Origin of the sequence: Kribbella sindirgiensis (assembly GCF_004331435.1) — a bacterium.
GTDB lineage: Bacteria > Actinomycetota > Actinomycetes > Propionibacteriales > Kribbellaceae > Kribbella > Kribbella sindirgiensis.
Genome location: NZ_SJKA01000013.1, coordinates 167,479 through 222,845 on the forward strand (window position 1 = coordinate 167,479; position 55,367 = coordinate 222,845).

Genomic DNA, 55,367 nt, shown 5'->3' on the forward strand with positions numbered 1-55,367 from the left:
TGGGATGCGTGGAACTTGTGGAGCGCATTGGGCCAGGGTGTTCAGCTGCAGCCTCTCCCGCCGCCGGTGCCACTGGGCCCCGGCGAGACCGCTCACGCGGTCGAACCTTGCGAGGTGCAACGGTTCGACGGCATCCGGCTCGCCTTCGGGAGCTCCCACGGCAACGCGTCGGCAGCGCAATGGCGCACCATCGACAACGGTACGGCGGTGCTCACGCGGTTCCGCGTGCTACTGCTGAACCGCAACGGCCAGCAGGACTTCGGGCTGGCGGCCGTGACCCGGATGTGGACCGAGCATGACGGGACCGTTCTTGCCTACGGGGACACTCAGTACAAGTTGCGGGTGCCGCGGCCGGTGTGGTTCGACGTCATGTTGAACCATGTCGCGTTCAACCGGCGGATCGACCTCGTGGTCCCGCCGTTCGTGCAGGCCGCGTGGCAGCGCGCCGGCCTGATCAGGTGACCGGCACTAGAAATTCCGTAGTACGCCGAAGATCAGCAAGGCGCCCAGAGCAACTTTCGTGAGGATCGCGACCGCGCGTGGGCTGAGGCGCCGGCGTGGCAGGTTGAGCCAGCCGGCGCGGGACAGCGACCAGGCGAGGACTTCGTAGCCGATGGCAACACCGATGAGCGGGCCGAGGATCAGGACCGCGGCGTTGAAGTGCCAGGCGGCGTTCAGGTCGCCTTCGAGGAGTGCCGCGGCCATTCTGGTCGCTCCGCAGAACGGGCAGTCGAGACCCGTCAGCGTGTGCAGCGGGCACGGGATGCCGAGGCCGGACAGCCGGTAGATCCCGGCCAGCGCGAAGCCGCCGATCCCCACTCCGGCCAGTCCCCAGACGCGGCGATCGACAGGTTTGACCGGTCCTTGTGGACGGGGCATCACCGCGAAGGTCACGTTCCCACCGTACCCGCGATACTGGTCGCATCGATCGACTGGGAGACGGATTCCGATGAGCACACCGACGCCGCCCGACGACAACCGGCCGCAGGACCGGCCGCAGGACCGGCCGTACGGAAACACCGAGCCGGGGTACGGGTACGGACAGCAGCCGGGCTACGGGTACGGACAACAGCCACACCAGCATCCCCAGCAGGCGCCGTACGGGCCGGGCTACGGGCAGCCGTACGGCTCGGCCTACGGCCAGCAGCCCTACGGCTCCTATGGCTACGGCTACGGCGCTCCGATGCCGCCCCTGGCCGACTGGGGGCCCCGCGTCGCCGCGTCACTGATCGACAGCCTGATCGTGCTGGTGCCGATGGCAATCGGATACGGCGCTCTGATCTGGAACGTCGTGGCGCGCGAAGACAACCCTTCCCCGGACGACAATCCACAGTGGTGGGCGATCATCCTCTTCCTGGTGTGCCTCGTCGCCGCCATCGCGCTCAGCCTGTGGAACCGGGTCTTCCGGCAGGGACGGACCGGACAGAGCGTGGGCAAGAGCGCGCTGCACATCAAGCTGATCGACGCCGTGTCCGGAGAGCCGATCGGCGCCGGCAAGTCCTTCCTCCGCGACTTCCTCAGCGGCCTCTTCAACAACGCCTGCTTCCTGAACCTGCTCTGGCCCTTGTGGGACGACCAGAAGCAGACCTGGCACGACAAGGTCATCAACACCTACGTGGTGAAGATCTGACGTCAGTGCGAACGCAGTAGACCCGCGCAGGCCACGGCCCACAGCACACTGCTGAAGGTGCCGATGATGAAGCGCTCCGCAACAGCTTGCGGCGTGACCGAGGCAGGCTGGTCGGGGCTGCGGAGCTCGGGGTACCTGGCGAGTCCCTTGATCGCCAGCACCACAGCGATGCCTTCCGGCCAGCCGGAGACCAGTGACGCGTAGATAGCCATTCGCTCGAGCGCACCGATCAGAGCGCCGCCACGCAGCACCTCACCGGCTTTCTGCGTCGACTGGGCTCGTGTGCTCCTCCGGTCGGCCAGGGCCATCACAGAGGTCGTCAGCGGCCCGCCACCCGTCACTGCCAACGCTCCGGCCAGCAGGAGCAGTATGTTCCACCAGCGCTCGGCCCAGCCGTCCACTCCGTGCCCAGCGAGCAGCAGTACGCCGACAGCTGCCAGACAGGCCAGCATGACGCCACTGATGACGATCTGGAGGTTGGAGCCCGACCTGGGCACCCAGGCGAGTACGGCGAGGACCAGCGCGGCACCGGTCAGCGACAGGACCAGCGCCGTCACGCAGCAGCCCCGGCACCGAGGAGGTCCGCGGCGAGCACCCGTCCGCGCTGTTCCTCGGCGACGCCCGCGGCCTGGGCGCGTTGCGTCACTGCCGACTGGCTGATGCCGAGTTTCACACCGATCTCCCGCCTCGTGAGTCCTTCGCCCAACAGGTCGGCCACGGCCCAGCCACGGTCACTGCGACGCCGCAGCACGGACGCCATCAGCCAGAGCACCGTCTCCACCTGCTCTGCTCTGCGCGAGTCCGCTCCGACCACGTTCACGTGGTGCTGGCTCGACTTCGCCCGCGTCACCGCCTCCCGCGCGAACACGTACGCGTCGCCGCTTCCGGCGCGGGTGCTGCGCGGCAGCGGCTCGGTGACGTCACCGACGCCGAGTCCGACGTACCAGTTGTCCGACCGCAGCAGTTCGACGATCACGTCGATGGTCGGACGGGCCTCGGACAGCACCCCCTGCACCTCGTCGCCGGCGGTCCGCTCGAACTTCCGCAGCAGTCCGGCCCGCCGCGGCCGGCGGTTCAGGGAGTTCAGTAGCTCAGGTACGAGATCGCTCGTGCTTCGGCTGCCGCGCTGATCTACCGTGAGAACGAAGACCATCCCTGCACCTCCTTCTGAACGGCTTAAGGCTACAGTCTTATTCACGTAGAGTGAAGGGTAAAACCTGAATCGGTTCAGCCGGTTACTCCCCGTATCCGGCCCGGAGCCGGATTCACGCCGGGCCGGACGGGGACCGTACTCAGTCCGTGATCGGCAGGTACAGCTTCTGATCGGCGGCCTTGAACGTTTCCGACATCTCGGCGAAGCCGGCCTCGATCGCGTCGGCCGACGTCAGACCGTGTTCCTCGGCGTACGCGCGGATGTCGGCGGTGATCCGCATCGAGCAGAACTTCGGGCCGCACATCGAGCAGAAGTGCGCGGTCTTCGCGGGCTCGGCCGGCAACGTCTCGTCGTGGAACGACCGGGCCGTGTCCGGATCCAGCGAGAGGTTGAACTGGTCCTCCCAGCGGAACTCGAACCTTGCCTTGGACAACGTGTCGTCCCAGGCCTGCGCGCCCGGATGCCCCTTGGCCAGATCGGCCGCGTGGGCGGCGATCTTGTAGGTGATCACGCCGGTCTTCACGTCGTCACGATCGGGCAGGCCGAGGTGCTCCTTGGGCGTGACGTAGCAGAGCATCGCCGTACCCAGCCAGCCGATCTGGGCCGCGCCGATCGCCGACGTGATGTGGTCGTAGGCCGGCGCCACATCGGTTGCCAACGGCCCCAACGTGTAGAACGGCGCCTCCCCGCAGAGCTCCTCCTCGAGCCGGACGTTCTCCGCGATCTTGTGCATCGGCACGTGTCCGGGGCCTTCGATCATCACCTGGACGTCGTGCTCCCAGGCGACCTTCGTCAGCTCGCCGAGCGTCCGCAGTTCGGCGAACTGCGCCTCGTCGTTCGCGTCGGCGATACATCCCGGCCGGAGCCCGTCGCCGAGCGAGAACGTCACGTCGTACTCGCGGAGGATCTCGCACAGCTCCGCGAAATGCGTGTAGAGGAACGACTCCTGGTGGTGCGCCAGGCACCACGCGGCCATGATCGACCCGCCGCGGGACACGATCCCGGTGATCCGCCGGGCGGTCAGCGGCACGTACCGCAGCAGTACGCCGGCGTGCACGGTCATGTAGTCCACGCCCTGCTCGCACTGCTCGATCACGGTGTCGCGGTACACCTCCCACGACAGCGCCGCCGGGTCGCCCTTCACCTTCTCCAGCGCCTGGTACAACGGCACCGTCCCGATCGGCACCGGCGAGTTCCGCAGGATCCACTCCCGCGTCTCGTGGATGTTCTTGCCGGTGGACAGGTCCATCACGGTGTCCGCGCCCCACCGGGTCGCCCAGACGAGCTTCTCCACCTCTTCCTCGACCGAACTGCTGACGGCCGAGTTGCCGATGTTCGCGTTCACCTTCACCAGGAACTTCTTCCCGATGATCATCGGCTCGCTCTCCGGGTGCCGGCGGTTCGCCGGGATCACCGCGCGCCCGCGCGCCACTTCCGCGCGGACGAACTCCGGATCGAGCCCTTCCCGCAAGGCGACGTACCGCATCTCCTCGGTGATCGTCCCGGCCCGCGCGTGCCCGAGCTGGGTGAGTCCCGAGCGGCCGGCGATCCACTCGCGCCGGAGCGCGGGCAGACCGGCCTGGACGTCGATCTGCGCCGACGCGTCGGTGTACGGACCGGAGGTGTCGTAGAGGTCGAAGTGCTCGCCGTTGGTCAGATTCACGCGGCGGGCCGGTACCCCGAGCTCTCCGCGATAGATCTTCTCCGAGCCCGAGATCGGACCCGTGGTGACGGCCGGACGGATCGTGCTGACATTCACCATGCTGCTGCTCCCTACGCCGGAATTACCCGGACAGGTTCGGCGGTCGGCGGCGCCGGCGATCAGAGTGTTCTCTGGCCAGCCGCCCTCTCAGCCCACTACGGTGCGAGCTCCCGCGGTATCGAGTTGTCACGGACACCCTAGACGAAGCCTGTAGGTTCTAGAGATGCGAGACCTCGTCTACCCGCCAGTCGTCGCCTTCGCGAAGACCGCGTTCAAGGTGCTGGACCTGAAGATCCGCCGGACCGGGACCGAGCACGTCCCGCCGACCGGCGGAGCGCTGATCGCGATCAACCACATCAGCTACGTCGACTTCATCCTGGGCGGGTACGGCGCTCTGCCGGCCAAGCGGCTCGTCCGGTTCATGGCCAAGGAGGTGCTGTTCCGCAACCGGATCTCCGGGCCGTTGATGCGCGGGATGCACCACATCCCGGTGGACCGGGACGCGGGCGCCGCGTCGTACCAGCAGGCCCTGGAGTACCTGGCGGCCGGTGAGCTGGTCGGTGTGTTCCCGGAGGCGACGATCAGCCGGTCGTTCGAGCTCAAGGAGTTCAAGTCCGGTACGGTGCGGATGGCGGCGGAGGCCGGCGTACCGGTGCTGCCGATGATCCTGTGGGGTACGCAGCGGATGTTCACCAAGGACCACCCGCGGGACTTCACCCGGCATCGGCCGATCTCGATCAGCATCGGCGCACCGATCACGGTGACCCGCGACGACGACCCGGCCGAGGCGACCGCGCACCTGCGGTCCACGATGGCCGGGATGCTGGACGAGACGATCCGCGCCTACCCCGAGCAGCCCGCGGGCGCCTGGTGGCTGCCGGCGGCGTACGGCGGCAGCGCGCCGACGCCCGAGGAGGCCCGACGGCTGGACGCCGAGGAGCTCGCCAGGCGGGCAGCCAAACGTCAGTAGGGCGGACCAGACCTTGACCCTCGGCCCGGTACGAGGGTACGAAGTCTTTCGTTGACGGAGCAGGAACCTGGGGGGTCCCTGTGCGGCGGGCGGCTGCGGTGGCTCGCGTACCAGGAGCGGGCGGGGATGGTTTTGTACGATTCACCGGAAGAGCTGCATCTGTTCGACCCGGGGGCGCTGACGCCGGCCCCGCACGTGGCCGAGCACATCCCGGACGCCGGGGCGTTCTTCGTCGACTGGGCGACCCGGGGACTGTCCGCGGACCGTGCCCGCGAGATCGAGTCCGCGGTGAACGGCCGGCGCAACCAGAACGGCTGGTTCCCGCTCGAGTCGCTGGACAGCATCGGTCGCAAGGGCTTCTGGCGCGGCCCGCTGACCTACCTGGCCCGGATGACGGCCGACGACGCCCGGATCATGCAGGAGTGGGCCACGGACGGCCTCGGCGGCACCCAGTCGAGCCGCATCGAGGCAACCGTCGACCACCTGCTCCACCAGCAGGGCCACGCGGCCGCAGCCACCTGGGCGGTCGCTGTCCGCCCACGCACCTACCTGGACGCAGAGGTCCTCGGCGACCGCCTCCTGGCCGCCTGGGAGTACAACCTCGGCTCCATCCGCGCCAAGGACGTAGCCAAGTCCGTACGCCGCTGGAACCGCTAGTGGGGGTCTGGGGGCTGAACCGGTTCGGGACCCTACTCGAGGATCAGGTGAGCCAGTCCGTAGACGCCGGCCGCGACGATGCCGGCGGCGGGGATGGTCAGGATCCACGCGGTCACGATGCCCTTGGCGACGCCCCAGCGGACGGCGGACAGGCGCTTGGTGGCGCCGGCGCCCATCACCGCGGAGGTGATCGTGTGGGTGGTGGAGACCGGGGCGTGCAGGCCGATCGCCATCACGTACAGCACGGTGGCGGCGACCGCCTCGGAGGCGAACCCGCGGGCCGGGTCCAGGTGGATGATCCGGCGGCCGAGCGTCCGCATGATCCGCCAGCCGCCGGAGTAGGTGCCGAGCGAGATCGCGGTCGCGGCGGACAGCTTCACCCAGATCGGGATCCCGTCACCCTTGCTCACGTGACCGGTGGTGAGCAGCGCCAGGAAGATCACGCCCATCGTCTTCTGGGCGTCCTGGAGTCCGTGCCCGAGCGCCATGGCGGCGGCCGACAGTGACTGCGCCAGCCGGAAGCCGCGCGTGGTCCGTCCGGGGTTGCTGTTCCGGAAGATCCACAGGATCGCGGTCATCAGCAGGAACGCGCCGAGGAACCCGACCGCGGGTGACAGCACCATCGGGATGACGACCTTGTCGACGATGCCCGACCACAGCACGACGCTGCTCGACGCCAGCCCGGCGCCGACCAGGCCGCCGATCAGCGCGTGCGACGAGGAGCTGGGCAGACCGAAGTACCAGGTGATCAGGTTCCAGGTGATGGCGCCGACCAGCGCGGCGATCACGATCACCAGGCCGTGTTTGCCGCTCGGCGCGCTGATGATGCCCTTGCCGACGGTGTCGGCCACCTCGGTCCCGAGGAAGGCGCCGAGGAAGTTCATCACCGCGGCCATCACCAGCGCCACCCGCGGCGTCAGCGCCCGGGTGGACACCGAGGTCGCGATCGCGTTGGCGGCGTCGTGGAACCCGTTGGTGTAGTCGAAGGCCAGCGCGATGACGACGACGGCGATGACGAGCGTGAGCTCCACGCTCAGCTCTCCTTGACAGCGATCTGCTCGACCGTGTTGGCGACGTGCTCGAAGGCGTCGACCGCCTCCTCCAGCAGGTCGACCACGGTCTTGAGCTTCATCACCGTCAGCGCCTCGTACTCACCGCTGAACAGCTTGGCGATCAGCCGCCGGTGCACCGCGTCACCGGTGTTCTCGAGGCGGTTGATCTCGATCCAGTACTCGGCCAGGTCCTTCATGGTCCGCAGCCGGGGCATCGTCTCGGCGGTCAGCTGCGCGGCTCGCTGCAGCACCTCGATCTGCTCGGCCACCTCTTCCGGCAGCTTCTCCAGGTTGAAGAGGTGGATCGTGTCGACCGCCTCCTCCATGAAGTCCATGACATCGTCCAGATCGGAGGCCAGCCGGTAGATGTCCTCACGGTCGAACGGGGTGACGAAGGTCGAGTTCACCCGGCGAATGATCGAGTGGGTGGTCTCGTCGGCCGCGTGTTCCGCGTCCTTCATCTGGGCAGCGATCTGGTGGCTCGCGGAGAGCCCGGTCCCCGCCGTACTGCCGAGCAATTCCGCCAGGATCCGCGATCCCTCCACGAGGTGGTTCGCGGACTCGGTGAAAAGGTCGTAGAACGTCGGGTCGTTCGGACGCAGACGTAACGGCACTTCAAGCTCCGGATGAACGAGGGACAAACCGTGAACATGCTAGGGGGAACACGCGGTTGACATGGCATCCGCCCCGATCAACGTAGCGCGTCGCGGTGAACCGGGTTTCCCGGCGCGCACGACCAGTAACAGATCGGTTTCAGCGTGTTATCACTGCGTACAGGTCGAAGAGCCCGACCACGAGCACCAGACCGGCCGCGATCCGGAGCACGTTGTCGTGGCCGAGGGCATGGACCGCACCGCCCTTCGTACGGCCGTAGACGGCGCTCACCGCCGCCCAGCAGCCCATCGAGAGCACGAGAACGACGATCCCGAGACCGGTCCGGACGTCGGACGAGCCGTGGCCGGAGGCAAGCAGCAGGACGCCGTTGGCGATCAGTCCGAGCGCCGTACGCCGCCACGCCAGCAGTGTCCGCTCCGGCTGGCGGCCTGGATCCGGTGTGCTCATCGCCACACTCAGCGCCAGAGCGAGAACAGCAGGCCGATCAGGCCGACCACGCCGATCGTTGCTCCGAGCATCAGCGGGAGCTTGGTCACCGGGAGTGCGCCACCGCGACGGATCGCGGTCAGATTGAGCTGCCAGCGCCGGAACGCGCCCGCGGTCGTCACGATCCCGGCGAGGACCAGGACGATGCCGATGACCTTGGCCGGCAAGCGGTCCGGTCCCAGATCGAGGAACTGCACCGCGGACAGCCCGCCTGCGTAACAGGCCAGGGAGGTCCGCAGGTAGGCCAGATAGGTCCGTTCGTTCGCCAGGGTGAAGCGGTAGTCGGGCTCCTCCTCCGTCATCCGCAGCTCACCAGGCCGTAGTCCTCTTTCAGCGTCAGCACACGACGCACGCTACTCGTCAGCTGCGCGGCGAAGAATTTGTCCTGCTGCGCCTTGGCGACCAGCGCCGCCACCATCTCGGGGGTGAGGCCCGCCTTCGCGTTGATGACGATGTCGCCGCCGGCCGCCACGAACCGGGTCGCGCGCTCGCCGGCAGGGACCGCGGCCACCTCCGCCGCGGCGCCGACGTCATCGGTGATCACGACCCCGCGCCAGCCCAGATCGCCGCGCACCATGCCCTGGATGACGGTCGGCGAGAACACCGCGCGGTTCTTCGGATCGATCTTCGTGTACGTCACGGTCGAGATCATCACCATCGACGTACCGGCCTTGATCCCGTTCGCGAACGGCTGCAGGTCGGCGTCGCCGCGCTCGGTGACGTTGTCGACGACCCCGGAGGAGAAGTCGGTGTTGCCACGCACGCGCCCGAGGCCCGGGAAATGTTTGACCGACGTCGCGATCCCCGCGTTGCGCATGCCCTGGACGAAGGCCCGCACGCCCTGACCGGCTTCTTCAGGCGTGTCGCCGTACTCACGGTCCAGCTGGCCGATCGGTGCGTTCTGGGACTTGAGCGAGCTGGGTACGACGTCGGCGACCGGCGCGAGGTCCACGTTGACGCCGGCCTCCTTCAGTTGGCTGCCCCAATGCTGCGCCTGTGCGGTGAGCTTGGAACTCGACCAGGTGCCCTGCACCGTGGCCGCCGGGATCCGGTCGAACCCGGAACCCTTGAGACGCTGGATCTGACCGCCTTCCTGGTCCGCGGCGATCAACGGGCGGACGCCTTTCACCGTCGCGGCCGTGTTCACCGCGGCCATCGCCGTCCGGGTGTGCGAGAGGCTGCCGCCGTTGCCGACCAGGAACACGCTGCCGGACTTCTCCTGCTGTACGACGGCGCGCTGGGCGGACGTCATACCGGTGGAGTCGATCCCGGTCATGATCAGCTGTGCGGCCTTCTCCCGCAGGGTCAGGATCCGCAGCTTCTGGTCGACGCAGCCTGCCGCGCTGGTCGGCGGTTTCGAGGTCGGGGTCGCGCTCGGTGTGGCTGTGGGCGTATCTGTGGGCGTATCCGTGGGCGTGTCTGTGGGCGTTGTCGCCGGATCGTCGGTCACCGGGATCGAGGACGACGGCACGGTGCTCGGTCCCGCGGTCGGGGAGCCACTGTCGCCGCAGCCGGTCACGGCGAGGGCAGTCAGCGCGATCAGCGTGACCGGGCGCCTCATCTCAGTTTCGCTCCCACGCCGCGCGGTCGACGGTGTCACCGGAATGCCGGGCCAGGGTCGCGCAGACGTCGTACAGGTGCTCGACCTGCTCGGGGCTGAGTGCGTCGAAGATCGATTTGCGGACCTCCTCGACATGACCGGGGGCCGTGTCGACGAGCTTCTGCCGTCCGAGTTCGGTGAGGATCGCGACCTGGCCGCGGCGGTCGGACTCGATCCCCTCGCGCTTCACCCAGCCGTTCTGCTCGAGCCGGTTGACCGCGTGCGAGAGCCGGCTGCGGGAGCCCTGGGTGGCGACCGCGAGTTCACTCATCCGCAGCCGGTTGGCAGGCGCTTCGGACAGCCGGACGAGAATCTCGTAGTACGTGTGCGGAATTCCGGCGTCGCGCTGCAGTTGCTGCTCGATCCGGCTGCTCACTACGCGCTGCGCCGCGATGTACGCACGCCAGGCCTGGGCCTCTGTCTGGTTCAGCCACCGGGGTTCCGCCATCCCCGCAGCGTACTTGTTCACCGATCCGAATCAGCAGTACGGCGGCAGCGCACACCAGCATGCCGACGACGGCGAGCGCGCCGATCGTCTCGTGGAACAGCAGAAACGCGAACACCATCGTGGTCGGCGGAACCAGGTAGAGCAGCGAACTGATGCGTGTTGCGCCGGAGAGCTTGAGGTTGACCAGGTACAGCCCCCAGCCGCCGCCGGTTGCCAGCAACACCAGCCAGAGCACCGCGCCGTAGAAGCCCGGCTGCTCGGGCACGGTCAGTCGATGGGACGACGCGGCCAATGCGGTGAACAGGACTGCTGACACGAGGCTCTGGATTGCCAGTGCGTCCAGGGAGTTCGTCGCCGGCTTTCGGTGCCGATCGAGGCAGGTGCCCGCGACCAGGCCGAGGAGACCGCCGATCGGGATCAGGAAGAGGAGCGGTGAACCGTGGCCGGCGCCGAGGTCGTCGGCGACGACCAGACCGACGCCGAGCAGACCGATGAACAGTCCTAGCCATTGGCGCGGGCTGACCCGTTCGCCGAGCAGCGGTCCGGCGACGGTCGCGATCAGGATCGGCTGGAGCGACCCGATGAGCGCGGTGACACCGGCCGTGATGCCGTGGTCGATGCCGGTGAAGATCAGGCCCAGGTAGACGAACTGGGTGAGGACGGCCATCCACACCTGGCTCACGAGGTCCCGGCGGGAGATCCGCGGCCGCCGGATCGCCAGCACCACGACAGCGATCGCGCCCGCGACGAGGAATCGCCAGGCGAGCAGGTCGAACGCGTTCGTGTACTCCGTCCCCCAGCGCGCACCGATGAAGCCGCAGCTCCAGAACACGACGAACCCGGTCCCGGCAGCCAGCGTGAGCGCCCTGTGCGTGATCATGGAAGACGGTAACCACACCGGTCGGTATACTGTCAGTATGCTCGACCAACAGGTGAGACTGATCGTGAACCGCGAGGTCCGTGCGGCGCCGCGGCTGACCCCGGCCGGCGAGCGCATCCTGGCGGCCGCGTCGACGCTGTTCTACGAGCAGGGGATCCGGACCGTCGGCGTCGATGCGATCGCCGCGGCCGCGGACGTGACGAAGAAGACGCTGTACGACCGGTTCGGATCGAAGGACCGGCTGATCGCGGCGTACCTGGAGCAGCGGGACCGAACCTGGCACCAGTTCCTGGACGAACAGCTCGCCACGCGGAACCCGGCCACACCCGAGGCGGTGATCCTGGTGCTGTTCGCCGCGCTGACGGACTGGCTCGCCGGGTCACGCAACGGATGCGGATTCATCAACGCGAGCGTCGAGCTGGCCGCGCCGGACCACCCGGCGATGCCGGTGATCGTCGGCCAGAAGCAGTGGATGCGGTCCGAGTTCGAGGCGCAGGCGCGGGCGGCGGGGTTTGCAGACCCGGGAGAGCTGGCCGATCGGCTGTTGCTGCTCCATGAAGGTGCGCTGGTCAGTTACCGGGTCGCGGCGATGACTTCGGCGCCGGAGGTCGCTGCGCGGGCGGCCGCCGATCTGCTGGCCAGGTGGCCACGGGTCTAGGTGTTGCAGGCTAGGTGTTGCTCGCTAGGTGTTGGTTCGTTTGGTGATGGTCAGGCCGACAAGGCGGGACACGACCATGGCGACGTACCCGAGGCCGGCGAGCTGTTCGAGCATCACGACCGAGCGGCCCCAGGACGTGATCGGGACGATGTCGCTCAGGCCGGTGCTGGACAGCGTCGTGAAGCTAAGGAACAGCAGCTCCATCCAGGTACGATCGTTGGCCGGGTCAACAGCCGCCGTGAAGCTGCCGGGGACGAGAACCTGGACGAACACGTACAGATAGGCGAAACCCCAAGCCACCAAGGTGAAAGTGGCTCCCGTCGCGAAGAGCTCGTCGACGCTGACCTCGTGGTCGGACAGCATGTACCGGAGCAGGCTGTACGCCGCGTAGAAGTAGAAGGCCGCATGCAGCGCGCCGGAGATCGCGATCACTGGCTGAGTCGGATTGAACGCGTCGACCACCGACAACGCCACCGCAGGGATCCCCAGGCAGACGCTGACCCAGGTGAGTCCAGGAGTCGCGCGGACGGACACGACCGCGAGCACCAGCACGACGATGCCGAGAATCTCGAACGCGACCCGTCCGGACCGCGATCCCTCCATCGCCGGATAAACAAGCACACCAAGCAACTGCACAACCAACAACACCGCCGACGGATTCCGCCTGGCGTGACCCAGCATGCTCGTCATACCTGCTCGCGGGAGGCGATGATCGCTGCGCGGCGGGCCAACCGGTGACTCCGGCGGATCTCGGCCTCGCGCAGCCGCCGACGGTCCTCATCGGTCTCCGGAACCGCCTGCGGCACCTGCCGCGGCTTCCCCTCCTCGTCGACCGCCACGAACACCAGATACGCCGACGCGACATGGACCTGCGGGCCGACCGCATCCCACCGATCGGCAGTGATCCGTACGCCGACCTCCATCGAACTCCGCCCGGTCCAGTTCACCTGCGCACTGAAATGCACGACATCACCGACCCGCACCGGGACCAGGAACACCATCTCGTCCATCGACGCGGTCACCGCAGGCCCACCCGAATGCCGCGCCGCAACCACACCGGCCACCGAGTCGACCAACGTCATGATCACGCCGCCGTGCACGGTGCCGAGCAGATTCGTCTCGTTCTGCGCGGTGATATGCGACAACGACAACCGCGTCTCCGAGGTAGGGCGCGCCAACGGACTGCTGCTCATACAACTCCTCGACTCACTCCGGCAGATCCCGGCCGCAGCGTATCCCGCCCACACCTGATCACCACCCGCGACAGCAACGGTTACCCCCTTCTTCGCCGGGGGTGGTTTGTCCACAGGTTCGGATCGGTGTGCTCGGGGGCGGGTCGATCCTCGTACTTTCTCTGCCGACAAGGAGGACCGACGATGCCCATCGACACCACCGAACATGCCCACGGCAACAACTCCCCTCATTCCAGCGGTCCCGACCCGGTGCTGCCGCCACTGTCCAGGCGGCAGGCCGATCGGTTCGTGCATCTCGCCCTGCGCACAGCGGCGGACCTCGGTCTCGCCGTCAGCTACCAGGGCGGCGCCGCGCTCGTGCCCACCGACCGATCCGCCGGCAACCCCGTGCTCGGACTCAGCAATCTCGCGCGCATCCTCGCCCACTTCGACGAGGACCGCTGGCCACTGCTCATCGAGGAGCACTTCCGCCAACTCCTGGAGCAGCTCCGCCAAGGACCACCAAAACCACCCGACGATCCCGAGCGAGAGCTGATCCAGCGGCTCGTCCCTCGCGACGCGCTGCCGAAGGACTGGACCGCGGATCGCCCCGACTTCCTCCCCGGCCTGATCTCCGTCCCGTCCGCGGAGGCCGGAGGCGTCCTGACCATGTACCTCGAGCCGGCCGACCTGGGCCTCACCTGGTCGGACGCCGAACGCTTCGGCCTCACCAACCTCCGCACCATCGAGGACCAGGTCGAGTACGTCGACCACGACGACATCCGCATCGCCTTCGTCTCCGGCACCACGTTCGCAGCCTCCCGCGCGCTCGTCCTCGACACCGTTCTGCGTGAGTCCTTACACGTCGAGCACGCACCGTACGGCGTCCTCGCCGCGGTCCCCGCCCGGGACACGTTGCTCCTGCACGTGATCGATGGCCTGACCGTCATCCCGGCACTCGGCGTCCTGCTGAACGTCGCCGCCCGCTGCCACGCCCGTGACCCCGGCCCGCTGTCACCAGACGTCTACCTGGTGACCCCCGACTTCACCTGGCACCCCGCCACGACCGCACTACCCGACCACACACCCCTCCGGTTGTCCCCCGCGCTCGAAGACCTGACCAAGGTCCTCGCAACACGGGAGTCAACCACCGATTTCCGCAAGTAGCAGATGCCCAGAGCAACTACCAGTACCTAGGTCCGATCTGGCGATCCTCCCCCGCAGTAGGCGATGGATCACCAGGCGGGACTACTCACCAGGAGGTGTGAAATGCCCAGGCCAGTCGGAGTAGCGGATGCGGGTGATCGAGCGGACCTCGCCGATCGTGGACCACTCGTCCTTGCCGAGCCGGGCGAGCGGGCGGAGCCGACGGACGTCGGGGTGGTCGCCGTCCAGTACGTCGGCGTCGATCGCCAGGTGCCGGACCTGACCGATGACGAGGGTGCAGTCGCCGAGTTCGAGAGTGGTGTGCAGCGTGCACTCGAGCGCCACCGGCGACTCCGCGACCCGCGGTACGGCGACCGTCCGGGAGGGCTCGGTCGTCACGCCGATCGCCTCGAACTCGGAGACCTCCGCCGGGAAGTTCGTCCCGGACGCGTTGACCTGTTCGTAGAGCTGCTCGGCAGCGAAGTTCACCACGAACTCGCCGGTCGCCTCGACGTTGTTCAGGCTGTCCTTGCGGCCCACCGAGGTGAACTGCACCATCGGCGGCTGCACGGACGAAACGGTGAAGAACGAGTGCGGTGCCAGGTTCAGCACGCCCTCGGCCGATCGGCTGGACACCCACGCGATCGGGCGCGGCACGACCACCGAGTTCAGCAGCGCATAGAACTCCCGTCGTCCGACGGCCTCCGGATTCACATCGACACGCACGCCCGAAGTACATCAAACTCGGTGGACGCCGCCGTACCCCGGCTCGCGGAGTTCGGTGGAGGCCGCCGTACGCCGCCTCGCGGAGCCGGGCGGCGATTCGCGCGGACGAGGAGATACGGATTGGGTGCGGAGCTCGACTTCCTGGACCAAGTGGCTGCTGTGGCGCGGCGTCACGGCGTCGATCCCGGTGACGTGCAGGAGGTTGCCGGCGGGGTGGCCAACCGGGGTTTCGTGCTCGGGGACGATCTGTTCCTGCGGGTGTGCCGGCCCGGGTTCGAGGCCGATCTGCTGAAGGAAACCCACGTCGTGCCGGCCGCTCGATCCGTCGGGGTGCTGACACCCGCGATCGTCGAGTACGACGACAGCGGCCGCCTCCTCGCCGCCCCCTACGCGCTCATGGAACGAGTCCACGGCACCGAGCCCACCACCCTCCCCACCAACCTCGCGCCCCAACTCGCCCACCTCCACCAACTCGAACGAACCCCCGCCCTCCCCAACCCAGACCATTCAAGGATGGAGTTGGCCGGCGTGGGTGAGGATGGGTGGGGGGATCCGTGGGGGACGGTTGAGGGGCTTGCTGGGCAGGGGTATGTGGATCCGGGGACTGCCAGCTGGTTGAGCGGGTGGTTCTCGCGGCTTGCGGAGCGGATCGACGGGAGTGGGCCGAAGGTGCTGATCCACGGGGATGTTGCCGCTCACAACCTTCTCGCCGGGCCGGACGGGGACCTCCGTGCGCTCATCGACTGGGGTGACGCGGCCTGGGCGCCACGCGCGATGGACTTCGCCAAGCTCCCGCTGACCCAGGTCGCCGTACTGCTTCCCGAGTACCTCCGGCACTCCCAGTCACCGGAGTCCGAGGAAGAGCTTGCCGCCGCCGTCCTCTGGTTCCACCTGTCCTGGGGTCTCGCCAAACTCCCCGCCGCCCCGTGGCCGGGCCAACGGCACTGGACCGCTCCCACCACCAGCCGCCTGCTCAACATCCTGCACTTCTTCACCACCGCTCCACCGGCCCCCTGGTCCGAACTCACCTAGGGCACCCGCCCCGATCAAGAACCCCGTCTTCTTGATCTCAGCGATGCGGTTTCTGCTTGAAAACAAGGGGGTTTGCACTTGTTGTGACATGAGGCAGACTGGGGTTCTGTGACTGACTACGAGGCGGCTGCGAGCCGGTACGACGATCAGATGACCTACCGGCGGACGGGCCGGAGTGGACTGCAACTCCCGGCGATCTCGCTCGGGCTGTGGCACAACTTCGGCGACGACAAGCCGTTCACGACGCAGCGGGACATCCTGCGGCGGGCGTTCGACCTCGGCGTCACGCACTTCGACCTGGCGAACAACTACGGCCCGCCGTACGGGTCGGCCGAGACCAACTTCGGGACGCACTTCGCGCGCGACTTCAAGCGGTACCGCGACGAGCTGATCATCTCGTCCAAGGCCGGGTACGACATGTGGCCGGGGCCGTACGGTCAGGGCGGCGGCTCGCGGAAGTACCTGCTCGCCTCGCTCGACCAGTCGCTGAGCCGGATGGGTCTGGACTACGTCGACATCTTCTACTCGCACCGGTTCGACCCGGACACGCCGCTCGAGGAGACGATGGGCGCGCTCGACGCGGCGGTCCGCTCGGGCAAGGCGCTGTACGCCGGTATCTCGTCGTACTCGGCGGACCGGACCCGGGAGGCGGCGCGGATCCTGCAGGAGCTCGGTACGCCGCTGCTCATCCACCAGCCGTCGTACTCGATGCTGAACCGGTGGATCGAGGAGGACCTGCTGGACGCGGTGGGTGAGCTCGGGGTCGGCGTGATCGCGTTCTCGCCGCTGGCGCAGGGCGTGCTCACGGACCGGTACCTGGGCGGTATTCCGTCCGACTCGCGGGCGGCGCAGGGCAAGTCCCTCAACCCGGACTCGCTGACCGAGGAGACGCTCAAGCACGTCCGCGCGCTGAACGAGATCGCGAAGGAGCGCGGTCAGTCCGTCGCCCAGCTCGCGCTCGCCTGGACGCTCCGCGACGACCGCGTCACGAGCGCCCTGATCGGCGCCTCCAGCGTCGCGCAGCTCGAGGACAACCTCGCCACGGTGCGCAACCTCAAGTTCACGGCTGCGGAGCTCGAGGCGATCGACGCCGACGCCGTCGAGGCCGGCATCAACCTCTGGAAGAAGAGCTCGGACGCCTGACACACCCCGCGAACGCCCGCCGCACCCAAGAAGCCCACGTGCGGCGGGCGTTTCCGTTCCCACCCGCCGCCCTGGGATCGGGCACAGTCGCGAACGGGAAGGTTACGGAGCGGGGTGGGGCGGTTGCGGTTCGGGTGGGATGGGCACACGCTGAAGAGAGACCCTCTGGAGGTGGTTGCCATGACCGCTTCGACGCTCGAAATGGCCCTGACCTACGAACACGCGCGGATCCGGGAGCTGGCCGAGCCGGCTCACCATCCGGATGCGGCGCACCCTGAGCACCGGCATCAGACGGACTGGTTCTACGCGATCGCGTCCCAGCATCTGGCCGCCGCCGAGGACGTGCTCCTCCCGCACGTCAGCCGGCTTCCCGACGGGAGCGACCTGGTCACCAGGTACGTCGGCAACGCGAAGGAACTGGAGCGCTCGCTGCGCTTCCTCAAAGGACGGCAGTACGGCGACAGCCGGTTCCTGGATCTGCACCACGACGACCTGTGGAAGCACATCGACCGGCTGCTGAGCGAGCACGAGACGCTCGAGACGACGTACAGCCGGCAGATCTCGGAGCAGCTCGACGGAGCGGACGTGAACACGCTGACCGAGGACCTGCTGGAGGCGGAGGAGGTGGCGCCGACCAGAGCGCACCCGTCCTCCCCGCACACCGGCAGGGCCGGGCGGCTGGCGCACCGCATGTGGCGGATGGCCGACACGGCCTGGGACAGTGCCGAGGGACGCGTCGTACCGACCAAGTACCACGCGCACCCGAAGCGCGACTCCGCGCTCTCCCACTACCTGTACGGCACACCGATGCCGCACGAGGAACCGCACTAGACAGGACCTGGACAGCAAGAGGCCCGGCCCCGGCGGATGCCTCCGCCGAGACCGGGCCCGGTCTGCCGGCTCTCACTGCGCCTGGTTGTGGGAGCCGGCGTGCGGGTCCCGTCGCCGCTGCGCCTGGTGTGCGGAGCCGGGGCCCTGCGTCCTCCCCCGCTGCGCCTGGTGTGCGGGGGAGGACGGTCTGTGTTCGCCCGAGTTCCGAACAGCTACCGGTACCCGGGTCGGTGCTATTTGAGTCCGTCGATCGCCTTCTTCGCGCCCGGATGCAGCGGCACCGGCTCGGTGTTCGCGGCGTTCTCCAGCTTGATGCCCTTGGCGGCAGCGTTCACCGCGACCAGCGCGTCCATGTTGTCGTAGACAACCTTCGTGAGCTGCTCCGCGAGCTCGTCCTTCATGTCCTTGCGGACCAGCAGCACGTTCGGCACGATGATCGTCGCCACGTCGGCCGGCTGCTTGTACGTCGCTGCCGGGATCGGTGCCTGCGAGTAGATCGAGCCGTACTTCTCCTGCATCTTCGGCAGCAGATCCGCGATCGGCAAGAGCTTGACGCCCTTCCCCATGCTGGTGAACAGATCGGTGATGCCGCCGGTCGGCAACCCACCGGACCAGACCAGAGCGTCGATCGACCCGGACTTCATCGCGTCCACCGACTCCGGCAGCCCGAGCCGCTGGGCGGTCACGTCCTTGGCCGGGTCGAGACCGGCCGCCTCGATCAGCCGGCGCGCGATCACCTCGGTGCCGGAGTTCGGCGACCCGGTGGAGACGCGCTTGCCCTTCAGGTCCGCGATCGAGTTGATGCCCGCGGACGTCCGTACGGCGACCTGCGTGTAGTTGTTGTACAGCCGGGTGAGCGCGACCACGTCCTGCTTGGACTTGAAGCTGTTGACGCCGTTCACCGCGTCCGCCGCGGAGTCACCGAGCGAGAACGCGATGTCGTAGTTCCCGCCGACCAGGCCCTGGATGTTCTGCACCGAGGCGCCGGTCTCGCTGGCCGTCGCCCGGTAGCCGGACATCTTCTGCGAGATCACCGAGGCGAGCGCACCACCGAGCTGGTAGTACACGCCCGTCGTGTTGCCGGTGGCAATCGTCAGCCGGCCGCCGGATTCCGTTCCGGAGCCGGACGGTTCCCGCTGGCCGCCACAGGCAGCCAGCGAAACCACGGTGACCAGCGCCACTGCAACGGTTCGGAGTCTCATGAGGCAAGGTTTCCTTCCTCGGCAGAGGTCTGGCGTTGCCGCCGGACCAGGTTGATGACGACGGCAACAAGTAGCAAACAGATTCCGGCCGTGATGGTTACGGGCGCGAGGTAGAGCAGCAGCGCGGCGGCCGGTACGCAGACCGCGCGCTCCAGCCAGGTCGCCCGGACGAACACCCAGCCGCCGGTGACCACGGCGAGCGCGGCCACGGCCAGCATCGACACCACCGTCGTCCACACCATGCCGACGAACGATCCCTGACCGAGCAGGTGCGCGCCGTTGTCGGTCAGCACGAACGCGAACGGCACCAGGAACGCCGGCAGCGTGTACTTCCACGCCTGCCACATCGTCGGCATCACCTTGCCGCCGGTGATCGCGGCGGTCGCGACCGCGGCCAGCGCGGTCGGCGGTGACACCTCGGACAGTACGGCGTAGTAGAAGATGAACATGTACGCCTCGGGCCGGGTGACGCCGAGGCCGACCAGCGCCGGCGCGATGATCACCGCCGCGATGATGAACGAGGCGGTCACCGGCACCGCGAGTCCGAGGATCAGGACCGCGAACCCGGACAGCACGACGGTCAGGATCAGCACCACCGTGTGGTTGTCGGTCAGCCCGCGGGCCGCGTCGACGATGATCTCCGCCAGGTTCAGCCCGAGCCCGGTCTGCGTGGTGACCGCGACGATCACGCCCGCGGTCGCGCAGGTCGCCGCCACCGGCAGCACCGAACGGGTGCCCTGGGCAAGCGCCTTGAACAACGGCTTCCCGGTCAGCCGGTGCTCGCGGTCCAGGAACGACAGCCCGAACTGGACGATCACGGCGTAGACCACGGCCTTGAACGGCGGTACGTCGACCGTCATGAAGCCGATGATCACGAACAACGACAGGAAGTGGTACCCGAACCGCAGGAACAACCGCCAGGCGGAGGCCTCGGACACCTCCCCCGACGTCGTCCCGTGCTTGCGGGCGTCGATCTCGATCGCGAGCAGGATGCCCAGGTAGTACAGCAGCGTCGGGATCACGGCGAACCCGAGCACCTTCAGGTACGAGACCTGCAGGAACTCCGCGATGATGAACGCGGCCGCGCCGAGGGTCGGCGGGGACAGGATCGCGCCGATCCCTGACGCGGCGAGCATTCCGCCTGCCGGTTCGGCCGGATAGCCGGCCCGGCGCAGGATCGGCCACGACACGGTGCCGAGCGACACCGCGGTCGCCGTACCTGAACCCGACACGCTGCCGAGCAGGAAGCCCGCCAGCGTGACCGTGCGGCCCGGCGCCGTACGGCTGCGCTTGAACGCGGCGAACGACAGGTCGATGAAGAACTTGCCCGCGCCGGAGTAGTCGAGCACCGCGCCGTAGATCGTGAACAGCACGATGTACGACGCGGCGACCGTCAACGGTGTCCCGTAGAACCCCGCCGTACCCATCGTGAACTGCGCGATGATCGCGTCGAAGTTGAAGCCCTGGTGTGAGAGCGACCAGGTGTAGGGCAGGTAGCCGCCGTAGTACGCGTAGGCGATGAAGACCAGGCTGAACGCCGGCAGCACCCAGCCGGTCGTACGACGGCACGCTTCGAGCAGCAGGATGAGCAGCACCGCTCCTACGGCCACGTCCAGCGCCGAAGGAGCTTGCCGACGTTCCAGGAAACCGTCGAAGTCGAAGAGCGGGTAGACGCACACCGCCAGCGCGACGAGGGCCAGAATCCAGTCCGCCACGCCCGGGTCGTCGTGCGACCGCGCCTTGAACGGATTGATGAACGCCGGCACCCGAAAACCGCGGTAACACAGCAAGGTGATCGGCAGAACCGCTGCGAGAAAGATCACCAAGTAGAACTGCGTGCCCTGTGGTAATGGGAAGAATACCTGTGCAAGGACGCCGACGCTGATGATTGCGCACCAGACCGAAATCACCCGATCCAGGGCAGGCCGAAGCCGCCGAGCGGGCCGTTCCTGCTCGTACTCGGCCAGTTCTTCGTCAGAGGGCACGGTTACGCCGCCCCCGCCAGCACCGACAGTCATCGACTGGTTCCCTCCTGTGTGCGGAAGGCTAATGTTGCCGAACACTGCGTGGAGTCGTGTGATTACGTCTTTACCAAGATCTGACACATAGGGCCGTGACCTGGCCTACGATCACCGCATGAGTGGCGCGGTCCGGATTCTGCTGGTCGAGGACGATCTCGATATCGCCAATGCCCTGATACCCGCTTTGCGGCGGTACGGCCTGATGGTGACGCATGTCCGCACGGCCGCGGACGCCTTGGCGGCGGATCCCGGCGACCTGGTGCTGCTGGACCTCGGGCTGCCGGACGGGGACGGCATCAACGTGTGCCGGCAGATCCGGACGGTGTCCGACGTGCCGGTGATCGCGGTGACCGCGCGCGGCGAGGCGGCCGACCGGGTCCGCGGCCTGCGCAGCGGCGCCGACGACTACGTGGTGAAACCGTTCGCGATTTCCGAGCTGCTGGCCCGCATCGATGCTGTACTTCGTCGTACCGGCCTCTTGCAGCCCCGCCCCCGGGTGACTGTCGGCGACCTGACCGTGGACATCGAGGCCCGGACGGTCCAGGTGGCGGACAAGCCCATCAGTCTGACCCGCAAGGAGTTCGACGTGCTCGCAGTGCTGGCCGCTCACCACGGCCGGGTGGTTCCCCGTGAACAGGTCGCGCTGTACGCCTGGCAGTCGGTCTTCGAGGCCTCCTCGCGCACCATGGACGTGCACGTCGCCAGCCTGCGCGCCAAGCTCGGCCGGCCCGAACTGGTGCAGACCATCCGCGGCGTCGGCTACCGCCTGGGTTCGGACTGACCGTTGCGCCGTCGACTACTGCAGTCCCTCGTCCCGATGGTCGTCGCGCTGGCGATCGTCGCCGTGATCCCGCTGGCGAACTTCATCGCCACCAGCAACTCGCGCACGCTCTTCCTGTCCCGCAGCAACGACGCGGACTGGTTCGCCGCGATGGCCGAGTCCCCGCTGCAGACCGGCGACATCGCGAACCTGCGTGAGCTCGCGGTCCGGTACCAGGAGCTCTACGACACCCCTGTCTTCGTCGTCGACGTCGACTCCCGCGTCGTCGCCACGTCCGTTTCCGGTGTGGACGTGAAGGAGGAGGACATCGCGACGGCCCTGCACAGCACGCTCGCCGGCCGGCTCCCACCCGAACCGCCGGCGCTGTGGCCGTGGGCCTCCGGCGAGATGATCGTGTCCCGCCCGGTCGTCAACAACGGCAGCGTGCTCGGTGCCGCCGTACTGCGGGTGCCGACCGACAACGCCCGTGAGCAGGTGCAGCGCGGTCTGCTGCTGCTCCTCGGCGGCCTGCTGATCAGCATCGGCGCCATCATCATCGGTATCGTCCGGCCGATCACCCGCTGGGTGCTGCGGCCGCTGCAGGACCTGGACAACGCCACCCACCAGATCACCCGCGGCGCGCTCGACACCCGGGTCTCCACCGACGGTCGCGCACCGGAGCTCCGCCGGCTCGGCGACAGCTTCAACTCGATGGCGCTGAGCCTGCACCAGGCACGGCAGCGTGAGCGCGAGTTCGTCGCCGACGCGTCGCACCAGCTGCGGACGCCGCTGACGTCCGCCCGGATCCACATCGAGGGCCTGTCCCGGCTGTCGCCGACCGCGCGGTTCGCGCTCAGCGACATCGACCGGCTCGGCCGGATCGTCCAGCGGCTGTCCCGGCTGGCCGGCTCCGACCGGCCGTCGGCCGATGCCGAGGGCAACGAGGAGCCGCTGGACCTGGCGCAGGCGGTGAAGGAGCGGCTGGTCGGCTGGAAGGCCGTGTACTCCGCCGACGACCTGGAACTGATCATCGGCGAGATGGTCCCGGGTGGGGTCGCGCCGGAGCTCGAGGTCGACGACATCCTCGACGTGCTGCTCGACAACGCGTCGAAGTACGGCGCGCCGCCGGTGGAGGTCTCGGTCACCCGGGACGGCACCGAGGTCGTGATGTCCGTGCGCGACCACGGCCTGGGGCTCGGCTCGCGGGACCTGAAGAAGGTCGGCGAGCGGTTCTGGCGCAGCGCGCACCACCGGGAGATGCCGGGCACCGGTCTCGGCCTGGCGATCGTCCGCTCCGAGGCGGCCCGGGTCGGCGGCCGCGTGGTCGCCCGGCCACCGATCGGCGGCGGCCTCGTGATCGAGGTCCGCGTCCCCCTGATCGACGACTACGACGCCTGAGAGCGGTACCGCTCAGCCTCAGATGTGGTTCTGGCGGTACCAGCGTTCCGCTGCGGGGTGCAGCGGGACGGGCATGGTGGCGATCGCCGAGCGGGGGTCGAGCGCGCCGGCTTCGGGGTGCTTCGGGATCAGGTCGTTCTGGCGGCGGAACAGGGTGTTCACCGTCCACCACGCCCACGAGTCCGACAGGTTCGGCTTCGCGATCAGGAAGTTCGGGACCGCGAGCGTCGGCACCGAGTTCGCCAGCCCGTACTGCGACGGCGGGATCGCCGACACCAGGAAACCGCCGAACTCCTTCAGCGCGATCGCCTCCGCGACGGGGCCGATGTCCAGCAGCCGGAACCCGATGGACTTCTGCAGGACGGCGATCGGATCGGTCGGGACACCACCGCTCCAGATGAACGCATCGATCGAACCCCGGGTGGCGGTGCCGCGCGGTTGCACTGCGGCGGCCATCTGCTCGAGGGACAGGTTCTTCCGGATCACATCGACCTTGGCCGGGTCCAGCTCAGGGTTCTTCTGAATCAGGTCGGCCCTGGCCTTGTTCAGGATCATGTTCGCGACGATCTCGGTCCCGGAGTCCTTCGGGCCGACGCCGACGACCATCTTCCGGTTCGGGTCGGCCTTGCTCGGGAACAGGTCGTCGAGCTTCGACGCCTTCGACGCCATCGGTACGACGACGTGCACGTAGTTGTCGTAGACGCGGGCGAGCGCGAAGAACCGCAGCGGTCCGGTACTGAACTCGCCGGTGCCCTCGTACGCCGCGAGCGCCGAGTCCGACGTACAGAATCCGAGGTCGGCCTTGCGGCCGGCGACCTTGTACAGGTTGTCCACCGACCCGTCGCTGACGATCGGCTTCAGCTCCATGCCGGTGACCTCGCTCACCAGCGCGCTGAGCGCCGTACCGAACTTGTTGTAGACGCCGTTCAGGTTCCCGGTCGAGAACACGCCGGCCTCCGACGGCGCCGGCTCGTCCGCGCGGCCGCGCGAGCAGCCGGGCAGCAGCAGTCCCGACGCCGCGGCGGCACCGAAGCCGAGGAACCCGCGGCGGGTCAGACCGGTCGGCCGGGCAGGAGTCAGCAGGCGGGGGCGTTCCATGCAGACAACCTAGACAACAATGAGGCCGAGCGGGTAGCCGTGTCGGCGCCCCGCAACTCAACCGCTACTCACAGAGATCCACACAGCGAGAGTGAAACTGCGTCTGGACGCATGCAGGGTTGGTGTGACAGCGTTGTCATCGGTGCGGCCCGTCGGCCGCGTGAGGATCCTTTCCCGGAGGCTGATTTCGTGCACGACGACCGTCAACTCATCGAGGAGCGGCTGAAGCGCGCCCTGCGGGAGCGGCTCCGCCCCGCGATCTACGGCGCGGCGGTCCCGCTGGACATCGAGGTGTGGCACGCACCCGGTGAGCCGGTGTCCCCCGCCGAGGCGCTCGCCCAGACCTACGAACCGGCCGAGATCGGGCTCCCGTGGGGCCCGGCCTGGGGCACCGCGTGGTTCAAGTTCAGCGGTCAGGTGCCGGCCGAGTGGGCCGGCAGCGAGATCGAGGCGGTCATCGACCTCGGCTTCAGCGGCGGCCCGGGCTTCTCCGCGGAGGGCCTGGTGCACACCACCTCCGGCAAGCCGCTGAAGGGCCTGCACCCGCGGCAGACCTACGCCCCGCTGTCGATCCTCGGCCCGGACGGTACGGCGGCCTCGCCCGGCGACCGGATCGAGTTCTACGTCGAGGGCGCCGCGAACCCGGAGATCCCGCTCGACAACGCCTACGCGAAGGTCGACATCGGCGCCAAGCTCGGTGAGACCCCGATCTACCAGCTGACCCGCGCCGACCTGGCCGTGTTCAACGCCGAGGTGTGGGACCTGATCCTCGACCTCGAGGCGCTCGACAGCCTGCAGCGTGAGCTGTCGCTGCAGGACCCGCGCCGCAAGGAGATCCTGCGGGCGCTCAGCCGTTCGCTGGACGCGCTCGACTACGAGAACGTGGCCGGCACCGCCGCGGACGCCCGCGCCCAGCTGACCGACGTACTGAGCCGGCCGGCGCACGCGAGCGCGCACCAGCTGTCCGCGGTCGGGCACGCGCACATCGACTCCGCCTGGCTCTGGCCGCTCCGGGAGACCCGCCGCAAGGTGGCCCGGACCGTGTCCAACGTTGCCACGCTGGCCGAGGAGTACCCGGAGCTGGTCTTCGCGTTCTCGCAGGCCCAGCAGCACGCCTGGGTGAAGGACAACTACCCGGAGGTCTGGGAGCGGCTGAAGAAGGCCGTCGCCGAGGGCACGATCGTTCCGGTCGGTGGCATGTGGGTCGAGTCCGACACCAACCTGCCCGGCAGCGAGGCGCTGGCCCGGCAGTTCGTGCACGGCAAGCGGTTCTTCCTGGACGAGTACGGGATCGACACCCAGGAGGTCTGGCTGCCGGACTCGTTCGGCTACACCGCGGCCCTGCCGCAGCTGGTGAAGCTGTCCGGCTCCAAGTGGTTCCTGACCCAGAAGATCTCCTGGAACAAGGAGAACAAGTTCCCGCACCACACCTTCTGGTGGGAGGGCCTGGACGGGACCCGGGTGTTCACCCACTTCCCGCCGATCGACACGTACAACTCGGACCTGTCCGGTCGCGAGCTCGCGCACGCGCAGCGGAACTTCCAGGAGAATGGCGCCGCGACCCGGTCGCTGGTTCCGTTCGGGTACGGCGACGGCGGTGGCGGCCCCACCCGCGAGTTCGTCGCGACCGCGCGCCGGGTGGCGAACCTGGAGTCCTCCCCGCGCGTGACGATCGAGTCGCCGACCGAGTTCTTCGCCGCGGCCGAGGAGGAGTACCACGAGCACGCGCCGGTCTGGTCCGGTGAGCTCTACCTGGAGATCCACCGGGCGACGTACACCTCGCAGGCCAAGACGAAGCAGGGCAACCGGCGCAGCGAGCACCTGCTCCGCGAGGCCGAGCTGTGGAGCGCCGCGGCCGTCGTCGCGGGCAAGCTCGACACGTACCCGTACGAGGACCTGGACCGGCTGTGGAAGGTCGCGCTGCTGCACCAGTTCCACGACATCCTGCCGGGCTCCTCGATCTCGTGGGTGCACCGCGAGGCCGAGCGGACGTACGCGAAGCTCGCCGACGAACTGGACGCGATCATCTCCCGGGCGCAGCAGGCGCTGGCCGGCGAGGGCTCGGAGCAGATCGTCTTCAACGCGGCGCCGCACAGCCGCAACGGCGTCGCCGGTCTGGGCGCGGGCGTCGCGACCACGGCCGGCCAGGCGGTCACCGTCGAGAACGGCGTGATCGACAACGGCCTGATCCGGGTCACCGTCGACGAGCGCGGCCTGATCACCTCCCTGTACGACGTCGAGGCGCAGCGCGAGGTCATCGCACCAGGTGCCGCAGGCAACCTTCTGCAGCTGCACGTGGACACCCCGAACCACTGGGACGCGTGGGACGTCGACTCGTTCTACAAGAACAACGTCCGGGACGTGACCGAGGTCGACAGCGTCGACTTCAGCAGCGCCGACGACGAGGTGACCGTCGTCGTCAAGCGGTCCTTCGGCCGTTCGACCGTCACCCAGACGCTGCGGGTCAGCCCGGGCACCAAGCGGGTCGACATCGAGACCGAGATGGACTGGCACGAGTCGGAGAAGTTCCTGAAGGCGGCGTACCCGGTCGACGTGCACGCGGACCGGTCGGCGTCCGAGACGCAGTTCGGGCACATCTTCCGGCCGACCCACCAGAACACCTCGTGGGACGCGGCGAAGTTCGAGATCGCGGCGCACCGCTGGGTGCACGTCGGCGAGCCGGGGTACGGCGTTGCCGTGGTCAACGACTCGACGTACGGCCACGACATCAACCGGACCGCGCGGGAGGACGGCGGTACGACGACCACCATCCGCACCTCGCTGATCCGGGCGCCGCGGTTCCCCGACCCGCAGACCGACCAGGGCGTGCACGTCGTGAACCACGCACTGGTGGTCGGCGCCGGGATCGGTGAGGCGATCGAGGAGGGCTACCGGATCAACCTGCCGGAGCGGGTCGTCAACGGCGCCGCGGGCGTCGAGCCGATCGTTGCCGTCGACAACGACAACGTGATCGTCGAGGCGCTCAAGCTGGCCGACGACGAGTCCGGCGACGTGATCGTCCGGCTGTACGAGTCCAGCGGCGGCCGCTCGCGCGCCACCGTCACACCGTCCTTCGCGGCGGCGTCGGTGACCGAGGTCGACCTCCTCGAACGCCGCCTGGCGGACCGGGACCTGACGGACAACGGAGTCACCTTCGAACTCCGCCCCTTCCAGATCCTCACCCTCCGCTTCACCCGCTCCTGACCCACCCCACCCGCGACGGCCCGCCCAACCCCTCCCCGGGCGGGCCGTCGCCCCATTTCCCTGGCACAGGGGCTCGGTTGTGCTGTGGGTTGTGCAGGTCGACAGTACGTATACGTCCACTGTCCGGCGATCCGGACTGCTGCCCGGTGCGGGTGGCAGGTAGTAGACGTATACGTACTGTCGAGCTGCCGTTTGCCGGGCGTCGCAGCGCTTGTCGCATTCGATGCCCAGTGATCGACAACGGTTCACCCGGCTGACGTAGCGTGAAAGGTATGGCTCCGACTCCTCTGCTCGGTTCCCGGACGCTCGACCGTCAGACGGCCCGCACGCTGCCGCCCGGGCCGAAGCTGCCGACCCTCGCGCAGACCGTGCTGTTCGCGAGTCACCGCAGGACGTTCTTCCCGCGGATGCGGGAGAAGTACGGCGACGTGTTCACGATCCGCCTGGTGCCGTCGAGCCGCGTGTGCGTCGTACTGAGCCGGCCCGACCACATCCGGGAGGTGTTCGGCAGCCCGCCCGCGGTGATGCACGCCGGCGAGGGGAACACGGTGCTCGAGCCGATCATGGGTTCGCACTCGTTGCTGCTGCTCGACGACGAGGACCACGTGCGGATGCGGAAGCAGCTGATGCCCGCGTTCTCCGGCGCGGCGCTGCGCGGGTACGCCGCGATGGTGCTCGAACTCGCCCAGGCCGAGGTCGCCAAATGGCCGGTCGGGACACCGTTCAAGGTGCACCACCGGATGCGGAACCTGACCCTGGAGATCATCCTGCAGGTGATCTTCGGCGTCACCGACGTGGACCGGCTGAACACCCTGCGCCCGTTGCTGGACAAGATCGTGTCGGTGCCGCCGGTGATCATGCTCGGCGGCTTCTACCCACCGCTGCTCCGGGTGCGGCCGTGGAAGACGTACCTGGACACCCAGAAGCAGGTCGACGAGATCCTGTACGACGAGATCGCCGCGCGCCGCGAGACGTACGCCGGGCGCACCGACGTACTGTCCCGGCTACTTGGTGCCGGCAACTGGTCGGACGTGGAGCTGCGGGATCAGCTGGTGACGCTGCTGCTGGCCGGGCACGAGACGACGGCGACCGCAATGGCGTGGGCGTTCCACGAACTGGCGCGCCGGCCGGCGGAGCTGGACTTCGGCCAGCGCGCCGCCGACACCGGCGCCGACGACGAACTCGACGCGATCGTCAAGGAAGCGCTGCGATTGCACCCGGTCGTCTACCAGGTCGGCCGGCGTCTCACCGAGACCACCGACGTGGCCGGCTACCGGCTTCCCCGCGGTACGACGATCATGGCCGCGATCGGGCTGGTCCACCGGGACGCGGAGCATTTCCCGCAGCCGCAAGAGTTCCGCCCGCAACGCTTCCTGTCCGACGATCCGCCCGCGCCGGGTACGTGGATGCCGTTCGGCGGCGGAGCCCGGCGCTGTATCGGCGCCGGATTCTCGCTGATGGAAGGCACCGAGATCCTCCGCGCCGCCCTCAGCGCCTACAACTTCCAGGCCCCGCACCCGAAACCCGAACCGGCCCAGGCGAAGAACGTTACCCTCGTCCCCCGCCACGGCGCCGAAATCACGGTCACCCGCAGGTAGGTCAGTCCTCCAGGTCGCCGACGTCGCCCAGGTCGACGTCGCGGTAGTTCTCCAGGTCCTGCTCGTCGTCGTCCTCGAGTTCGAACTCCTCGTCCACGACGTGGACGGCGGCTTCCTCCGCGCCGGCGGCGGCGCCGTCGATGCCGACGTCCTCGGCGTACAGCTCGCTGTCGTCGTCACTGCGCGCGCCCTCGTCGGAGGCGACCAGGCGGCCGGAGCGTTCGGCGCCGACCTGCGGGCCGCCGACGTCCTCACCCTCTTCGGCGTACGGGTCGACGTCCGGGACCTCCTGCGCGATCCGCTGGTCCAGCGTCTCGCCCTGCAGCGCCTCGTCGGCCGTCGTACCGAAGCCTTCGCCCGCAGACCACTTCTCCGGCGGCGAGTACCCCTCGTCGAGCAGATCCTCCACGCCCCGGTCGTTCAGGGTGTCCGAGGCCTGCAGCTGATCCTCGTCGTCGACGCTGTAGCTGCCGTAGTCCTCGCGGTTGTTCTCCGTCATGAGGCAACAGTGAACCGCAGAGCGCCGATGAATCAAGCTGGCGCACCTATCGCGCAGAATGGGGCGCGTGGATCCGGTCAGGCTGACGTTGGACCAGTTGCGGGAACTGCGCGACGACATCGCGCCGCAGGCCGCGCGGCGGTCCCGTGCCTCGATCCGCCGGCGGATCGAACGCTGGCGCAGCCGCGCCTTCTTCATCGCCCAGTGCGCACTCGCGGCCGGTGTCGCCTGGGCGCTCGCGCACTACGTCGTCGGCCACAAGCAACCGTTCTTCGCACCGGTCGCCGCGATGGTCTGTCTCGGGTTCAGCTTCGGTCAGCGCCTCCGCCGGGTTGCCGAGGTGATGGTCGGAGTGGCGGTCGGCGTCGGCGTCGGCGATCTGTTCGTGAAGGCGTTCGGTACCGGCATCACCCAACTGGTCTTCGTGATCGCGCTCGCGATGAGCGTCGCCGTACTGCTCGGCGCCGGCAACCTGATGACCACCCAGGCGGGCGTCCAGGCCGCGATCGTCACCACGCTGCTGCCCAACCCCGGCGCCGGCTTCAGCCGCTGGCAGGACGCAGCGCTCGGCGGCCTGGTCGCGCTGGCGGCCGCCACGATCGCCCCGGCCGCGGCCATCAGGCGTCCTCGGCAACAGGCGTCCGGGGTCCTGAACGAGCTGTCCGAGATCCTGGTCGAGACCGCCGACGGTCTGCGCGCACGCGACGAGGAGGCGGTCACCGACGCGCTCCGCCGCGCCCGCGCGAGCGACTCCCGGCTGGACGACCTGCGCAGCGCCGCCGAGGAAGGGGTCGCGGTCGTCCGGCTCTCGCCGTTCCGGCGCCGGCACCGCGGGCGGGTCCAGGAGATCGCCGATCTCGTCGTACCGTTGGACCGGGCGATCCGGAACACGCGCGTCCTGGTACGCCGGTGCGCGGTGTCGGTGTGGCGCGACGAGCGGATGCCCGACGAGTACCCGATGCTGCTCGAACGCCTCGCCGACGGCACCCGTCTGATCGGCGAGTCCTTGTTCGAGCCGGCCGCCGACGTCGCCGCCCACCGCGTGCTGGGCGAGCTGGGACGACGTACGGCGGAGATGCCGCTGCCGGTCGGGCTGTCCGCGGTCGTCGTCCTGGGGCAGCTGCGCTCCACGATCATCGACCTGCTCGAGCTGACCGGTACGTCGTACGACGACGCTCGCGCGCTCGTTCCGCTCCGTCCGGACGGGCTCGACGAGAAGTAGGCCGATCCCGCGTGACTCAGGTCACATCGCGGATTCCCGTCATACCTTCCGGACTCCGGCGTCTCACTGGCATGACGATCCACCGACTGATGACCACGATGGCCACCGAGCAGGTCCGCCAGCTCGAGGACCTGCTGGCCGTCGACAGCATGGGCAGCACCCCGACCCCAGACGACCGGACCGACGCCGCCGCCGAGCAGTAAGGCGCCAGCCGGACGAACGGACCCGGGCGGCGCACCCGGACGGTCTGGCCCACCGAGCCAGACCGCACGGAAGTCGCACAGCAAACGCAGAGGCGCCCCCGTGCGAAGCGCCCCCGGATCCGTTACCGGTGCACCGCCACAGAGGTGCACCCACCACCCGCCGATTGTCCTGACACCGTTTGCGCGAGGTTCAGGCCGATCGGCGGGTGGTTTTTACTTGCTGGAAGCAACCGTGATCTCGGTGGTCACCGAGTTCGCGATGAAGCATTCCTGGTGGGCGAGGTGGTGGATCCGCTCGATGGTTTCGGCGTCCGGCTCGGCGCCGTTCCAGACGATCTTCGGGTTCAGCGTCACCTCGGTGATCGCCAGCCGGCCCTCGGGGTTCTTCGCCATCACACCGACCGCGTGGTCGTCGTACGCGTCGACGACCAGTCGCTTGCGGGCCGCGATCGCCAGGAACGTCAGCATGTGGCAGGAGGACAGCGCCGCCACGAACGCCTCCTCCGGGTCGACCGGGCCCGGGTTGCCCAGGTACTTCGGGTTCGCCGAGCCCGGCACGGTGATGCCGCCGTCGAAGCGCCACTCGTGGTCGCGGTCGTAGGTGTCATAGGTGAACTCGTGCTCACCACGGCTCCAGCTCACGTCGACCACGTGCTCCGACATCTTCACATCACCTTCCGACGACATCTCCACGGCACCACTTTGGTGCTGTCACAGGGTTGCATCGTACGGCGGTGTGCCCGGGCAGCTTGGCGACGAAGTCGCTGTCGTACCGCGCGGCCATACCGGCGACCGGCCAGTCCGTCGTCACGACCTGCGCACCGCTGGCCAGGGCGATCCCGAGCCGGGTGTAGTCCTTGTCACGGATCGTCGCCATCGGCTCGTCCGACCGGGTCCGGATCAGGTACCCCTTCGCCACGAGCCGCTGGATCTCTGCCTGGTTCGCGCCCCGCGGGTCGTTCACCTGGGTGATGGCCGCGTCCGGCTCGCCCTCGGGACCACGGGTGAAGACGGCCCGGCCCTCGAGGTTCTGGTGGCCGGTCCGGTAGAGGTCGCGGATCGCGCCCGGGCCGCCGTTGTCGAAGTAGAACAGCACCTGGCCACGGGCGTCGTCGAGCTTCGGCCAGCCCTTGGTCAGGACCGACTGCTCCAGCGTCAGGCCGGGCTTGCGGACGTCGTCCGGCGTCAGCAGGTCCTTCTCGGAGAACACCGACCGGATCTCCTGGTCGACACCCTCCAGGTTGGCGGCGTCCCACGGCGGCGACTGGACGCCACCGGCCGCGACCACCTTCGGGTCGGACTGCTTGAGCTCGAGGTTGATGGTGATCGGCACGTGGTTCGGGTGCTGGTCCGACCAGGACTTCACCTGCTGCAGGCACAGCACGAACGTGTCGCAGGTGGTGTTGTAGTCGAAGTCCGGGATGTGCATGACCTTGATCCCGGGCTTCGCCATCGCGGGATCGGTCAACGGCCCCTGCCCGGTCAGCTTCCGGATCAGCGGGTACGTGTACAGGCCCCCGTCCGGGTCCGGGAGCAGGTCGAGTTCGAGCGTGCGGACGTTCTGGTCCTCCAGTTGCTGCGTGATCGGCGCGTGCGAGTACCAGAGGTCGACCGAGCCCGGGTTCTGGGCCTGCTGGACCTTCTGCTCGGCCGGGCTGAGCTCACGGTGGTAGGAGTTGTGCGACCCGATCATCTGGACCTGGTTGAACCGCAACCCCGAACCGCTCTCCGCGGCGGCCGAGTCCTCCCGGGTGAGCGCCGTACCGGCGACCCCGGAGGCAGCCAGCGCGACGGATGCGAGCCCCACAACGGCGGATTTGCTGATGCGCATACGAAGTTCCCCTCCTCTTGAGCAACTGTCGGCAATCTGTCACAAAGAGGTGGCAACGTTGTCCCCCCGGAGCGTGGACAATAAATGAATGGTGACTTCGGGGGCGTATCCGCTGCGCCGGACGCCGACCCAGGACCGGGCGAGCCGGCAGGTCGAGCGGATCCTGGACGCGGCCTGTGCCGAGGTGGTCGAACGCGGGTACGACGCGGCGTCGACGAGTGGGATCGCGAAGCGGGCCGAGATCGCGGTCGGCAGCGTGTACCGCTACTTCCCGGACAAGCGCAGCCTGATCCAGGCGATCGAACGCCGGAACCAGGCGCGCTACACCGACGCGGTCCGCGAGCGGCTGGCCGACGTGACGAGCTGGCGGGCGGCGGTCGACGTCACGCTGGACACGTTCCGGGAGATGCACCGGACCGATCCGGGCTTCAGGGCGGTCGTGCTGAGCGGGCTCGGCGATCCGGAGCTGGAGGCGAAGCCGGGCGAGTTCGACGACCAGCACGCGGGCGAGTTCGCGGAACTGCTGGCGGCGCGCTTCGGCGCGCGGGACTCGCGGGACTTTCGCCTGGCCGTGACGCTCAGCATCACGATGGGCGAGGCGCTGGCCCACCTGGCGGACCGGCTGTCCGCGGACGAGGCGGAGTACGTTCTGGATCAGGGCCGGCCGGTGCTCTACAACCTGCTCGCCCCGCATCTTCCTGCTTGAGCCGGAGAGGAGGCTCAAGCAGGTGAACCGTCAGGCCGCGGAAGGCAGGCCCAGGGCCGGCCAGTGGCTGACCCGGCCGGCCAGGCGAGCCCGGCGTGGGGTCCGGACGTCGTACGCGACGATCACCCGGTCACCCTTGGCGTAAGTAATCCTGCTCCCGACCGGGAACTTGCGAGCGACCTCGTACGGTCCCTCACCCCGGCGGGTGTAGTACTCGACGATGACCTCGGTGTAGATCGCCGGGGCACCGCTCTGCAGTTGGCCGCGGACCGGGCCACGCACCCGGATCACTCGTCCCGCGGTCTTCTCTTCCGTGCCGGTGGGGATCTGGGACGGCCGAAGACCGGCCAGAACTTCGGTCACGATGAAGGCCGCGACCACCAGCACCAGGCCGAACCCACCGAGTACAACGATCGTCAACATGGCACTCACCCCCGACGCGTCGCCCGCGAGCGACGCGGTCGTTTGTCGAAACTGCCTTGCGCGGCTTTTGCCGCTCACCCGGTGGGACGCCACCGGACTCCACTTGGTTCCATGTAATTCAAAAACTTCTCTACAGGACCATAGTAGAGTCCGGTGGAGCGGTGTTTCTAGAGGTAGAGTTGACCTGAAGTTGTCAGTTTCCGCCCATTCCGAACTGGTATCGCGGCGGAACTGGCCGTTGTGTGCCAAGTGCCTCCTCGGCGGCCAGCCAGTAGTCGGTGAGCGGATTCGCGCCCTCCCGGACCGTGGCCAGCTGGATACCCGCAGCAAGCAGTTCGTGCGCTCTGGCAGGGTCACCGGTCTCCAGTGCGTGCCGGACGCGCAGCAGCTGGATCCGCGGGTCGTCGGGTGCGCGCTCGAGCATCCGCTCCGCCCGCGTGACGTCGGTGTCGAGCGCGGCCGCGACCGCTTCGACGACCAGCGGCACCAGGTCGGGCAGGAGCTCGACGGCGCGCTCGTAGTACTCCAGGTCTCCCGTGACTACACCGAGGTTGCGTAGCGCCCAGGGGTTGTCCCCGGACTCCCGCCACGCCTCGATCGCACCGTCCACATCGCCGGCGTAATGCCGCGCGACGCCCCGGTGGTACCAGACGAGCCAGTTGTCGTCAGCCGCCTCCAACAGCTCCCGCCACGCCACCAGAGTCCCGTCCGGTACGTCGTCAGTCACCGGCAACTGCCCGTCGAGCAGCGGCAGCCACGCCTCCTCCCGCGCCGTCATCGTGTCCGCGTCGAACGGCGTACCGTCCGACACTGCCCACCCGGTGCGCTTGAGCTCCAACGCGCCCCACCCAGACCCCACTGCAAGCCGCTCGACCGGCGCAGCATCAGCTACGCCCAACCACGTCTGCTCACGCGCCGGCAGCTCGTCGAGCAACGGCCTCAACGCCGCAGCACCTCCAGTCCGTGCTGCCTTCCAGTCCTGGGAATGCGCGATACCGGCGTCCATCGACAGCCGTCCGTACGCCTCCAACCAGTGCCACTCCTCGCGGGCGGGCAGCTTCAGGTGCTCCATCTGAGTACGAGCGAGCCCTGCCTGAATCTCGGCGTACCCCTCGCCCTCCAGACCGGGTGACAGCCACTCCTGCCACCGCCGTCCACCGTCCCCTTGACCCCACACGAACAGCTTCCGGCCCTGCAGCCGCGAGGTCGACGCCTGCACGAACCCGTTGCCCGAACCGTCGACGGACGCGATCCACGACCGCTCCGCCGCCAGCGGTTCGAAGAAGTAGTCGATGGCCCGCGGGTGCCGGGTCGGATAGGTCAGATCCGTTGCCACGTCCACCAGATCGAGCGTCCGGCCGTACCCGAACTGCCACGCCTGGTCCGCGGGTACGAGCACCCGACGGTCCGGCGACTGCGGGACCGCGATGTTCGACCACCAGTACGCCGGGACCTCGGCATCGGACGGGTTCTGCAGCCGTACGCCGACGTACAGGAACTCCGAGTCGTCCGGGAGCCAGAAGTCGAGCTGGGTGACGAGGTTGCGGGTGCGTTCGAGCTCCCACAGCCGCAGGATCGGCGTACCGTCCGGACCTTCGAGGCGGGCGGCGTGCATCGGCGCACAGGTCCCGGTCCAGTGGCCGGTGCTGCCGACGTTCCACTCGACGCCGCCGGCGAACCAGGCGTTGCGCAGCGCGAGGTTCGCGGGTTGGAACACCGGGTTGCGGTAGAGCAGCTCCTCGCCGTGGTGGACGAGCGAGTAGAGCCGGCCGCCGAGGGTCGGCAGGACGGTCGCGCGCACGTGGTCGTTCTCCAGCACGAGCGCCGGGAGCGCGGTCTCGGCCAAGGTGCGGTCGTACCCGTCCTGGTTCAGGCACGGCAGTGGGCTGTGCAGGCGCCCGTACTCGATGTTGTCCCGAAGGTCGGCGGGGAGGTCGGCGAGGTTCTCGACCTGGTGCGGCTCGCGCTGCGTGCTGAGCGGCGCGAGCGGGTTCTCCGGACCGATCGAAGCTGCAGGAAGTACGACGTTTTGAACAGAAAGGATCGTCACCGCTCCATCTTCCCAAGTGCGCTATACATGTCGGCATGGACGCTGATGTGATCGTCGTCGGGGCGGGGCTCGCTGGACTGGCTGCGACCGCCGAGCTCGCCGACGCGGGCCGGAAGGTACTGCTGCTCGACCAGGAACCCGAGGCGTCGCTCGGCGGCCAGGCGTTCTGGTCGTTCGGCGGCTTGTTCTTCGTCGACTCTCCCGAACAACGCCGGATGGGCATCAAGGACTCGCACGGGCTGGCGATGCAGGACTGGCTCGGCTCGGCCGGGTTCGACCGGCTGGACGACGAGGACAAGTGGGCGCGGCAGTGGGCCGAGGCGTACGTCGACTGGGCGGCCGGCGAGAAGCGTCCGTGGCTGCATGCGCAAGGTGTGCGGTTCTTCCCGGTCGTCGGCTGGGCGGAACGCGGCGGGTACAACGCAGACGGGCATGGGAACTCGGTGCCGCGGTTCCACATCACCTGGGGCACCGGCCCGGGCCTGGTCGCGCCGTTCGAGCGCCGCGTGCGGGACGCCGTCGGGAAGGGGCTCGTCGAGTTCCGGTTCCGGCACCGGGTGGACGAGCTGACCGTGACGGGCGGCGTGGTCGACGGTGTCGCGGGCAAGGTGCTCGAGCCCAGCGACGTACTGCGGGGTGTGTCGAGCTCGCGGGTCGAGGTCGGGGACTTCAGCCTCACCGCACAGGCCGTGATCGTCACGTCCGGCGGGATCGGCGGCAACCACGACCTGGTCCGGTCGCAGTGGCCGAAGCGGATGGGCGAGCCGCCGCGGCGGATGATCAGCGGCGTCCCGGCCCATGTGGACGGCCGGATGCTCGCGATCACCGAACAGGCCGGCGGCCGGTACGTGAACCGGGACCGGATGTGGCACTACACCGAAGGCATCCAGAACTGGGACCCGATCTGGCCGCAGCACGGCATCCGGATCCTGCCCGGGCCGTCGTCACTGTGGTTCGACGCGACCGGGAAGCGGCTGCCGGTGCCGTTGTTCCCCGGGTTCGACACGCTCGGGACGCTCGAGCACATCATGACCACCGGGTACGACTACACGTGGTTCGTGCTGACGCAGAAGATCATCGAGAAGGAGTTCGCGCTCTCCGGCCAGGAGCAGAACCCGGACCTGACCAACAAGGACGTCAAGGGCGTCCTCGGCCGGGCCCGCGGCGGAGCGACGGCGCCGGTGCAGGCCTTCATGGACAAGGGTGCCGACTTCGTTGTCCGCGGCAACCTTCCGGACCTGGTCCGCGGGATGAACGACCTGACCGGCGACAACCTGATCAAGCTCGACGACCTCGAGCGGCAGATCGTCGCGCGGGACCGGGAGCTGACCAACACGTTCACCAAGGACCTGCAGATCACGGCACTGCGCGGCGCCCGCAACTACCGCGGCGACAAGCTGATCCGGGTCGCGTCCCCGCACCGGATCCTCGACCCGAAAGCCGGCCCGCTGATCGCCGTCCGGCTCAACATCCTGACCCGCAAATCGCTGGGCGGTCTGCAGACCGATCTGGAGTCGCGCGTCCTGCGGAACGACGGCACCCCGCTCCCCGGTGTCTACGCCGCCGGTGAGGTCGCCGGGTTCGGCGGCGGCGGCATCCACGGCTACCGATCGCTGGAAGGCACGTTCGTCGGCGGTTGCCTGTTCACCGGCCGTACGGCGGGACGCGCGGCCGCGAAGGCGGTGTCCTGAAAGCGGTGTCCTGAAGGACCACTGCGGAAGGAGTTCTTGTGTGCTCCGATCCGATGTCCGAGCAGAGGGGCGGCTCCTAGCGTGACCGCATGCGCCGTCTCCTCAGCTTGCTCACCGCCACTGTCCTGCTCGCAGGTGTAACCGTGCCGGCCGAAGCTCACCGTGCCGTTCGCGTCCCGGGTGCCGAGTACCAACAGGTCGCGCACCTGGACGACCTGACCACGGCCGGAACAGTCGCGTCCGGCCACACCAATCCCGCCGACTACGCCGGCCTCACGCATGCGGGTCTGCCGCAGCAATCCGGCGTACCAGGGGTGCAGATCGACGGGTACTTCCCGGACAACTCGCACACCAACACCAACCACGGGTGGAACCACGACTCGCAGTTCGTGATCCGGCTGCCGCGGACGTGGAACGGCGGACTCGTCGTCTCCGGATCGCCCGGCGTGCGAGCGCAGTACGCGAACGACAAGGCGATCTCGGACTACGTGCTCTCTCTGGGCTACGCGTACGCCGCGACGGACAAGGGCAACACCGGCGCCGCGTTCTACACCGACGGCCTGCGCCCCGGCGACGCGATCGTCGAGTGGAACGTGCGTACGACGCAACTCGCGCGCGCCGCCCGCGCCACGGTCTCGCAGTACTACGGCCACGCGGCGCGTGAGGTGATCGCCGCGGGCCTCTCGAACGGCGGCTACCTGGTGCGTTGGCAACTCGAGAACCACCCGGAGCTCTTCACCCGCGGCGTGGACCTGGAAGGCACGCTGTGGACCGTCAAGGGGCCGAACCTCTTCACCTACTTGCCTCAGGCAATCAAAGGCTACGAGCAGCACGACCCGGCCGCGATCGTCGCGGCGGGCTTCGATCCGCGGTCGGACTTCCTCTGGGACTACCACTACACCGTCTACTGGAAGCTGACCCAGCGCATCTACGCCGCCGAACTGGACCCGACGTACACCGGCACCGAAGCCGACTACAACTACGCCCAACGCCCCGAAGCCCACAAGGCCATCAGAAGGATCGCCCTCACCGGCAACATCCGTAGGCCGCTCATCACGATCCACGGCACGTACGACAGCCTGCTTCCGATCGCCCAGGACTCAGACGTGTACGCCCAGCTGGCGAAGCACACCGGCCTGCACACATACCAGCGGGTCGAGGCAGGCAACCACGTCGACGGCCTCGTCGACGCCTACCCCGACCAGCTGGTCCCACTCGTCCCCCTGTTCCAGCGCGCGATCAAAACACCATCGTGAGCAGGTCGGCGAACAGTTCCTGCTCGTCGATCTCCAGCCCGCGGTTGGTGAACCACGTCGCCATGTTGTGGCAGTCGCGGAGCAGGAACTCCATGCCCTTGGGGTTGCCGACGATGTCGACCACCTGTGGCAGGTCGATCATCACGATCCGCTCCCCCTGGGCGAGGACGTTGTACGGCGAGAGGTCGCCGTGCGCCAGCCCTGCCCGGGCCAGTTCCCGCATCCCGCCGCGGAGCTGCTCGAAGTACTGACCGAGCAGTTCCTTCGGCGGCCGGACCTGGGCGAGCCGTGGCGCGGCACCGCCCTCGCCGTCGTCGATGAACTCCATCAGCAGTTCGGTGCCGTCCACCTGGACGGGGTACGGCACCGGGACGCCGGCCACCCACAACCGGTTCAGGGCTTCCCATTCGGCGTACGCCCAGCCGCCCGCCGCGACGCTCCGCCCGTGCGCGGTCTTCTTCGCCATCGCCCGGCTGTCACGGCTGTTGCGGGTACGGCGCCCTTCGACGTACGACGTACTGCGGTGGAAGGACCGGTGTTCCTCGGTGCGGTACCGCTTCGCGGCCAGCAGGGAGGATTTCGCCGGGTTGTCGCCGATGGCTTCGACGGCCCGTTCGACCAGGAAGACGTCGGCTTCCTTACCGGTTTTGAGGACGCCGAGCTCGGTGTCGATCGCCGCCTGTTCCGTCACAACCCAATCGGGTCGTGGTTCCGGGCCGCGAGAACCGCGCTCGACGTCCAGCCAGGTGGACCACCGCTGATCCGGCCCCAGGTCCTCGTCCACCGAGTGGAAGGTGAAGACGAAGGCATCGGACGGATCCGGTTCGAGGTCTGAGTAGTTAGAGGTGAATTCGTACTCGGTAGACAACGGGTGTGCTCCTGAACGAAGAAGTGAGACTGACGCGGACATGCCGCAGCACAGTGATGGCCATCCGTCAGCCCTCCTTAGGTCCAGGCAGCATTCGCCGCTGCTCGGTCAACCCAGGATGCCCGGCCGTTCCGGGCCCCGCAACGTATTTACCGGAACTGCGATCCCCCGGTCGGCCGCAGCCGCAACTCCTGCACCGGTTTCGCCGACCGGCAGACCAGCTCGGGCAGCACACGCCCCTGCCAGGCCGGCGAGTCAGCGAGCCGCCGGCGATGCTCGTCGTACGCCGTGTCGTCGGCGAACCGTGCGAACCAGGTGAGCACCACCTCGTCCCGCAACGGCAGCTGCGGGAAGTTGTTCTCGGCAACCAAGCTCTCGAACACCGCGACCGGTTCGGCACCGGTCGCCGCGAGCACCGGCACGACCTGATCGGTGAAGAACTCGACGAACCCGTCGTCCTCGGCGGCGCGGTGGTAGACCGCTCCGCCGATCATCGAACTCGTCGCGTCGTCCGCCCGCGGCGCGTCGAGCGCCGGGTAGCCGGGTCCGAGCCGCACGGGCTTCAGCAGCAGGGCGTTGTCCGAGTCGATCATCGTCTCGTTCGCCGCGGCGGCGTGGGCGCGCCAGACCGGGCCGTAGTAGAACGCGTTCAGCGCGTCCGCGCGCGCGGGCAGGTCGCGGAACCCGCGGATCCAGACGAACCGATCCGGATCGTCCAGATCGCGGAACTGACCGACGATGTGCATACCGGTCTGTTCCTGCCCCTCGACGAGGTAGGTGTCGAAAACCTCGATCAGGGCGTCGCGATGTCCGGGGTGCAGGGTGTACTGGCGCAGGTCGACTACGGCGCAACACTCGTTCATGAGTGAGAGCAAACCACTGAAACCTGACAGTTACTGTCAGGCGACAAGCGTTTCAAGCACCCGTAACAGTCGGGTACTTGAAAGCTCCGGCCGAGTTTGATCTGGTGGAACCAGTGGTTCAGCCCCTGCCACCCAGCATGTACGACGACACGACGAGGTATCTCCCGTGACGATCGCAACTGCAGAACGCACCAAGCAGAACATCGCCGACGCCACCCACGAGCTGCTGCTCGAGGCGGACAGCGTCCCCGACCCCCGGCACCAGGCGTGCCTCGACGAGGTCGTCCTCCTGAACGCGCCGGTGGCCAGATCGATCGCCTCCCGGTACCGCAGCAAGGGCGTCGACGCCGACGACCTCGAGCAGGTCGCGTACCTGGGCCTGGTGAAGGCCGCCAACGGCTACCGGCTGGAGGCGTCGACGGCCTTCCTGTCGTACGCCGTGCCGACGATCCGCGGCGAACTGAAGCGGTACTTCCGGGACTGCGCCTGGACGATCCGGCCGCCGCGCCGCGTCCAGGAGATGCAGGGCAGTATCGCCGCCGCGGAACCCGAGCTGATTCAGCGGCTCGGGCACGTGCCGAGCGACGAGGAGACCGCGGAAGCGCTGGGCACCGATCCGGCCGAGGTCGCCGAGGCCACCTCGGTCCGCGGCTGCTTCAGCACGCTCTCGCTGGACGCACCCGGTACGTCGGACGGCGGGACGAGCCTGATGGACACGGTCGCCGACGCCGAGAACGGCTACGACCTGGTCGAGAACGTGCGCACCCTGACGCCCGCGGTCGCGAACCTCGGCGAACGGGACAAGCGCATCCTCCAGCTCCGCTTCTGCAACGGCTTCACGCAGGAGGAGATCGGCCACGAGCTCGGCGTCAGCCAGATGCAGGTCTCCCGCCTGCTCCGCGGCATCCTCGAAACCCTCCGCACCGAACTGGCCGTGCAACGGGGTCCCAGCGGCAGCTGATTCGGGTACCGTCGCCTTCGTGGACTTCGAGGAGGCGGCGGATGCGGTGTATGCGGCGCCGGCGGCCGACTTCATTGCTACTCGCAACGAGCTGGCCAAGCAGCTGAAGGCGGACGGGGACGCGCTCGGGTCGACCCGGCTGAAGGCGCTGCGCAAGCCGACGGTCGCGGCCTGGATCGCGAACCTGGTCGCCCGCAAGCTGTCGGACGAGCTCGACGACCTGCTCGCGCTCGGTGACGAGTTCCGGGAGGCGACCGCCGATCTCGACGGCGAGCGGCTGCGGGAGCTGACGCCGAAGCGGCACCGGCTGCTGGACAAACTGTCCAAGGAAGCCGCGCGGCTGGCCGCCGACGAGGGTCAGAAGGTCAGCGCGGACGTCGGCCAGAAGCTCCGCGAGACGCTGGACGCCGCGCTGGTGGATCCGGCCGCGGGCGACGCCGTCCGTGAGGGCCGGTTGAGCAGCGCGCTGCGGCACGTCGGCTTCGGCGTCGTCGACGAGAACGGTGAACCGTCCAACGTCACCCCGCTCACCGACGAGCGCCGCCAGGCCGCCCGCGACCGCCGGAAGGCCCAGCGAGCCGAAACCGAGACCGCCGAGGAAGAGCGCGAAGCAGCTCGGCGCAAGCAGGCGGAGGCGGACGAGCGCGAGGCGGCGGAGCGTGCTCTGGCCAAGCAGGCGTTCGAGGAGGCGGTCGCGGTCGCGCAGGCGGCCGAGGCGAAGGTCGAGGAGCTGGACAGGCAGCTCGACAACGCCCGCGAAGCGCTCTCCGAGGCACAGGCCCGGGTCCACCGCGTCGGCGCCGAGCTCGACGAGGCCCGCCGAGCCGCCCGCGACGCCCAGAAAGAGAGCCGCGAGGCCCGGAAGCGCTACAACCGGCTCTGAACTGGGTACCGGCCGGGGCGGCGAAAGGAGCCGGCGATGGCACGGGCGATCTGGAGCGGATACATCAACTTCGGCCTGGTCTCGGTACCGGTCGGGTTGTACAGCGCGACCCACGAGCACGAGATCGACTTCCACCAGTTCCAGAAGGGGACGTCGGACCGGATCCGGTACAAGCGCGTGAACGAGCGCACCGGCCGCGAGGTCCCGTACGAGAAGATCGTGAAGGGTCACGACGTCGGCGGCGGCGAGTACGTGATCGTCGAACCCGAGGAACTCGACGACATCGCGCCGGGCAAGTCACGGTCGCTGGAGATCGACATGTTCGTCGACCTGGACGAGATCGACCCGATGCACTTCCAGAAGAGCTACTACCTCGGCCCGAAGGATTCCGAGAACGCCTCGTCGTACGCGCTGCTCCGGGACGCGCTGGCGAAGACGAACCGGGCGGGGATCGCGAAGTTCGTGATGCGCGGCATGGGGGTGTCTGACGGTTCCACGCCGTAGCGAGGAGGTGCTCGGTGCGGTAGCTCGGCGTGCGGGGGCGAAGGTCTCGATGCGGAGCATCGTGGCCTTTGCACCCGTGCGGCGAGGTGCCGTGCCGAGTGCCCCGCAGTAGGCGTGGAACCGTCAGACACCCCCATGAGTACCTGGCGACGATCCGGGCGGACGAGAAGGTTCTGGTGCTCGAGACGATGTTCTTCGCCGACGAGATCCGCGATCCGGACGAGGAGCTCGGCGACCTGCCGCGCAAGGCGGGCGCCGGCAAGCAGTTGTCGATGGCGGTCGACCTGATCGAGGCGATGAGCGGCGAGTGGAAGCCGGCGGCGTACCGGGACACCTACACCGAGCGGGTCAAGGAACTGGTCAAGACCAAGCATCAGGGCAAGGAGATCGTCTACTCCGAGGAGGAGCCGCAGGCGACGAACCCGACCGACCTGGTCGCCGCCCTCCGCGCCAGCGTCGAGGAAGCCCGCAAGTCCCGGGGAGCGCGGAAGAAGACGCCGGCCAAGAAGACCACAGCGAAGAAGAAGACGGCCGCGAAGAAGACCAGCCGGAGCCGGAAGAAGGCAGCCTAGTTGTTGGGGTTGCCCAGGAGGTAGTGGCCGGGGTTGGCGGGAGCGCCGGCCTCCAGCCAGCGGTGGAAGCCGTCGGGGTTGCGGCGTTCGAACTCGTCGAGGCAGATGCGGCGGACCTCGGCGACGGCCTGCCGGTCGCGGAGGTCGGCGCCCTGGGTGAGCTGCGTGGCGGTTTCGGACCAGACCCCGCAGAGCTCCTCGATGGACAGCGGACACTGCAGCGACGCGATCAACTGCTCGTCCTCCGCGACCTGAATCTCGCTCAGACGCACCAGCTTGCGCTGCTTACGCGACGGGCGCAGACGCGGGACCCGATCCGGTACGGCGAACTCGATCAGCACGAACAGTGCGGCCAGGATCAGCGCCGTCACCACTCCGAGTGCACCCCACGCGAGCAACCGCACCAGCCCCGGCAGGCACAACACCGCGACGGCCGCAGTGCCCGCGACCAGGACCGCCGAGCCGTACGGCGCATCGTCCGTGACATGCCGGACCACCGCGGCCAGCGGCCAGACCAGCACGAACACCACCACGAGCAGGATCGACGCGGCGAGCGGACCGAGCAGGAGTACGCCGGCGAGCGCGCCGGCCGTCCCGACTCCGAGACCAGCCGCGATCCCCACCCGCCGTACCCAGGAAAGCTGCATCACCAAGGCTCACTCACCGTCACCACACCCCACAGAGTCCCCCTCGCAGCTAGAACGAACAACCCCCAAGCGCGGTTCCCCGGACCGGCGGGGTGACCTGTTCAACCCGTGGGCGGAGCTGTATTCGGCGAGGCGATCCCGGATCATGGATGAAATGAGGACCTTCGCCGAACGCGTCCGCGGCCTCGCCCCGGCCCCGTGGGAGCACGACGCAGAGCTGCTCCGCGGCCTGTACGACGCTCAGCTCGGCAGCCGGCACGCGGACCTCGCGGCCCGCTGGATGCAGTCCCAGGGCACCGGCTTCTACACGATCGGCTCGGCAGGTCACGAGGGCAACGCGGCCGTCGCCGCCGCCCTGGAGCCGACCGACCCGGCCCTGCTGCACTACCGGTCCGGCGCGTTCTACCTGACCCGCGCCGCCCAGTGCGGCTCGAAAGAGGGCCTGCGCGACATCCTGCTCGGGGTCGCCGCGGCGACCAGCGAACCGATCGCCGGCGGCCGCCACAAGGTGTTCGGCCGGCACGAGCTGTCGGTGATCCCGCAGACGTCGACGATCGCCTCGCACCTGCCGCGGGCGATGGGCGTCGCGTTCTCGATGAACCGGTCGGCGAAACTCGGCGTACCGTCCCCGTGGCCGTCCGATGCGATCGTGGTGACCAGCTTCGGCGACGCGTCCGCGAACCACTCGACCGCGACCGGCGCGATCAACGCGGCCCTGCACGCGTCGTACCAGGGTCTGCCGATGCCGTTGCTGCTCGTCTGCGAGGACAACGGGATCGGGATCAGCGTGCGCACCCCGGACGGCTGGATCCGGCAGGCGTACGGTTCGCGTCCCGGCCTGCGGTACTTCGACGCGGACGGCACCGATCTCGACGCGGCCCTGTCGATGGCGCGCGAGGCCGCGACCTTCGTACGACGGAATCGCCGGCCCGCGTTCCTGCGGTTGCGCACGGTCCGCCTGCTCGGCCACGCGGGCTCCGACGTCGAGACGGCGTACCGGTCTCCCGCGGAGCTGGCCGCGGACGAGGAGCTCGACCCGCTGCTCGGTACGGCGCGCTACCTGCTCGGCGCCGGCTACACCGCCGACGAGGTCATCGAGCTGTACGACGAGAAGCACGCGGAGGCGCTCCGGATCGCGGCCGAGGTCGCGGGCCTCCCCCAGCTCACCTCGCCGGAAGTCGTCGCCGCGCCGCTACGCTTCCCTTCACCTGATGCGGTCGACGCTGCGTTGCCGCAACGTACGCCTGCTGCAGAGCCGTTGACACTCAGCCAGTCGATCAACCGCGCGCTCAGCGACGTACTGGCGTCGTACCCGGAGGCGATGGTCTTCGGCGAGGACGTCGGTCGCAAGGGCGGTGTGTACGGCGTGACGCGCGGACTGCAGAAGGCGTTCGGGCCGCCCCGCGTCTTCGACACGCTGCTCGACGAGCAGTCGATCCTGGGGCTCGCGCTCGGGGCCGGTGTCTCGGGTCTGCTGCCGATTCCCGAGATCCAGTACCTCGCCTACCTGCACAACGCCGAGGACCAGCTGCGCGGCGAGGCGGCGTCGCTGAAGTTCTTCTCGCAGGAGCAGTACGCGAACCCGATGGTGCTGCGGATCGCCGGCTACGGGTACCAGAAGGGCTTCGGCGGCCACTTCCACAACGACGACGCGATCGGCGTGCTGCGGGACATCCCGGGGATCGTGATCGCCTCACCGTCGCGTCCGGACGACGCCGCCGCGATGCTGCACGCGTGTACGGCGGCGGCCCGGTCGTCCGGCACCGTCAGCGTGTTCCTCGAGCCGATCGCGCTCTACCACCGCCGCGACCTGTACCAGGACGGCGACGAGCAGTGGCTGGCGCCGTACCCGTCCGAACCGGTGCCGATCGGGCGCGGCCGGACGCACGGCGACGGGACCGAACTGACCATCGTCACGTTCGGAAACGGCGTTCCGATGAGCCTGCGGGTTGCGGAACGGGTTTCCGGAATACGTGTTCTGGATCTGCGCTGGCTGGCGCCGCTGCCGGTCGAGGACTTGTTGCGTGAGGCAAACATCACCGGACGGGTGCTGGTCGCGGACGAGACCCGCCGGTCCGGCGGCGTGTCCGAGGGCGTCCTCGCCACACTGATCGACCACGGGTACACCGGCCGGCTGGCCCGCGTGACGAGCTACGACTCGTACGTCCCGCTCGGCGCGGCCGCGCACGACGTACTGCTCAGCGAACAGACCATCGAAACGGCGGCCCGCGAACTGCTCAGCTGAACAAACGCTGCCAGATGGACTTCTTGCGCGGGCGGTGCTCCTCGGTGCGCGGCGGAAGCGGGTCGCGGGCAGGGCGTTCCATCCGCCACTGGGCGATGACCACGTCCTCGTCCACCGGTCCCGTCGGTACGACCGGTCCGGTGGTGTCGCGGATGCTGAGCCGGATCCGCTTGTTGAGGTCGGCCAGGTACTCGCGGACCTCGGTCTCGCGGCGCATCCCGCGCACCTTCTCGTGGACCTGCTGCTTCTCCTTGCGGAGCAGGACGGCCGGCGGCAGCAGCGCCTCGGTCTCGACGTCCTCGCGACGGATGAAGTCCTTCACCCACCAGTCGGGATCGTGCTGGTCCGCCAGCTTCAGTGGTTTGCCGGCACCGGGCAGGTCGTCGAACTCGCCCTGGTTCTGGGCGAGCTTGATCTGCGACTCGACCCACTCCTGGTTACTCATCCCCGGTGGTCTGCGCTTGGTCATGGCCACACCTCGCCTGTCGTCGTCGACAGCTTCTCCGTCCGCACAGAATACCGGCTTGTGAATGCAATCACAAGGCATACTTGGTGCGTGCGGCTGACCGACGAAGAGATCGCGGCGATGACACCGCAGGAGCGGCGGGAGCTCATCCTCCGGCTCGCCCCGCGACCGGCCGGGCTGCCGTCCCGGCGGACGATCGACCGGATCCGCAAGTGGCGGACGGTTCTGATGCTGGTCTGCGTAGCCGCCCTGATCCCGTGGACCGTGTACCTGGCGATCACCCTGCCCAGCCACTACGTCGCGCGGAACTGGGTGGCGACCTGGGTCGGGTTCGACATCCTGCTGCTCACGATGCTGGTGCTGACCGCGCTGGCCGGCTGGAAGCGCAAGCAGTTCGTGTTCCCGACGGCGTTCGCGTCCGGCGTGCTGCTGATCTGCGACGCGTGGTTCGACGTGATGACCAGCCAGCGCGGCGGCGACCTCACCCAGGCGCTGCTCAGCGCGTTCCTGGTCGAGTTGCCGCTGGCCGTCGTACTGATCGCGGGCCCGCTCCGCCTCCTCCGGTACGTCGCTGTCCGGCACGGCATGATCCACCCCGGATCCCACCTGTGGCGGATGCCGATCCCGATCCCCGACCTCTACCCGGACCAGAAAGTGCCGCCGCCGACTTAGGGTGGAGACCCACTACGAGGAGGTAGCCGTATGGCCGGTGAGGTGCTGTCCGTTGTCGGTGGCGAGCGCGTGGCGGAAGCGGTACGGCGTACCCCGTCGACCAACCCGGCACGGTTGAGCGATGTCGTCGGGACGGTCGGCAGCGCCGGGCCGGACGTGTTCGTGCGGGCCGCCGAGGCGGCCCGGTCCGCGCAGGCCGCCTGGGCCGCGACCCCGGCACCGCAGCGCGGCCAGGTGATCTCGAACGTGGGCCGGCTGATGACCCTGAACAAGGAGCGGCTCGCGGCACTCGTCACGCGGGAGATCGGAAAACCTCTGGGTGAGGCGCTGGGCGAGGTGCAGGAGATCATCGACACCTGCGACTTCTTCCTCGGCGAGGGCCGTCGGCTGTACGGCCAGACCGTGCCGTCGGAGATGCCGGACAAGCAACTGTTCACGTTCCGGCGCCCGGTCGGAACAGTGGCCGTGATCACCGCCGGAAACTTTCCGGTCGCCGTTCCGTCCTGGTACCTCGTCCCGGCACTGCTCTGCGGAAATACCGTGGTGTGGAAACCGGCGGAATATTCCGCGGTGGTTTCCGACGCGTTCTACGAGATCTTCGCGCATTCCGGCGTACCGGCCGGGGTGTTCAACGTGGTGTACGCCGACGGCCAGGACACGTTTTCCGGACTGGAGCAGGCGTTGGCGGCCGGGCTGATCAACAAGGTCGGGTTCACCGGATCGAGCGCCGTCGGCACCCGGATCGGCGAGTTGTGCGGCCGGCACCTGCAGACGCCCTGCCTGGAGCTCGGTGGCAAGAACCCGATGGTGATCACCGAGGACGCGGAGCTGGACCTGGCCGTCGAAGGCGCACTGTTCTCCGGCTTCGGTACGGCGGGACAACGGTGCACCTCCTTGGGGACGGCGATCGTGCACCGGTCCGTGTACGACGAATTCCTGGACCGCTTCGGGCAGGCGACCGCGGACGCGGCGATGGGCGACCCGACGCAGGACGTGCTGTTCGGGCCGTTGCTGGACGAGAAGTTCGCGGCCGGGTTCGAGAAGTCACTGGGGTGGATCGCGGCGCACCACCGGGTGATCGGCCGGACCGGCCGGGTCACCGCGGACAACCCGCGGGCCGGGTTCGTCGGCGATCCGGCGGCCGGGCTGTTCTACCACCCGACGATCGTGGCCGGGGTGCGGGCGGACGACGAGCTGTTCCTGAACGAGACGTTCGGGCCGGTCGTGGGAGTCACGCCGTACTCGACACTCGACGAGGCGATTGCTCTGGGCAACAAGTCCGGGTACGGGCTGTCCAGCTCGATCTACACCACCGACCCGAACAAGGCGTTCCGGTTCGCGCAGGGGATCTCGGCGGGGATGGTGAGCGTCAACAACTCCACGTCCGGCGCGGAGGCGCACCTGCCGTTCGGCGGGAACGGGAAGTCCGGCAACGGCTCCCGGCAGAGCGGGGTGTGGGTCCTCGACCAGTTCACCCGCTGGCAGTCCATGAACTGGGACTACTCAGGCAAACTGCAGAAGGCCCAGATGGACACCGAGACTGTCGAGGCCGATCTGACCTTCCAACTCCAGTAATGCGCTGTCAGATTTGGGCACTCGGATAGGTGACGGCTCGCAGGACCTTCGCGGGTGCGCCGGCCGCGACGGAGTACGGCGGAATGTCCTGCGTGACAACGCTGTTGGCGCCGATCACGCACCTCTCGCCGATCGTCACGCCGCTCGTGACGACCACGTTGGCCCCCAGCCAGACGTTGTCGCCGATCCGCGTCGGCCCTTTGGAATCGAACCCCTGCCACGGCACCGGCCGATCCGGATCGTCGTACCGATGATTGGCGTCCGTCACGAAACACCCGTTCGCCAGCATGCAGTGCGAGCCGATCTCCACCAGGTCGAGCGCCGCGACCATCACCGCGATGTTCAGGAACGTCCCCTCGCCGATCCGCACGCGCCCCTCGTCGCCCGTCGTGATCCACACATTGGGCTCGAACATCGTGTTGGCGCCGACCTCGAGCCGACCGTCCTGCAACGCCTCCAGCACGTTCCCGTGCAACGGCCACCGCGCGAACGCCTCGCGCCGCATCAGCTCCCAGTGGATCCGGCCCCGGTTCCACGGCAACGAATTCCGCTGGTACCAACGCCACTTCTGCGCCCAGACCTTCAGTTGCCCACGAAGCTCCTCCACAGTCGCCAGGCTACGCGGCGGCCCGCGTAATAGCCTGATGTGTCATGGGACCGGATCTGCCTGAGTCCGCCGACGTAGTGGTTGTCGGCGGTGGGGTGATGGGGACGAGTATCGCCTTCCACCTGGCGGAGGCCGGCGTACAGAACGTGCTGTTGCTGGAGAAGGGGCAGCTCGGCTCGGGATCGACGTGCAAGGCGGCGGGCGGGGTACGGGCGAACTTCTCCGACGAGGTGAACATCGCGCTCGGTGCGCGCAGTCTCGAGGCTTTCGCACGGTTCGGTGTCCGGCCTGGACAGGAGATCGACCTGCATCGGGTCGGGTACCTGTTCTTGCTGGACAGTGCGGAGCAGGTCGAGCATTTCCGCGAGAGCACCGAGCTGCAGAACAGGCTGCAGGAAACCGCTGGACGGCCGACCCGGATGATCTCCGTCGACGAGGCCGTGGCGCTGGCGCCGATCGTCGCGCCGGACGGCCTGGTCGGGGCCTGCTTCTCGCCGACCGCGGGACATTGCACGCCGGAGTCCGTCGTACTGGGCTATGCGTCGGCCGCCCGCCGGCTCGGGGCGCGCCTGATCACCGGCTGCGAGGTTCTCGGGATCGATGCGGTGGGCAACCAGATCTCGATGGTGCGGACCAACCGCGGCGAGGTTCGAACCGGGACGGTGATCTGTGCTGCGGGCGCCTGGTCCGCGCAGATCGGGGAGCTGGTCGGAGTCGATCTTCCGGTCGTCCCGCTGCGGCGGCAGATCGTCGTCACGGAGGCGATCGCCGGTCTCCCAGCCGGGTTGCCGATGACGATCGACTTCGGTACGACGTTCTACTTCCATCGCGAAGGCCCCGGGCTCCTGGTCGGCATGTCCGATCCCGACGAGGAGCCCGGGTTCCACCTGAACCGGACGGAGACGTGGATCCCGCGGCTGACCGAGGCGATGGCACGACGCGCGCCCTCGCTGCTGGACGTTGGGCTGAGTGGTGGATGGGCAGGTCTGTACGAGGTGACACCCGATCACAACGCCCTGATCGGCGAGGCGGACACCACGTCTCGTTTCCTCTACGCGACCGGCTTCTCCGGCCACGGCTTCCTCCAGGGCCCCGCGGTCGGCGAGGTGATCCGCGACCTCTACCTGCGCCGCGAACCGTTCGTAGACGTCAGCCCCCTGAACGCCCGCCGCTTCGACCACTCCATTTCCCGCGCCGAGCGCAACATCGTCTGATGACCCTCCTCCTGACTCGCTCGGACATCCTGCGGTCACTCCAGCTCCCCGCTGTCCTCGACGTGCTGCGCGCCGGATTCCGCGAGTCCGCCGACATCGAACCGCTTCGGATCCGCACCGACCTCCCCGGTCCCGGTACGGCGACAGCGCTCTTGCCTGGGCTGATCCCCGGCATCCCGGCCTACACCGTGAAGGTCAACGCCAAGTTCCCCGGGGCATCGCCCGCGTTGCGTGGCATCGTCTGCCTCCACGATCTGACCGATGGCTCGCTCCTTGCCGTCCTCGACAGCTCGACAGTTACTGCCTGGCGTACCGGCGTGGCGGCCGCCCTCGCAACCGACGTACTCGCAGGCACAGGGGTCGTCGGAGTGATTGGCGCTGGATCTCAGGCTGCGATGACCGTCACCGGGCTGGCCGCCCTCAGAGCGGTCGACCGGCTCGTGGTGCACGACCTGGATCCCGAACGGGCCGCGGAATTCCTTGTGCAGCAGGACATTCCGGTCACGGTTGCGAGCACCCCGCAGGAGGTGGCCGCGGAGGCGGACGTCATCGTGCTGGCCACCTGGTCCCGGGAGCCGCTCCTCACGGCCCGCGATCTGCGGCCCGGTCTCCACCTCACCACCTTGGGTGCTGACGAGCCGGGGAAGCTTGAGCTGTCCGCAGATCTACTCACTGCCGCACGGGTGGTTGTCGACGATCGCACGCTCGCCGCACAGATGGGAGCCTTGGGCAACGTCGGCCTGCCGACCGACGCTGCAACCGCGACGTTCAAAGAGGTGCTGACCGGTGTCGCGCCGGGACGCCGGTCAGCGGACGAGGTCACCGTGTACGCGCCCGTCGGACTTCCGTGGCAGGACCTCGCGATCGCCTGGCCGGTGTATCGGTCCGCGGTCGGACGCGGCCGGACGATCGACTTCCTGAGCTGAGCCCGCTCTGCCTGCAGCTCGACAGGTAGAGCACCGGTGAGACACCGTACGCAGGATCACCATCACGCTCAGGTGCACTACTCAGCCGACCGATACCTCCTGTTCAACTGCCGATGCATGCTGCCTGCGCGGGCATCAGTTGACGACGGCGCCGGCGGTGAGGTTGAGGGCGGTGCCGGTGATGGAGGCGGCTCGGTCGGAGGCGGCGAAGGTGGCGATGGCGGCGACGTCGGCCAGGGTGGCGGCGCGGTTCAGCATGGTTTGGGCGGCGGTCTGCTCGGCGATCTCGCGACGGAAGTCCTCCGGGTAGGTGTCCGGGTTCGACTCCGGGATGCCGTTGGTCTGCAACGTGATCACCCGGATGCCGTGCGGACCGAGCTCACACGCCAGGCTGCGACGCAACGCCTCGACGGCGCCGAACCCCGCCTGGAACGCGCCGAGGTTCGCCATCGGGTCGCCGTTCCCGCCGAAGGTCAGGATCACGCCGGATCCCTGCTCGACCATGCGCCGGGCGGCCGCGCGGGACGTGAGGTAGAAGGTCCGCAGCATGTTCCGCACCGGCCCTTCGACGTCGGCGAGGGACATGTCGATCAGCGGCGTACCGAAGTGCTGCACGTGACCGATCAGATTGAACGAGATGTCGATCCGGCCGACCGCGGCGGCGTGGTCGTCGACCGATCGTTCGTCGAGGGCGTCGACGACCGCGATCTCGGTCTTGCCGCCCGCGGCGCGGATCTCGTCCGCGACCTTCTCGAGGCGTTCCGCCGTCCGGCCGGCCAGGTGGACGGTCGCGCCTTCGGCCGCGAACGCCTTGGCCACGGCGCCGCCGATCGGGCCCGCCGCGCCGTACACGATCGCCTGTTTGTCGTTGAGCATCATGAGTGGGCCTCCTCGGCCAGTTCGGTGACGAGGTCGTCGAGTTGCTGCATCGAGACGCGGATACCGCGCTCCATGCCGCCGTCGACGTACTGGTCGCGGTCCTCGACCGCGAAGAACACGGTGTTCTGCGTCAGGGTGGTGACCCCGTCGGCCTCGTCGAAGGTGATCAGATTCAGGTAGACGGTTCCCGGCGCGTGGTCGAACTCGTACGTCTGCACGATCCGATCCGGCGTCGGCTCCCCGTGGTACAGCCCGTGGAACACGTAGCCCTTGCCTTCGTCGTCGTAGTGCGTCCACCGCCAGCGGCCGCCGTGCCGCGGGTCCAGCTGGTTGACGATCAGCTCGAGCCCGGCCGGGCCCAGCCAGCGCTTCACCAGGTCGGGCTCGGTGTACGCGCGGAACAGCAGCTCCCGCGGCGCCCGGAACTCCCGGACGATGACGACCTGCGGCACGCCCGGCTCCGCGATGACCTTCACGACTCCTCCTTGAGGTCGTCGAGCAGATCGTCGAGACGGTCGAAGCTCTCCGCCCAGTAGGCGCGGTAGTCCATCAACCAGCCGACGGCCGCGCGGAGCGGTTCGGCCTCGAGGTGACTGAGCCGGGCCGTCGCGCGTTGCGAACGGCTGATCAGCCCGGCGTTCTCGAGCACCTTCAGGTGCTTGGAGACGGCCGGCTGCGACATGCTGAACGGCGCCGCGAGCTCGGCGACCGTCGCGTCCCCGTGCTTGAGCTGGGTCAGGATCGCCCGGCGGGTCGGGTCGGCGAGCGCCGCGAAGACACCGGTCAATCTGTCTTCATAACCAAGTGGTTTCAGAACCATATGGTTAAGGATGGGCGTGGACGGCCCGGTTGTCAACAGGGATCAGGGCGTTTGCTCCCAGTTGGCCGGATCACACCAGGCCGGGTCGATGCCGCGGTCGATGCAGTACTGCCGAAGGAGTTCGTCCCGCGTCGACGGGCGACTGGTCGGACGGGACGGCCTCGCGGTCGGCGTACTGGTGGTCGTGCGGGTCGGCGTGGGCGTGGGTGTCGGTGTGGTCCGCTCGGTCGTCTTGGTCGCGGTTGGCTTCTTGGTCGACCGGCGGCTCGGCGGGGGCGTCGGACTTTTGCTCGGCACCACGATCGTCCGCGGCACGAGCGGCGGAGTAGACGTCGTCCGCGGTACGGCGGGACTCGTCGAGCTGACCGCCGGACTCGGCGATTCCTCGACGAAGGTCACGACCGCCGAATCATCCGGTCCGTTGAACTGGCCGATCATGAGCACCGCCCAGAGGTTGACGCCGGCGAACACGATCATCGCCGCCCCCGCGGCGTACGCAGCCCGGCGGGACGGAGCGCCGTACCGCCCGATCGGGCCGAGGACCGGCTCACCCTTGGCGTCGACCCAGAACCGCCAGTCCTCCGGAGCCGGCGGCCAGGACGGATCCGGGCGCCAGGTCTTCGGCGGGATCCAGTTGCGCCGGGGCGGTGAAGGCCAGCTCGGCGGCACCACGAACCGCTTCAAGAGAACTCCTCCACTCCACCGACGCCGATCCCCCGCACCAGGCCAACGACACAGCCCCCACGCGGGCTACTTGCGACTTCACCACGATCTGCGTGTCGGCTCGCTTTTTCGATCAACCCCTTCGTGGAGGTGGCGCTTAGTCAGGTTAGGCTTACCTACATCTGACGCCTTTCGGAGGAACCAGCCGCCATGGCTCTGCCCCGTATCCGGTCCATCGCGGCCGTCGCGATCGCCGTACTCGCCCTGAGCACCGGACTCGCCGCGTGCAGCCAGGACGACACCAAGAACTCCGCCGCGAGCACCGGCGACACCGCCGGATTCCCGGTGACGATCGACCACCTGTACGGCTCGACCACGATCAAGTCCAAGCCACAGCGGGTGGTGACACTCGGCGGCGGCGACATGGAGGCGGCCATCGCGCTCGGCGTCGTCCCGGTCGGGGGCGCCGACTGGTTCGGCAACACGCAACTGCGCGGCTGGGTGAAGTCCGCACTCGGCGACCGGCCGGCCCCGAAGCTGATCCAGTCCTACCAGCCGAAATTCGAAGAGATCGCGGCGCTCAAGCCGGACCTGATCCTGTACGTCAACACGATCAACGACAAGAAGGAATTCGACACCCTGAACGCGATCGCGCCGACGATCGCAGCACCGGCCGGGACCAAGAACGTGTACGGCGTACCGTGGCAGGACCAGGTCCGCGAGATCGCGAAGGCGACCGGTACGTCGGCCGCGGGCGAGCAGGTCGTGAAGGACACCGAGACCCTGCTGACCGACACCGCGAAGGCCAACCCGGAGTTCGCCGGCAAGGTCATCACCGCCGGCGTGTACTCGGCGAACAGCCTGAACGCCTGGCTCCCGTCCGACCCGCGGATGCGGCTGCTCACCGCACTCGGGTTCAAGACCAACCCGCAGATCGAC

The 55,367-nt window shown here is 68.5% G+C and carries 59 protein-coding genes (1 of these 59 running past the window's edge); 28 read left to right on the top strand and 31 right to left on the bottom strand.

The features are described 5' to 3' along the window. Positions 1–114 precede the first annotated feature (114 nt). Positions 115–462, top strand: coding sequence for a hypothetical protein (locus tag E0H50_RS31045; protein WP_131294242.1), 348 nt, complete (start codon positions 115–117; stop codon positions 460–462). A 6-nt stretch (positions 463–468) separates the two neighbouring features. On the opposite strand, the gene E0H50_RS31050 is transcribed toward E0H50_RS31045, so the two are convergent. Further along, complete coding sequence (locus E0H50_RS31050; RefSeq protein ID WP_238151424.1) at positions 469–894, bottom strand: DUF2752 domain-containing protein; 426 nt, start codon at positions 892–894, stop codon at positions 469–471. Positions 895–949: 55 nt separating this feature from the next. On the opposite strand from E0H50_RS31050, the gene E0H50_RS31055 reads away from it, so the two are divergent. Beyond that, positions 950–1,630 (top strand): RDD family protein, encoded by a 681-nt coding sequence (locus E0H50_RS31055; RefSeq protein ID WP_131294244.1) that lies wholly within the window; start codon positions 950–952, stop codon positions 1,628–1,630. 2 nt (positions 1,631–1,632) lie between these two features. Here E0H50_RS31055 and E0H50_RS31060 read toward each other — a convergent pair whose 3' ends face one another. From E0H50_RS31060 to thiC, 3 genes are all read right to left on the bottom strand, one after another. Continuing rightward, positions 1,633–2,187 (bottom strand): hypothetical protein, encoded by a 555-nt coding sequence (locus E0H50_RS31060; RefSeq protein WP_131294246.1) that lies wholly within the window; start codon positions 2,185–2,187, stop codon positions 1,633–1,635. After that, positions 2,184–2,783, bottom strand: coding sequence for a transposase (locus tag E0H50_RS31065; protein ID WP_131294248.1), 600 nt, complete (start codon positions 2,781–2,783; stop codon positions 2,184–2,186). Before E0H50_RS31065 ends, E0H50_RS31060 begins: the two co-directional genes overlap by 4 nt. Positions 2,784–2,922: 139 nt before the next feature. Further along, complete coding sequence (thiC, locus tag E0H50_RS31070) at positions 2,923–4,545, bottom strand: phosphomethylpyrimidine synthase ThiC (RefSeq protein WP_131294249.1); 1,623 nt, start codon at positions 4,543–4,545, stop codon at positions 2,923–2,925. A gap of 163 nt (positions 4,546–4,708) precedes the next feature. Between thiC and E0H50_RS31075 the strand changes: the two genes are divergently transcribed. After that, positions 4,709–5,455 carry a lysophospholipid acyltransferase family protein gene (locus tag E0H50_RS31075; RefSeq protein WP_131294251.1) on the top strand — a complete coding sequence of 249 codons (747 nt, stop codon included), beginning with the start codon at positions 4,709–4,711 and terminating at the stop codon, positions 5,453–5,455. A 126-nt stretch (positions 5,456–5,581) separates the two neighbouring features. Continuing rightward, complete coding sequence (locus tag E0H50_RS31080; protein ID WP_131294253.1) at positions 5,582–6,112, top strand: hypothetical protein; 531 nt, start codon at positions 5,582–5,584, stop codon at positions 6,110–6,112. Positions 6,113–6,144: 32 nt separating this feature from the next. Here E0H50_RS31080 and E0H50_RS31085 read toward each other — a convergent pair whose 3' ends face one another. The 7 genes from E0H50_RS31085 to E0H50_RS31115 form a co-directional block, all read right to left on the bottom strand. Next, a complete protein-coding gene (locus tag E0H50_RS31085) occupies positions 6,145–7,143 on the bottom strand; it encodes an inorganic phosphate transporter (protein WP_131294256.1) in 999 nt (332 codons plus the stop codon). A 2-nt stretch (positions 7,144–7,145) separates the two neighbouring features. After that, on the bottom strand, positions 7,146–7,778 hold the full coding sequence (locus E0H50_RS31090; protein ID WP_130383393.1) for a DUF47 domain-containing protein: 633 nt from the start codon (positions 7,776–7,778) through the stop codon (positions 7,146–7,148). A gap of 139 nt (positions 7,779–7,917) precedes the next feature. Beyond that, positions 7,918–8,226, bottom strand: a complete 309-nt coding sequence (locus E0H50_RS31095; RefSeq protein ID WP_131294258.1) for a DUF202 domain-containing protein — start codon at positions 8,224–8,226, stop codon at positions 7,918–7,920. Positions 8,227–8,234: 8 nt separating this feature from the next. Further along, complete coding sequence (locus E0H50_RS31100) at positions 8,235–8,567, bottom strand: YidH family protein (protein WP_131294259.1); 333 nt, start codon at positions 8,565–8,567, stop codon at positions 8,235–8,237. Then, positions 8,564–9,826 (bottom strand): glycoside hydrolase family 3 N-terminal domain-containing protein, encoded by a 1,263-nt coding sequence (locus E0H50_RS31105; protein ID WP_131294261.1) that lies wholly within the window; start codon positions 9,824–9,826, stop codon positions 8,564–8,566. Before E0H50_RS31105 ends, E0H50_RS31100 begins: the two co-directional genes overlap by 4 nt. Position 9,827: 1 nt before the next feature. Beyond that, the gene (locus tag E0H50_RS43175; RefSeq protein ID WP_238151427.1) at positions 9,828–10,241 is read right to left on the bottom strand and encodes a MarR family winged helix-turn-helix transcriptional regulator; all 414 of its coding nucleotides are present in this window, start codon (positions 10,239–10,241) and stop codon (positions 9,828–9,830) included. After that, positions 10,129–11,193: a DMT family transporter gene (locus E0H50_RS31115; RefSeq protein ID WP_165547351.1), complete on the bottom strand. Its 1,065-nt coding sequence runs from the start codon at positions 11,191–11,193 to the stop codon at positions 10,129–10,131. The genes E0H50_RS43175 and E0H50_RS31115 overlap by 113 nt, the downstream gene beginning before the upstream one ends. A gap of 37 nt (positions 11,194–11,230) precedes the next feature. On the opposite strand from E0H50_RS31115, the gene E0H50_RS31120 reads away from it, so the two are divergent. Continuing rightward, positions 11,231–11,851, top strand: a complete 621-nt coding sequence (locus E0H50_RS31120) for a TetR/AcrR family transcriptional regulator (protein ID WP_131294267.1) — start codon at positions 11,231–11,233, stop codon at positions 11,849–11,851. 24 nt (positions 11,852–11,875) lie between these two features. Here E0H50_RS31120 and E0H50_RS31125 read toward each other — a convergent pair whose 3' ends face one another. Beyond that, a complete protein-coding gene (locus E0H50_RS31125; RefSeq protein ID WP_202868401.1) occupies positions 11,876–12,541 on the bottom strand; it encodes a potassium channel family protein in 666 nt (221 codons plus the stop codon). Then, the gene (locus tag E0H50_RS31130) at positions 12,538–13,044 is read right to left on the bottom strand and encodes an acyl-CoA thioesterase (RefSeq protein ID WP_131294269.1); all 507 of its coding nucleotides are present in this window, start codon (positions 13,042–13,044) and stop codon (positions 12,538–12,540) included. Before E0H50_RS31130 ends, E0H50_RS31125 begins: the two co-directional genes overlap by 4 nt. A gap of 183 nt (positions 13,045–13,227) precedes the next feature. Here E0H50_RS31130 and E0H50_RS31135 point away from each other — a divergent pair, with 183 nt between their 5' ends. Continuing rightward, a complete protein-coding gene (locus E0H50_RS31135) occupies positions 13,228–14,190 on the top strand; it encodes a hypothetical protein (RefSeq protein WP_131294271.1) in 963 nt (320 codons plus the stop codon). Positions 14,191–14,271: 81 nt separating this feature from the next. Here the strand turns inward: E0H50_RS31135 and E0H50_RS31140 are convergent, their stop codons facing one another. After that, positions 14,272–14,895, bottom strand: a complete 624-nt coding sequence (locus E0H50_RS31140; RefSeq protein WP_131294273.1) for a flavin reductase family protein — start codon at positions 14,893–14,895, stop codon at positions 14,272–14,274. A gap of 120 nt (positions 14,896–15,015) precedes the next feature. Between E0H50_RS31140 and E0H50_RS31145 the strand changes: the two genes are divergently transcribed. From E0H50_RS31145 to E0H50_RS31155, 3 genes are all read left to right on the top strand, one after another. Next, positions 15,016–15,927 carry an aminoglycoside phosphotransferase family protein gene (locus tag E0H50_RS31145; protein ID WP_165547352.1) on the top strand — a complete coding sequence of 304 codons (912 nt, stop codon included), beginning with the start codon at positions 15,016–15,018 and terminating at the stop codon, positions 15,925–15,927. A gap of 108 nt (positions 15,928–16,035) precedes the next feature. Beyond that, the gene (mgrA, locus tag E0H50_RS31150) at positions 16,036–17,070 is read left to right on the top strand and encodes an L-glyceraldehyde 3-phosphate reductase (RefSeq protein WP_131294277.1); all 1,035 of its coding nucleotides are present in this window, start codon (positions 16,036–16,038) and stop codon (positions 17,068–17,070) included. A gap of 180 nt (positions 17,071–17,250) precedes the next feature. Continuing rightward, entirely contained in the window at positions 17,251–17,901 is a 651-nt protein-coding gene (locus E0H50_RS31155) for a hypothetical protein (RefSeq protein WP_131294279.1), read from the top strand. Positions 17,902–18,134: 233 nt separating this feature from the next. Here E0H50_RS31155 and E0H50_RS31160 read toward each other — a convergent pair whose 3' ends face one another. Both E0H50_RS31160 and E0H50_RS31165 read right to left on the bottom strand, forming a co-directional pair. After that, positions 18,135–19,103 carry a TAXI family TRAP transporter solute-binding subunit gene (locus E0H50_RS31160; RefSeq protein WP_131294280.1) on the bottom strand — a complete coding sequence of 323 codons (969 nt, stop codon included), beginning with the start codon at positions 19,101–19,103 and terminating at the stop codon, positions 18,135–18,137. Continuing rightward, a complete protein-coding gene (locus tag E0H50_RS31165) occupies positions 19,100–21,121 on the bottom strand; it encodes a TRAP transporter permease (RefSeq protein ID WP_131294282.1) in 2,022 nt (673 codons plus the stop codon). The genes E0H50_RS31160 and E0H50_RS31165 overlap by 4 nt, the downstream gene beginning before the upstream one ends. A gap of 118 nt (positions 21,122–21,239) precedes the next feature. Here E0H50_RS31165 and E0H50_RS31170 point away from each other — a divergent pair, with 118 nt between their 5' ends. Together E0H50_RS31170 and E0H50_RS31175 are read left to right on the top strand one after the other, a co-directional pair. Then, positions 21,240–21,905 carry a response regulator transcription factor gene (locus tag E0H50_RS31170; RefSeq protein ID WP_012918592.1) on the top strand — a complete coding sequence of 222 codons (666 nt, stop codon included), beginning with the start codon at positions 21,240–21,242 and terminating at the stop codon, positions 21,903–21,905. A gap of 3 nt (positions 21,906–21,908) precedes the next feature. Then, on the top strand, positions 21,909–23,282 hold the full coding sequence (locus E0H50_RS31175; protein ID WP_238151430.1) for a sensor histidine kinase: 1,374 nt from the start codon (positions 21,909–21,911) through the stop codon (positions 23,280–23,282). An 18-nt stretch (positions 23,283–23,300) separates the two neighbouring features. On the opposite strand, the gene E0H50_RS31180 is transcribed toward E0H50_RS31175, so the two are convergent. Continuing rightward, positions 23,301–24,380, bottom strand: coding sequence for a TAXI family TRAP transporter solute-binding subunit (locus E0H50_RS31180; RefSeq protein WP_131294284.1), 1,080 nt, complete (start codon positions 24,378–24,380; stop codon positions 23,301–23,303). A 189-nt stretch (positions 24,381–24,569) separates the two neighbouring features. On the opposite strand from E0H50_RS31180, the gene E0H50_RS31185 reads away from it, so the two are divergent. Beyond that, a complete protein-coding gene (locus E0H50_RS31185; RefSeq protein WP_131294286.1) occupies positions 24,570–27,584 on the top strand; it encodes an alpha-mannosidase in 3,015 nt (1,004 codons plus the stop codon). Positions 27,585–27,856: 272 nt separating this feature from the next. Beyond that, complete coding sequence (locus E0H50_RS31190; RefSeq protein WP_131294288.1) at positions 27,857–29,182, top strand: cytochrome P450; 1,326 nt, start codon at positions 27,857–27,859, stop codon at positions 29,180–29,182. A 1-nt stretch (position 29,183) separates the two neighbouring features. Here E0H50_RS31190 and E0H50_RS31195 read toward each other — a convergent pair whose 3' ends face one another. Next, on the bottom strand, positions 29,184–29,681 hold the full coding sequence (locus E0H50_RS31195; RefSeq protein ID WP_131294290.1) for a DUF5709 domain-containing protein: 498 nt from the start codon (positions 29,679–29,681) through the stop codon (positions 29,184–29,186). Positions 29,682–29,739: 58 nt separating this feature from the next. Here E0H50_RS31195 and E0H50_RS31200 point away from each other — a divergent pair, with 58 nt between their 5' ends. Further along, complete coding sequence (locus tag E0H50_RS31200) at positions 29,740–30,903, top strand: FUSC family protein (RefSeq protein ID WP_131294292.1); 1,164 nt, start codon at positions 29,740–29,742, stop codon at positions 30,901–30,903. Positions 30,904–30,974: 71 nt separating this feature from the next. Continuing rightward, entirely contained in the window at positions 30,975–31,106 is a 132-nt protein-coding gene (locus E0H50_RS44290) for a hypothetical protein (protein ID WP_272948534.1), read from the top strand. A gap of 213 nt (positions 31,107–31,319) precedes the next feature. On the opposite strand, the gene E0H50_RS31205 is transcribed toward E0H50_RS44290, so the two are convergent. Then, positions 31,320–31,769: an OsmC family protein gene (locus tag E0H50_RS31205; RefSeq protein WP_131294293.1), complete on the bottom strand. Its 450-nt coding sequence runs from the start codon at positions 31,767–31,769 to the stop codon at positions 31,320–31,322. Between the two features lie 7 nt (positions 31,770–31,776). Continuing rightward, on the bottom strand, positions 31,777–32,937 hold the full coding sequence (locus E0H50_RS31210; RefSeq protein ID WP_131294295.1) for a phosphatidylinositol-specific phospholipase C1-like protein: 1,161 nt from the start codon (positions 32,935–32,937) through the stop codon (positions 31,777–31,779). A gap of 88 nt (positions 32,938–33,025) precedes the next feature. On the opposite strand from E0H50_RS31210, the gene E0H50_RS31215 reads away from it, so the two are divergent. After that, positions 33,026–33,643: a TetR/AcrR family transcriptional regulator gene (locus E0H50_RS31215; protein WP_131294297.1), complete on the top strand. Its 618-nt coding sequence runs from the start codon at positions 33,026–33,028 to the stop codon at positions 33,641–33,643. A gap of 30 nt (positions 33,644–33,673) precedes the next feature. Here the strand turns inward: E0H50_RS31215 and E0H50_RS31220 are convergent, their stop codons facing one another. Continuing rightward, positions 33,674–34,066: a DUF3592 domain-containing protein gene (locus E0H50_RS31220; RefSeq protein WP_238151433.1), complete on the bottom strand. Its 393-nt coding sequence runs from the start codon at positions 34,064–34,066 to the stop codon at positions 33,674–33,676. A gap of 193 nt (positions 34,067–34,259) precedes the next feature. Further along, positions 34,260–36,116 carry a DUF5107 domain-containing protein gene (locus E0H50_RS31225; RefSeq protein ID WP_131294299.1) on the bottom strand — a complete coding sequence of 619 codons (1,857 nt, stop codon included), beginning with the start codon at positions 36,114–36,116 and terminating at the stop codon, positions 34,260–34,262. 35 nt (positions 36,117–36,151) lie between these two features. Between E0H50_RS31225 and E0H50_RS31230 the strand changes: the two genes are divergently transcribed. Both E0H50_RS31230 and E0H50_RS31235 read left to right on the top strand, forming a co-directional pair. Beyond that, complete coding sequence (locus E0H50_RS31230) at positions 36,152–37,807, top strand: FAD-binding dehydrogenase (RefSeq protein ID WP_131294301.1); 1,656 nt, start codon at positions 36,152–36,154, stop codon at positions 37,805–37,807. 89 nt (positions 37,808–37,896) lie between these two features. After that, on the top strand, positions 37,897–39,063 hold the full coding sequence (locus E0H50_RS31235; RefSeq protein ID WP_131294303.1) for an alpha/beta hydrolase family protein: 1,167 nt from the start codon (positions 37,897–37,899) through the stop codon (positions 39,061–39,063). Here the strand turns inward: E0H50_RS31235 and E0H50_RS31240 are convergent. Both E0H50_RS31240 and E0H50_RS31245 read right to left on the bottom strand, forming a co-directional pair. Continuing rightward, positions 39,047–39,931 (bottom strand): serine protein kinase RIO, encoded by an 885-nt coding sequence (locus tag E0H50_RS31240; RefSeq protein WP_238151434.1) that lies wholly within the window; start codon positions 39,929–39,931, stop codon positions 39,047–39,049. The genes E0H50_RS31235 and E0H50_RS31240 overlap by 17 nt on opposite strands. A 149-nt stretch (positions 39,932–40,080) precedes the next feature. Next, positions 40,081–40,794 carry an NIPSNAP family protein gene (locus E0H50_RS31245; protein WP_131294307.1) on the bottom strand — a complete coding sequence of 238 codons (714 nt, stop codon included), beginning with the start codon at positions 40,792–40,794 and terminating at the stop codon, positions 40,081–40,083. A 166-nt stretch (positions 40,795–40,960) separates the two neighbouring features. On the opposite strand from E0H50_RS31245, the gene E0H50_RS31250 reads away from it, so the two are divergent. From E0H50_RS31250 to E0H50_RS44020, 4 genes are all read left to right on the top strand, one after another. Further along, positions 40,961–41,755 carry a sigma-70 family RNA polymerase sigma factor gene (locus E0H50_RS31250; RefSeq protein ID WP_131294309.1) on the top strand — a complete coding sequence of 265 codons (795 nt, stop codon included), beginning with the start codon at positions 40,961–40,963 and terminating at the stop codon, positions 41,753–41,755. A gap of 19 nt (positions 41,756–41,774) precedes the next feature. After that, positions 41,775–42,638, top strand: coding sequence for a hypothetical protein (locus E0H50_RS31255; RefSeq protein WP_131294311.1), 864 nt, complete (start codon positions 41,775–41,777; stop codon positions 42,636–42,638). A 36-nt stretch (positions 42,639–42,674) separates the two neighbouring features. Next, complete coding sequence (gene ku, locus E0H50_RS31260; protein ID WP_238151435.1) at positions 42,675–43,142, top strand: non-homologous end joining protein Ku; 468 nt, start codon at positions 42,675–42,677, stop codon at positions 43,140–43,142. A gap of 98 nt (positions 43,143–43,240) precedes the next feature. Beyond that, a complete protein-coding gene (locus tag E0H50_RS44020; protein WP_238151437.1) occupies positions 43,241–43,714 on the top strand; it encodes a Ku family protein in 474 nt (157 codons plus the stop codon). Here the strand turns inward: E0H50_RS44020 and E0H50_RS31270 are convergent. Further along, positions 43,711–44,361 (bottom strand): hypothetical protein, encoded by a 651-nt coding sequence (locus E0H50_RS31270; protein WP_131294313.1) that lies wholly within the window; start codon positions 44,359–44,361, stop codon positions 43,711–43,713. The two genes, E0H50_RS44020 and E0H50_RS31270, sit on opposite strands and share 4 nt — an antisense overlap. 154 nt (positions 44,362–44,515) lie before the next feature. Between E0H50_RS31270 and E0H50_RS31275 the strand changes: the two genes are divergently transcribed. After that, positions 44,516–46,606, top strand: coding sequence for a thiamine pyrophosphate-dependent enzyme (locus tag E0H50_RS31275; protein WP_238151446.1), 2,091 nt, complete (start codon positions 44,516–44,518; stop codon positions 46,604–46,606). Here E0H50_RS31275 and E0H50_RS31280 read toward each other — a convergent pair. Beyond that, entirely contained in the window at positions 46,599–47,075 is a 477-nt protein-coding gene (locus E0H50_RS31280; protein WP_131294317.1) for a DnaJ family domain-containing protein, read from the bottom strand. The two genes, E0H50_RS31275 and E0H50_RS31280, sit on opposite strands and share 8 nt — an antisense overlap. An 87-nt stretch (positions 47,076–47,162) precedes the next feature. Between E0H50_RS31280 and E0H50_RS31285 the strand changes: the two genes are divergently transcribed. Beyond that, the gene (locus tag E0H50_RS31285) at positions 47,163–47,744 is read left to right on the top strand and encodes a hypothetical protein (RefSeq protein WP_202868402.1); all 582 of its coding nucleotides are present in this window, start codon (positions 47,163–47,165) and stop codon (positions 47,742–47,744) included. A 30-nt stretch (positions 47,745–47,774) separates the two neighbouring features. Continuing rightward, positions 47,775–49,319 (top strand): aldehyde dehydrogenase family protein, encoded by a 1,545-nt coding sequence (locus E0H50_RS31290; protein WP_131294319.1) that lies wholly within the window; start codon positions 47,775–47,777, stop codon positions 49,317–49,319. Positions 49,320–49,326: 7 nt separating this feature from the next. On the opposite strand, the gene E0H50_RS31295 is transcribed toward E0H50_RS31290, so the two are convergent. Next, entirely contained in the window at positions 49,327–49,926 is a 600-nt protein-coding gene (locus E0H50_RS31295; protein ID WP_131294321.1) for an acyltransferase, read from the bottom strand. A gap of 44 nt (positions 49,927–49,970) precedes the next feature. On the opposite strand from E0H50_RS31295, the gene E0H50_RS31300 reads away from it, so the two are divergent. Continuing rightward, positions 49,971–51,140 (top strand): NAD(P)/FAD-dependent oxidoreductase, encoded by a 1,170-nt coding sequence (locus tag E0H50_RS31300; RefSeq protein WP_131294323.1) that lies wholly within the window; start codon positions 49,971–49,973, stop codon positions 51,138–51,140. Beyond that, positions 51,140–52,066 (top strand): ornithine cyclodeaminase family protein, encoded by a 927-nt coding sequence (locus E0H50_RS31305; protein ID WP_131294325.1) that lies wholly within the window; start codon positions 51,140–51,142, stop codon positions 52,064–52,066. The genes E0H50_RS31300 and E0H50_RS31305 overlap by 1 nt, the downstream gene beginning before the upstream one ends. 135 nt (positions 52,067–52,201) lie before the next feature. On the opposite strand, the gene E0H50_RS31310 is transcribed toward E0H50_RS31305, so the two are convergent. The 4 genes from E0H50_RS31310 to E0H50_RS31325 all read right to left on the bottom strand — a co-directional run bounded on the left by E0H50_RS31310 (position 52,202) and on the right by E0H50_RS31325 (position 54,449). Beyond that, positions 52,202–52,945, bottom strand: coding sequence for an SDR family NAD(P)-dependent oxidoreductase (locus E0H50_RS31310; RefSeq protein WP_131294327.1), 744 nt, complete (start codon positions 52,943–52,945; stop codon positions 52,202–52,204). Next, positions 52,942–53,421: an SRPBCC domain-containing protein gene (locus E0H50_RS31315; protein WP_165547353.1), complete on the bottom strand. Its 480-nt coding sequence runs from the start codon at positions 53,419–53,421 to the stop codon at positions 52,942–52,944. Before E0H50_RS31315 ends, E0H50_RS31310 begins: the two co-directional genes overlap by 4 nt. Continuing rightward, positions 53,418–53,732 carry an ArsR/SmtB family transcription factor gene (locus E0H50_RS31320; protein WP_238151447.1) on the bottom strand — a complete coding sequence of 105 codons (315 nt, stop codon included), beginning with the start codon at positions 53,730–53,732 and terminating at the stop codon, positions 53,418–53,420. The genes E0H50_RS31315 and E0H50_RS31320 overlap by 4 nt, the downstream gene beginning before the upstream one ends. 75 nt (positions 53,733–53,807) lie before the next feature. After that, a complete protein-coding gene (locus E0H50_RS31325) occupies positions 53,808–54,449 on the bottom strand; it encodes a hypothetical protein (RefSeq protein ID WP_131294333.1) in 642 nt (213 codons plus the stop codon). 189 nt (positions 54,450–54,638) lie between these two features. On the opposite strand from E0H50_RS31325, the gene E0H50_RS31330 reads away from it, so the two are divergent. Next, a protein-coding gene (locus E0H50_RS31330; RefSeq protein ID WP_131294335.1) for an iron-siderophore ABC transporter substrate-binding protein crosses the window boundary here: on the top strand, positions 54,639–55,367 show its 5' portion. 318 nt of this gene lie beyond the right edge of the window; the window shows 729 of its 1,047 coding nt (coding positions 1–729); its start codon is at positions 54,639–54,641; its stop codon lies off the right edge, out of view.

What these genes read in the sequence shown, in the direction of transcription:
- E0H50_RS44290 (WP_272948534.1), top strand. Translation starts at nt 30,975, where the DNA reads ATGACGATCCACCGACTGATGACCACGATGGCCACCGAGCAGGTCCGC.
- E0H50_RS31210 (WP_131294295.1), bottom strand. Translation starts at nt 32,937, where the DNA reads ATGCGCATCAGCAAATCCGCCGTTGTGGGGCTCGCATCCGTCGCGCTG.
- E0H50_RS31100 (WP_131294259.1), bottom strand. Translation starts at nt 8,567, where the DNA reads ATGACGGAGGAGGAGCCCGACTACCGCTTCACCCTGGCGAACGAACGG.
- E0H50_RS31300 (WP_131294323.1), top strand. Translation starts at nt 49,971, where the DNA reads ATGGGACCGGATCTGCCTGAGTCCGCCGACGTAGTGGTTGTCGGCGGT.
- E0H50_RS31245 (WP_131294307.1), bottom strand. Translation starts at nt 40,794, where the DNA reads ATGAACGAGTGTTGCGCCGTAGTCGACCTGCGCCAGTACACCCTGCAC.
- E0H50_RS31120 (WP_131294267.1), top strand. Translation starts at nt 11,231, where the DNA reads ATGCTCGACCAACAGGTGAGACTGATCGTGAACCGCGAGGTCCGTGCG.
- E0H50_RS31200 (WP_131294292.1), top strand. Translation starts at nt 29,740, where the DNA reads ATGGGGCGCGTGGATCCGGTCAGGCTGACGTTGGACCAGTTGCGGGAA.
- E0H50_RS31230 (WP_131294301.1), top strand. Translation starts at nt 36,152, where the DNA reads ATGGACGCTGATGTGATCGTCGTCGGGGCGGGGCTCGCTGGACTGGCT.
- E0H50_RS31125 (WP_202868401.1), bottom strand. Translation starts at nt 12,541, where the DNA reads ATGACGAGCATGCTGGGTCACGCCAGGCGGAATCCGTCGGCGGTGTTG.
- E0H50_RS31135 (WP_131294271.1), top strand. Translation starts at nt 13,228, where the DNA reads ATGCCCATCGACACCACCGAACATGCCCACGGCAACAACTCCCCTCAT.
- E0H50_RS31065 (WP_131294248.1), bottom strand. Translation starts at nt 2,783, where the DNA reads ATGGTCTTCGTTCTCACGGTAGATCAGCGCGGCAGCCGAAGCACGAGC.
- E0H50_RS31275 (WP_238151446.1), top strand. Translation starts at nt 44,516, where the DNA reads ATGAGGACCTTCGCCGAACGCGTCCGCGGCCTCGCCCCGGCCCCGTGG.
- E0H50_RS31205 (WP_131294293.1), bottom strand. Translation starts at nt 31,769, where the DNA reads ATGTCGGAGCACGTGGTCGACGTGAGCTGGAGCCGTGGTGAGCACGAG.
- thiC (WP_131294249.1), bottom strand. Translation starts at nt 4,545, where the DNA reads ATGGTGAATGTCAGCACGATCCGTCCGGCCGTCACCACGGGTCCGATC.
- E0H50_RS31105 (WP_131294261.1), bottom strand. Translation starts at nt 9,826, where the DNA reads ATGAGGCGCCCGGTCACGCTGATCGCGCTGACTGCCCTCGCCGTGACC.
- E0H50_RS31290 (WP_131294319.1), top strand. Translation starts at nt 47,775, where the DNA reads ATGGCCGGTGAGGTGCTGTCCGTTGTCGGTGGCGAGCGCGTGGCGGAA.
- E0H50_RS31165 (WP_131294282.1), bottom strand. Translation starts at nt 21,121, where the DNA reads ATGACTGTCGGTGCTGGCGGGGGCGGCGTAACCGTGCCCTCTGACGAA.
- E0H50_RS31180 (WP_131294284.1), bottom strand. Translation starts at nt 24,380, where the DNA reads ATGGAACGCCCCCGCCTGCTGACTCCTGCCCGGCCGACCGGTCTGACC.
- E0H50_RS31160 (WP_131294280.1), bottom strand. Translation starts at nt 19,103, where the DNA reads ATGAGACTCCGAACCGTTGCAGTGGCGCTGGTCACCGTGGTTTCGCTG.
- E0H50_RS31075 (WP_131294251.1), top strand. Translation starts at nt 4,709, where the DNA reads ATGCGAGACCTCGTCTACCCGCCAGTCGTCGCCTTCGCGAAGACCGCG.
- E0H50_RS31270 (WP_131294313.1), bottom strand. Translation starts at nt 44,361, where the DNA reads ATGCAGCTTTCCTGGGTACGGCGGGTGGGGATCGCGGCTGGTCTCGGA.
- E0H50_RS31115 (WP_165547351.1), bottom strand. Translation starts at nt 11,193, where the DNA reads ATGATCACGCACAGGGCGCTCACGCTGGCTGCCGGGACCGGGTTCGTC.
- E0H50_RS31305 (WP_131294325.1), top strand. Translation starts at nt 51,140, where the DNA reads ATGACCCTCCTCCTGACTCGCTCGGACATCCTGCGGTCACTCCAGCTC.
- E0H50_RS31215 (WP_131294297.1), top strand. Translation starts at nt 33,026, where the DNA reads ATGGTGACTTCGGGGGCGTATCCGCTGCGCCGGACGCCGACCCAGGAC.
- E0H50_RS31235 (WP_131294303.1), top strand. Translation starts at nt 37,897, where the DNA reads ATGCGCCGTCTCCTCAGCTTGCTCACCGCCACTGTCCTGCTCGCAGGT.
- E0H50_RS31310 (WP_131294327.1), bottom strand. Translation starts at nt 52,945, where the DNA reads ATGATGCTCAACGACAAACAGGCGATCGTGTACGGCGCGGCGGGCCCG.
- ku (WP_238151435.1), top strand. Translation starts at nt 42,675, where the DNA reads ATGGCACGGGCGATCTGGAGCGGATACATCAACTTCGGCCTGGTCTCG.
- E0H50_RS31095 (WP_131294258.1), bottom strand. Translation starts at nt 8,226, where the DNA reads ATGAGCACACCGGATCCAGGCCGCCAGCCGGAGCGGACACTGCTGGCG.
- E0H50_RS31130 (WP_131294269.1), bottom strand. Translation starts at nt 13,044, where the DNA reads ATGAGCAGCAGTCCGTTGGCGCGCCCTACCTCGGAGACGCGGTTGTCG.
- E0H50_RS31280 (WP_131294317.1), bottom strand. Translation starts at nt 47,075, where the DNA reads ATGACCAAGCGCAGACCACCGGGGATGAGTAACCAGGAGTGGGTCGAG.
- E0H50_RS31190 (WP_131294288.1), top strand. Translation starts at nt 27,857, where the DNA reads ATGGCTCCGACTCCTCTGCTCGGTTCCCGGACGCTCGACCGTCAGACG.
- E0H50_RS31055 (WP_131294244.1), top strand. Translation starts at nt 950, where the DNA reads ATGAGCACACCGACGCCGCCCGACGACAACCGGCCGCAGGACCGGCCG.
- E0H50_RS31220 (WP_238151433.1), bottom strand. Translation starts at nt 34,066, where the DNA reads ATGTTGACGATCGTTGTACTCGGTGGGTTCGGCCTGGTGCTGGTGGTC.
- E0H50_RS31155 (WP_131294279.1), top strand. Translation starts at nt 17,251, where the DNA reads ATGACCGCTTCGACGCTCGAAATGGCCCTGACCTACGAACACGCGCGG.
- E0H50_RS31195 (WP_131294290.1), bottom strand. Translation starts at nt 29,681, where the DNA reads ATGACGGAGAACAACCGCGAGGACTACGGCAGCTACAGCGTCGACGAC.
- E0H50_RS31170 (WP_012918592.1), top strand. Translation starts at nt 21,240, where the DNA reads ATGAGTGGCGCGGTCCGGATTCTGCTGGTCGAGGACGATCTCGATATC.
- E0H50_RS31080 (WP_131294253.1), top strand. Translation starts at nt 5,582, where the DNA reads ATGGTTTTGTACGATTCACCGGAAGAGCTGCATCTGTTCGACCCGGGG.